This is a genomic window from Stappia albiluteola, from assembly GCF_014050225.1.
In the GTDB taxonomy this organism is placed as follows: Bacteria; Pseudomonadota; Alphaproteobacteria; order Rhizobiales; family Stappiaceae; genus Hongsoonwoonella; species Hongsoonwoonella albiluteola.
This window is the reverse complement of record NZ_JACFXV010000053.1, coordinates 111,996-167,887: the sequence shown is the minus strand read 5'-3', so window position 1 is coordinate 167,887 and position 55,892 is coordinate 111,996. Positions and strand designations below refer to the sequence as shown.

Below are 55,892 nucleotides of genomic sequence, written 5' to 3'. Positions count from 1 at the left end.
TACAGCGATCCGCCAAAAAGGAAAAGGCCGCTTTTCAGCGGCCTTGCCCGATTGTTGTGCCTTATTTCACCAGCACGGGGCCGGTACCGGCCGGCCGGTCGTTGTCGTTCAGGATGCCGAGCCTGCGGGCGACTTCCTGATAGGCTTCCAGCATCCCGCCCATGTCGCGGCGGAAGCGGTCCTTGTCCAGCTTGTCGTTGGTCTGGATGTCCCAGAGGCGGCAGCTGTCGGGCGAGATCTCGTCGGCGACGACGACCCGCATCAGGTCGCCTTCATAAAGGCGGCCGCATTCGATCTTGAAATCGACGAGGCGGATGCCGACGCCGAGGAAGAGGCCGGACAGGAAGTCGTTGACGCGAATGGCGAGCGCCATGATGTCGTCGAGTTCCTGGGGCGTCGCCCAGCCGAAGGCCGTGATGTGCTCCTCGGAGACCATCGGGTCGCCGAGCTCGTCGTTCTTGTAATAGAACTCGATGATGGAGCGCGGAAGCTGCGTGCCTTCCTCGATGCCAAGGCGCTGCGACAGCGATCCGGCGGCAACATTTCGCACCACCACTTCCAGCGGGATGATCTCGACTTCGCGGATCAACTGCTCGCGCATGTTCATGCGGCGCAGGAAATGCGTCGGAATGCCGATCGCATTGAGGTGGTTGAAGACGAATTCGGAGATCCGGTTGTTGAGAACGCCCTTGCCGTCAACAATCTCATGCTTCTTGTTGTTGAAGGCGGTGGCGTCGTCCTTGAAATGCTGGATCAGCGTTCCAGGCTCGGGACCCTCGTAAAGGATCTTGCCCTTACCTTCATAGATGCGCCGGCGGCGATTCATTGGCACGTACCGTGTTTTCGAGAGAAAATCCATGTTCCAGCAGGAACTCCGCGTTGGGATCCACCGCGGGCGGGAGGGACGCCAGGCGGTGAAGGATCGATCGGCCCCCACTTTCGTGGCGCGGAACCTACACGATCAGGGGGCAAAGCACAATCATCGCCGGAAACGACCTGCAAGCCCGCGCTGCGCCGCTTTAACGCAGCGGCAACAGGTCTTCGGCAATGCTCCACATCCTGGCGCGCCGCCGCCCTGCCATTGTCATGATATCGCGTTGATTTGGCCGCGCCTTGGGGATATGCAATGCCGCGATCAATGCCCATATGTGAATGGGGGCCTTCCCTGGCTTTTCGCAGCATGCGTGGGTCAGCAGCCATCCTTGAGCGTCATTGAGACGTGCAAGGGGGGCAGCTAATCTCGATACTGGAAGCTGTGAGTCCATGGCGGCGGTTGCAGGCGAAGAGCGCGAAGAAATCCCGACAGGTTCGGGCTTAGTGGTGATCAGGCAGGAGACGAGCTCATGAGCACATTCGACAAGCGTGAAGAGGCTTTCGAGAACAAATTCGCGCATGACGAAGAGTTGCGCTTCAAGGCGATGGCACGGCGCAACAAGCTGCTCGGGCTTTGGGCTGCCGACAAGCTCGGCCTCGACGCGGAGAAGGGCGAGGAATATGCGAAGTCGGTCGTTCGCGCCGATTTCGAGGAGCCGGGCGACGACGACGTCTTCCGCAAGATCCGCAAGGATTTCGACGATGCGGGCGTCGACCAGTCCGACCACCAGATCCGCCGTACCATGGATGAACTGCTGCAACAGGCGGCCGAGCAGATCCAGAAGGAAGGCTGAGGCCTTTCCGGCCAATTCATGAATTCCTGCCGGACGGGCCTGCCTGTCCGGCGGGGATCGCTTTCGCGACAGGAAAGCGCTCGGGAATCAAATTCTTGGACCATCTCCTTGTCGTCGAGGCGATTCCGCTTTGACGGATTATGTTCCAGGCGCTTTGATGGGCTCCCTTCGGCCCCAATATCAGTGATGATACCAGCCTGGATACAAGCTCAATGACAACTCCCCGCGTGACGCTCGCCAGCCGCCTTCGTTCCGGCGAAACCATCGTGACCGCCTGGTCGTCGCTCGCGGTGCCGATTCTCGGCGAACTGATGGCGCGCGCCGGCTACAAGGCGGTTGCGCTCGACATGCAGCACGGCATGCATGACGTGGCTTCGGTGCGCGAGGGTATCCTGTCGGTCGTGGCCGGAGGCGGGCACCCGATGGTGCGGCCGCCGGTCGATGAATTCGCGACCGCCTCGCGCGCGCTCGATCTCGGCGCGGAGGCCGTGATCATGCCGATGGTGAATTCCGTCGACGATGCGCTGGCGCTGGTCGCGGCGACCAAGTATCCGCCGATGGGCGCGCGCAGTTGGGGGCCGCATCGCGCGGCGACGCTCGCAGGCCTGCAGCCGCCGGCCTATTTTTCGTCCGCCAACGCCGATACGCTCGCCTTCGCGATGATCGAAACGCCGGCCGCTCTCGAAGCCCTCGACGATATCCTGGCGCTCGACGGTATCGACGGCGTCTTCGTCGGCCCGGCCGATCTCTCGCTTACGCTGAACAATGGCACCGCGGTCGATCCCAAGGGCGAGGCCTGCCTGGAAGCCTGTGCGGATATCGCCAGGCGTGCGCGGGCCGCGGGCCGTCTGGCCGGCCTGTTCTGTATCGACGCCGATCACGCCAGGGCAGGCATGGCGATGGGATACCCGTTGCTAGCGCTGGGCATCGATGTCGGCCTGGTGACCGCCGGTGCGATGGAGATGCTGAAAAGCATCGGGGAATGACGTGCAACGGGCATCCGCCCGATCGGCGGATGCCCGAAATGCCGCCGCTCAGCCCGAGACGTAGCGTTCGAAGATCCGCGCCATATGCTCCGAGCCATAGACCGGAGGCAGGATCGTCATGAGCTTGGAATCCGGCCCGATCAGGTAGACAAGACTGCCATGGGCGTAGATCGCCCCACCTTTTTCGTCGTGGCCGACGATCTCATGCTCGACCTGGAAATCATCCCAGACCTTCTGCAGCTCTTCCTTCGAGCCTGTGAGGCCGATCAGGCGCTCGTGCCAGCGCGGCAGGGCCTTCTTCATGGCCTGCGGCGAATCGCGGTCGGGATCGACGGTAATCATCACCGCATCGATCTTGTGCCCGCCCTCGTCGAGGATATCGAGCGCCCGGGCGATGTCGGGAAGCACTGCCGAACAGACCGATTCGCAGTTGGCGTAACCGAAGAAAAGCGCGATCGGCTTGCCCTTGAAATCGGCTTCGGTAACCGCGCGCCCGTCCTGGTCCGTCAGCTTGAAGCGGGCTTCCAGGGCGATCGGGAAGGGCAGCGCGGGCCCGAGATCGGGCAACTGCGGGCTGGCCGCAGGCGCCGAAGCATCTTGTGCAGCCGCCGGTGTCTGCCCGGCGTCAGGCGACGCCGCACCCGGGAGGGCCGCCGTCCTCACTAGAACGGCGATGTCCTCGCGGGCAAACTGATCATAGGCAAATGCAGCCGCGACCCCGAGGGCCGCCGCAGCAAGCCAGCGGATCATTGCGGGTTTTCCTCCAGGTACTTCTTGTCGACCTCATGGCCGATGCCGAAATAGCCGGTTCTCTCGATCTCGGCCTTCACGCCGGGATCGCGGCGGAACCACGGGCCCTTGCCCTGGGCTTCAGGATGCTTTTCCTCCCAGGCCTTGCTGAAGAGGTTCGCCTTGGCGAATTCGTCGGCATCGACCGGCTTGATGGTCTGGACCATGAAGACTTTCGCCGTCAGGCCCGGCGTCAGCTCCGGATCGCCGATCAGCAGGCCGTCGACTTCCACATGCTGGCCGCAATAGGCGGCAAGATCGACAGTCGCGCCCGAGAAGATCGGCTGGCCGTTCTTGTTGGCGAGCACGACGGCATTGTCGGCGTCGCGGATCAGGACCATCTGCCGCTCGCCGCCGCCGCAATCGTCGGGGCAATCGCCGGTCAGGGCGCAAAGGCCGTCGGTCACCTTGGCGGTGAAACGGGCAGTCTCCTCGCCGAACAGGTTCCAGGGCTTGGCCTGGCTGTTGGCGGAGAACTTGCCTTCCTCGGCAAGCGCCGGAACGGCCATCAGCAGCGCGGCCGCCGTCATCAGAAGCTTCTTCATAAGGATGACCTCGCCTTACTGCTTGGGCTGCGCGAAGGGCGGCACGAAGCCGTAGTCTTCGTGATTCTTGTAGACGATGCCCTCGTCATTCACGATGTTCTCGACGAGGATATAATTGATCCCGTCACGCTCGTAATGAACGCCGTCGGCGGTCAGGCGGTGGCTCTGCACCGAAAGCAGGCTGGTACCGTCGGCAACGTTGGAATTGCCCTTCCACTTCAGCACCATGTAGACCTTGCCGTCATCCGCGAGGATGCCGACCGGGATGCCGCCCGCCGCGCACCACAGCGCGCAGGTGTGGTGCGACGTGCCGGTCACCGCCTCCGGCCCGCCCATGACGCCGGAGAAGTAGCACCAGCTGTCGATGACCTCGCCTGTCACCTGCACGCGCTCGCCTTCGGTGGCTGCGGTGGCCGGGGCGGTGATGGCCGTCGCGGCCGTGAATGCGAGTGCTGCGCCCGCCAGCAACGTTTTCAGCATGTCTGTCTCCCACGTTAGCTGCCGAGAGACTGCGGGAAATACCACTGACAGACCACTCAACTTTTCGTGGGAAACCCAAGGAATCCGCGGCGTTTTTGCCGGATTGCGCGATTGTGAACGCCAAAGGCCGCCCTTTTGGCGGCCTCCAGGACAGCCGTCGTTTTCAGCCCGGGGAAGCCCCTAGGGTCAGGACCCTAGAGCTCCTTCATGAAATGGGCGAAGGCGAGGACGCCCTCCGGCCATGGGCCCTGTCCGCTTTCCGTATTGAGATGACCGGCATCGCCCGCGTCGAGCAGCTTCGTGCCCCAGTGCCTGGACCAGCGCTCGGCCCGCTCGAACTCGCAATAGGGGTCGGTGCGGCTTGCCACCTGCCAGGAATGAAAGGGCAGGGGATCGAGCGGCAGCGGCCCGAAATGACGCAGCATTGCAGGAACGCGCGTCTCGTCCTCCACGTCGGGGCAGGAAACGAGGAACGCGGCGCGGACCCTGCGCGCCAGCCGGCCCGAGGCCTGCACGACGGTCGGCACGCCGAGCGAGTGCGCGACGAGGACGACCGGGCGCGTCGCGCCCTCGACGGTTTCCACCAGCCGGTCGACCCATCGGTCGAGATCCGGATTCTCCCAGTCGTCCTGCTCGACCCGGCGCGCGGTGGACATCTTTTCCATCCAGCGCGACTGCCAGTGGTCCGGCCCGGAATTCTGCCAGCCCGGAACGATCAGGATATCGGCGTCGGCAACTTTCATGGCGAGGTTCAAACTCCGGTCAGGGGCGATGACAGTCTCGCCCACATATGTTCAGCGATAAAGGGGTGTCAGGAAAGCGGGCCGAAGAAGCCGTACTTGAGCGAACGGGCCCAGTCGGGACGCCCGCCTTGCGCCGCCCGCCGCGCCGCAAGATCCCAATCGTATTCGATCGCCCTGAAGGTGAAATCGAACTGCTGTCCGCGACGCCTGAATATGGCATAGCGGGCGTGCGGACTGCCGGCTTCCATCGCATGGCGGTTCGGATGGTCGTCATCGTAGGAAGGCAGGCCGACGCTGCCCGGATTGAGGACCGTCTGTCCGGTGGAAAGGCGGATCAGCCGCGGGATATGCGTGTGGCCGCATAGCAGCAGCGGCGCGGCTTCTCCGTCCAGACCCGCAAGGATCTCGGGCTCGGAGGCGAGATGACCCTTGGGGCCTTCCACTTTCTCGGTCAGATAGACGTCGTCCCGGCGCGGCGTGCCGTGGCAGAGAAAAACATCGTCGAAGAGGGCGGTTGCCGGCAGATCCTGCAGCCATTTCGAGGCGCGGGCGTCCAGTCTTTCGGCGGCGAAGGCGTCCGATGCGCCAAGTTTCTCGCGTGGACGGTCGAAAAGCTGTCGGTCGTGATTGCCGCGGATCGTCAGCCAGTTTTCAGCCATCAGCCGTTCAGCCGTCTCCTGCGGCCAGAGCGGACCGGAGACGCAATCGCCGAGATTGACGATCGCGTCCGGCGCTTCCGCCTTCAGATCGTCCAGGACGGCTTCGAGCGCCGGCAGGTTGCCGTGGATGTCGGCGATGACGGCAATTTTCATAGGGAATATCCGTGTGCTGCAAATTTCGACAGGATTCCGGATGCCGGCATCAGGTCTGGCGATAGACCTCACGGCGATGGCCGATCGCAACTACCAGAACCGTCAGCCGGCTGTCCTCGATCCGGGTAATGATGCGGTAGTCGCCGACACGAAAGCGCCAGATATCCGGCATGCCCGACAGGGGCTTCGCGAGCTTGCGGGGCTCGGGATGCCGGCTCACCCGATCTTCCAGAAAGTCCAGGATTCGCCTGCTGTCCGATTTCTGCAGTTTCTTGAGGGTTCGAATCGCGGGTTCCGCGATCTCAATCGTCCAACTGGAGGGCTCGCCGCGCTTCGTCAATCGTATACCGCTTTTCCTCTGAGCCGATTTCCCGGATTGCGTCCTCCGTCATCAGACGGTCTTCCTCGTCGTCGAGAAAGCGTTCCAGCGCTTGCTGTGTGAAATAGGCCGTGGAATGTCCGGTCCGTTCCGCAAGCTCACGGAGCCGCGAATCGAGGGATTCCGGAATCTCAACCGTTCTGGCGCCCGTCTTCCCGATCATCGCTTCAATTGCCTTTCAAAGCCGCTTGCCACGACTGGAGCAGCTAACGAACACGCGTCACGCTACCACCTTTTCTGCCTCCGCTCAAAACGGGGTCGCGGCGGAGGCAGGCCCGGTTCAGACTGACTGGCAACCGCTCAAGCCTCGCCGAACACCCGCCTGAAGATCGTGTCGACCTGCCGGGTGTGGTAGCCGAGATCGAAGCGGGAGCGGATCTCCTCCTCCGATAGCGCGGCGCGAACGTCCTTGTCGGCCAGAAGCTCTTCCAGGAAGTCGACTTCCGACGCGCCCGAAAGCTGGTAACTCTCCCACACCTTCATTGCGTTGCGCTGCACGAGGCGGTAGGCGTCCTCACGCGACACGCCGGCCTGGGTCAGCGCCAGCAGGATGCGCTGCGAATGCACGAGACCGCCGAGGCGGTTCATGTTGGCAAGCATGCGCTCGGGATAGACGACGAGCTTGTCGACGACGCCGGTCAGCCGGGCCAGCGCGAAATCGAGCGTCACGGTGGCGTCCGGGCCGATCATCCGCTCAACCGAGGAATGGGAGATGTCGCGCTCGTGCCAGAGCGCCACATTCTCCATGGCCGGCAGGGCATAGGCGCGCACCATGCGGGCAAGGCCGGTGAGGTTTTCCGTCAGCACCGGGTTGCGCTTGTGCGGCATGGCGGAGGAGCCCTTCTGGCCCTTGGAGAAATATTCCTCCGCTTCCAGCACTTCCGTGCGCTGCAGGTGACGGATTTCAACCGCCAGCCGCTCGATCGACGAAGCGACCACGCCAAGCGTCGCAAAGAACATGGCGTGACGGTCGCGCGGGATCACCTGCGTGGAAACGGGCTCCACCGCAAGGCCGAGCGCCCTGGCAACGTGCTCCTCGACGCGCGGATCGATATTGGCGAAGGTGCCGACCGCGCCGGAAATGGCGCAGGTGGCGATCTCCTCGCGCGCGGCCTCAAGCCGCTTGCGGCAACGGTCGAACTCCGCATAGGCCTCGGCCATCTTGAGGCCGAAGGTGACCGGCTCTGCATGGATGCCGTGCGAGCGGCCGATGCAGATGGTGTCCTTGTGCTCGAAGGCGCGGCGCCGGATCGCGGCAAGCAGGGCATCCATGTCCGACAGAAGAAGGTCGGCGGCGCGCACGAGCTGGATGTTGAAGCAGGTATCCAGCACGTCGGATGACGTCATGCCCTGGTGCACGAAGCGCGCGTCCGGGCCGACGATCTCCGCCAGATGCGTCAGGAAGGCGATGACGTCGTGCTTGGTCTCGCGTTCGATCTCGTCGATGCGCTCGATGTCGAAGGTGGCCGGCCCGCCCTTTTCCCAGATCGTCCTGGCGGCTGCCTTCGGGATGACGCCGATTTCGGCCAGGGCGTCGCAGGCATGCGCCTCGATCTCGAACCAGATCCGGAACTTCGTTTCCGGCGACCAGATGGCGACCATCTCGGGTCGTGAATAGCGCGGGATCATCGGCGTCCTCTCGAAAGCAACGAGCGTGGGGTAAGAAAGTGCCGTGGGTCTAACAGAGCAGCATTCAAGGCTCAATGCGCCTGATCGCGAAAAGACGCCGCGGATGCCCTACAGGCGGCGTTTCGCGAAGAGCAGGGCGGCGGCAAGCGCCAGCGGCAGCACGAAGGGCAGCAGCGGCCTGGCGCTCTGCACCGTGTAGATATAGGCGCTGGACGCCCCGGTGAAGAGGATCTCGACGACGTGGCCGAGGGTCAGGCCGCTGTCGTGCCACTGCGCATAATAGGCGCGAAAGTCGACGTAGAAGATCAACGCCGTGGCGCCTGCCGTCGCCAGCGTCAGGAAAAGCAGCATCGCCGCGAAGCGGGCGGAAGGCTCGGGACGGAAGCGTGCGGCGAGCCTCGCCGCCAAGAGAGCCAGCGCCCCGCCGGCGACGCTGCCGAAGCCGAAATAGGCGATGACTGTGAGAGATCGCACGGTCATTGCCTGGCCGCGCCCGAGCGTCAACAGGGCAACGAGAGCAGCTATCGCAAGCCCCCAGAGGATGGCGAAACGCAGGATGCCCACTTTCGCCCTCCTTCGATCCAATCTCATAATTAGCTTAGTTCTTACACATGCGAAGCCGGAGAACAGATAGCACTTCCTCCCGCCCCATACCGGGCGCGATCAGGTCATCGTACAAAAAAAACATTTCCGGCAGTAAAGACCAGTGAAATACGTATCCAAGGCCGGGGTGATTATAATGATATATGTCTGAGAATACTTCATCAAAGTCATTTGCCCCATAAAATAAATACATACCAGTATATAAACATCTCTGATCTTCGAACGAATTTTCTGCAACAGGCAGTATTATTAATGCCTTGGAAATTTCATACCCTTTGTCCACCCTTACAACCTCGCACCGCCCTCTCTCTCCAAATTTCCTCACTTCCCCTTCGGTTTCCCTAAAGAAATCGAGTGCACGCGATTCGCTTGCCTGGCCGCTTCGTAGTACGACCAAATCCGCTCCTTCAAATACTTCCTTCTCTGCATAGGGCGCGCCAATAAAGAATTTCTGCTCGAAATAACGCGGGCTTATCTTCGGAACATTGGTGCCTGTGTATATTGGCAACAGTCCATGCAAGAACTTATTAAAAAAATTACTTTTTATTGTGTACACCATAGTATAATTACCTGATGATTCAGGTTTTCTTACTTCTGAGTGCTTTATAATATGAGAAACATTATTTTTGGCAGAGAATAATACACTCACCTCATCGGTAAGCTTATAATTCGGCGAACAGATCTTTTCCCCATTCTGTTCGCCAAGGCTAGTCGCCATTGCCGTGGAGGTGGTAGCGCATAAAAGCGTAGCTACGAACATCCGATACATGAGGTGATTATCCTTGTGAAACAATAGATAATTTCGCTACCATTCCTTGACGGCAACATCCCCCGCAGCACCTGCTTGCAGCGACTTGAACGTCCTTCCCTTAAAGATCTTTTCTTTCAACTTCTTGACCATTTCTTCCTAGCCGCCCAGTGGCGCGATAAAATCGATCAACCAAAACTCGTCTCCGGACTTCCAGTCCGTCGGCATGAGGCGGCGGATGCCTTTTTTCACTATACGCTCCGCCGGCTCCTCACCCAGATAGGCCCAGGAGGCGAAGCCGATCGGAACGTGATCGATGCTAATAGTCTAGAGCGGGATTTTTGACGAAAGCCGCTCGCAGATTTCGCCCTCCCGCTCCAGTAACCCTCAAGCCTCGCGCGCGGCGGCGGCTGCCTTGCGGATCGCCTCGATATTGGCGCGGTAGCCGGCAACGCCTTCGCCCTTGAACACGGCCGAGCCGGCAACGAGCGCATTGGCGCCGGCCTTGGCGACGAGCGGCGCGGTTTCCGGCGTCACTCCGCCGTCGACCTCAAGATCGATCGGCCGGTCGCCGATCATCGCCTTGATGCGGGCGACCTTGTCGACCTGCGAGACGATGAACTTCTGGCCGCCGAAGCCCGGGTTGACGCTCATCACAAGGACGAGGTCGACCATGTCCATGACGTAGTCCAACACGCTTTCCGGCGTGCCGGGATTGAGCGAGACGCCGGCCTTCTTGCCGAGCGCCCTGATCGCCTGCAGCGAGCGGTGGAGATGCGGCCCGGCCTCGGCATGCACGGTGATGACATCGGCGCCGGCCTTGGCGAAGGCTTCCAGATAGGGATCGCAGGGGGCGATCATCAGATGGACGTCGAAGATGCTGGTCGTGTAGGGGCGCATCGCCTTGATGACATCCGGACCGAAGCTGATATTCGGCACGAAATGGCCATCCATCACGTCAAGATGGATCCAGTCCGCGCCGGCCTCCACGACATCCTTCACTTCCTGGCCGAGCCTTGCGAAATCGGCGGCGAGAATGGACGGGGCAATGACGAGGTCGCGGGAAGCGGCGCTGGGCATGACAGGCTCCGGCTGACGGTATGACTTGCAGCGGGCGCTATCATAGCCGGCGGTTGCGGGCAAGGGCCGCGGGCAAACTCACTCGCTTCTTGCCGCCTGAGCCAGTTTGCCGGCCATCGGCCGAAGCAGCAGCGGCAGCACGTAGATCGGGATCTGGCCAAGCCCGAAATACAGCCACGCGAGGTCGGGCAAGGTGCCGCCGAGGGCCGCCACGATGAGCCCCATGTTGCGGTTGCCCGCTGCGTGGGCCAGCACGAAGCCGTCATCTGGCGAGGCCTTGCGAAAGACGATCCGCGTAACCGCCATCTGCCCGAATGCCATGACGAAGCTCAGGGCGAGGATGGCAAGCGTGACGCCCGGCCGGGCGAGGAAGCTTGCCGCGACGCCGTCCATGACGGCAACGGCGAAGAACAGCAGCAGGATGACGCTGAGACCGTCGATCTCGCGGCTTCGCGCGGCGATCCGGTCCGCGCCGGCAATGCGCCGGATCACCCAGGCGAGGCCGGCGGTTCCGGCGAGCAGCAGGACGAGGCGGACGGCCAGCGAGACGGACGAGATCGGCAGCGCCTGGCCGAGGACGACCTCTCCGATCAGCGGCACCGTCAGCGGCGTGACCAGCATGGCGACGATGAGCAGCGCGAGGCTGAGGCCGCCATTGAGGCCAAGCAGCGAAACGAAGGCAGGTGCCGACATGATCGGCGGCGCGGCGGTGACCAGAAAGAGCGCGACGGCAAGGTCGGGCGAAACCGACGGAAGGCCGAAGGCTCGCGCGACCGCGCCCAGGATCAGGGGCACCGCCAACACGATCCAGATCGTGGCCAGCAGCACCAGCCTCGGGCGGCGGAGCCTCGTCAAGACATCGACAGGCGCGACGCGCAGGAAGGCAAGCACCAGCAGGCAGAAGATCGCCTCTTCCACGAAAGGACGGAAAAGGGCCGAAAGCGGCGGCAGGGCCATGCCTATGAAGGCGCTGAGCGCCACTGCCCGGGTGCCGTGGCGTCCGAGCCAGGCAAGGGCTTGAACCGGTGCTTTCAGCGACAATGCGGCCTTCCCCCAAGCGGTTGAGCGAAAAGAAGCTTCCCAGTACCCCTCCGGCAGGGTATCGGGAACCCGACGGCTCTTTCTATTCAAACAGCTACAGTTGATCGATTAGAATTTGCCAATCCGAATATGTTTGGGTTCCGGAAGCCGTTATTTGCAATCGCTTGCCCCTGTACGGGCGACAAGGCTTGGTAGTTCGTGCGCAAGGTCGACGTCATCATCCTCGGAGCCGGAATCGTCGGTGTGACGACCGCAATCCGACTGCGGATGGCTGGTGCCGATGTGGTGGTCGTCGACAAGGGGCGGCCCGGCGACGAAGCTTCCCGGGCCGGTGCCGGCGTGATCGAGGCGAGCAGCCTTGTGCCGCTTTCCGCGCCTGAAGGAATGGGGGCATTTCTTCGGCTCGCGCTGAACCTCGATCCGTCCTACCGCTACAAGGTCGCCGGCCTGCCGGCACTTCTGCCATGGCTTTCCCGCCTGCGCGCCAGTTCCGACCGGGCCCATGCGATGCGCTATGCCGGTGCGGTTCATGCGCTTTATCGGGTGGCGGCCGCCGACACCAGGGATTTGCTGCGCCGCGCGAGCGCGGAGCGGTTTTTCCGGCCGACCGGCGTGCTGCGGATCTACAGGAGCGAGGAGGGCATTCGCCGCGCCGAACTCGACCTGCACTACGCGCGGATCTTCGGCGTGCGCTACGAAATGCTCGACATCGACGGTGCGGGCGCCCTGGAACCCCACCTCAACCGGCGCTTCAGCCACGCGGTCTACCTGCCTGACAACGGATTCGTTTCCAGTCCGGGCGGCGTTACCAAGGCCTTCGCGCGCCACCTGCGCGAAATCGGCGGGGCGGTGGAGGAGGGGGATGCCCTCGACATCCGCCACATCGCCGGCGGCTGGGTGGTGAGGACGGAAAAGGGCGAGGTATTTGCCAAGGATGCGGTTGTCGCGCTGGGCGCCTGGTCGGGCGAGGTATTGAAGCCCTTCGGCTATCGCTACCCGTTGATCGCCCCGCGCGGCTATTATCAGCACTTCCGCCCCAATTCCGGCGCGAGCCTGTCACGACCGGTGGAGGATGTGGAGAACGGCTATACGCTGAGCCCGATGGAGCGGGGCATCAGGCTGACCACGGGGTGTGAATTCGCGCCCGCCGGCGCGCCCTTCGATCCGTCGCAACTGGCCCAGGCTCTCAGGACGGCGCGCAAGCTTTTCCCGATTGACCGGCCGACGGAAAAGGAAATCTGGGCGGCGCCCCGTCCGCTGTTGCCCGATAGTCTGCCGGTCGTGGGACGTTCGCCGCGCCACAAAGGGCTATGGGTCAATTTCGGACACGGATCGCACGGCTTCACCCTTGCGCCAGCCACCGCCCGGCTGTTGGCGGAGATGATGGCGGACGGCGAGACCTTTACCGACCCCGCCCCCCTGTCACCGCTGCGTTTCGGGCTCTAGATATACAAGCTGGGAAAGCGTCGTTTTTCAGTTCTCGCGCAAGGGAAGGGCAGCTGTGTCCTTGACCGTGTGAACCACGATGCGCGACTGGACGTCGGAAACGAGCGTATTGTCGAGGAGTTTCAGGCGGAGAAAGTCGTCGTAGGCCTTGATGTCGGCCGCAACGACCTTGAGGAGATAGTCCACCGCGCCGGTAATGCGCTCGCAGGTGACGACCTCCTGCCAGCGATGCACCAGCTTGTCGAAGGTCTCCATGTTTTCCCGGCTCGGGACGGCAAGCTTGACGAAGGAATAGGCGACGAAGCCGAGGCCGACCGATTCCCGGTCGACAATGGCGACCACATGGCGGATGACGCCGGTTTCCTTCAGCTTCTTGATCCGCCGCCAACAGGGAGTCTGGCTCATGCCCGCCTCCCTCGCGATCTCGGCGATCGACATGGAAGCGTCGCGCTGCAAGATGCGCAGCACGCGGATATCGGAGGGGTCGAGGAGGATATTTTCGTGCATTCGGCGAGATCTGGATAAATGTTCCGGGCGGGCGCTGGTTTTGAGGCACGATAGCACAGAAATCGCGCTCAAAAAGGACCATCTTGGAGGGAACGATTTTCGCGGCGGAGCGCCATGCTCGACGCCGCGCCGCCCAAGGGCGGAGGAGGAGGCTGTCGGATGAATGCGATCGTCAAGCCCGTGACCCTCGACGACAAGTATCTTGCGCGCGAGGGACGGGTCTATCTCACCGGTATCCAGGCGCTGGTGCGCCTGCCGCTCGACCGGGTGGCGCTGGACCGCGAGGCGGGGTTGAAGACGGGCGGCTTCATTTCCGGATACCGCGGTTCGCCGCTGGCCGGCTACGACACCGAGCTGCAGCGCGCCGGCCGCCACCTGAAGCCCGCCAATGTCGTCTTCAGGCCCGGCGTCAACGAGGAACTCGGCGCGACCGCCGTCTGGGGCAGCCAGAAGGTTGCCCAGCACGGCAAGGGCACCGACTATGACGGCGTCTTCGGCATCTGGTACGGCAAGGCGCCGGGCGTGGATCGGGCCGCCGACGTGCTTCGGCAGGCCAATGCCAGCGGTACGGCGGCCCATGGCGGCGTGCTGGCGCTGGCCGGCGACGATCACCTCGCCAAGTCCTCCATCCTGCCGGCGCAGAGCGAATTCTTCTTCGAGCATGTCGAAATGCCGGTGCTCAATCCTTCCGACATTCAGGAAGTGCTGGATTTCGGCCTGCACGGACTTGAGATGTCGCGTTTCGCCGGCCTGTGGAGCGGGCTGATCTGTCTTGCCGATACGATGGATGCATCGGCGACGATCTCCGTCGATCCGAGGCGGCTGCGCTTCATGCGCCCCGACGACCGCGACCCGCGCAGGCATGAGGAAATCAACCGCGTCCTGCTGCTCGGCAACCGAATGGAGACGGAGCGGCTGCTGCGCGACGTGCGCGTGCCTGCCGCCCAGGCCTATGTCCGGGCCAATCGCCTGGACACCGTCGCCTTCGGCGCCATCAAGCCGCGCATCGGCATCATCGCCACCGGCAAGGCCTATCGCGACCTGCGCCAGGCGCTTGAGCTGATGGGGATCGACGAGCGCGCCGCGCGCGCTATGGGGCTTGCCATCTACAAGGTGGCGATGCCCTGGCCGCTCGAGCCGATCGGCCTGTCCAATTTCGCCCGCGGCCTGGAACGGCTTCTGGTCGTGGAACACAAGCGCGCCTTCATGGAGCCGCAGGTGAAGGAAATCGCCTATGGCTGGGAGGAACGCGCCCGGCCGGCGATCTGGGGCAAGAAGACGCCCGAGGGCACGCCGTTCCTGTCCGATCTGCTGGAACTGACGGCGGCCGAGATCATCCAGGCGCTGATGGTGTTCCTGCCTTCGGGCTTCGTGACCGAGGACATGCGCGCGGTCGCCGAGCGCATGAACAAACAGGTGATGTGGTCGCAGGGCCATGCCGAGCGCGCCGCCCGCGTGCCCTATTTCTGCTCCGGCTGCCCGCATTCCACTTCCACCGTGGTGCCGGAAGGCGCCCGCTCGCTTCCCGGCATCGGCTGTCATGCCATGACGGAAATTCCCGGCCGCACCACCGACGGCCAGATCGCCATGGGCGGCGAGGGCGTGCTGTGGGTCGGCCAGGCGGACTTCTCCAACGACCGTCACGTCTTCGCCAATCTCGGCGACGGCACCTATTTCCATTCCGGCATCCTTGCGATCCGGCAGGCCCTGTCGGCCAATGTGCCGATCACCTACAAGATCCTCTACAACGACGCGGTCGCCATGACCGGCGGCCAGCATATCGACGGCACGCTGACCGTGCCGCAGCTTTCCCGCCAGCTCGAGGCGGAGGGCGTGGAGCGGATCGCCATCGTCGCCGAGGAGCCTGAGAAATATTCCGGCCGCCACGACCTGGCGCCGGGCACCGAAGTCTTCCACCGCGACGAACTGATGCGCGTACAGGAAGGCCTGCAGGACTATGCCGGCGTCTCGGTCATCATCTACGACCAGACATGCGCGGCCGAAAAGCGCCGCCGCCGCAAGAGGAAGGACTATCCGGATCCCGACAAGCGGCTGTTCATCAACGATCGGGTCTGCGAAGCCTGCGGCGACTGCTCGGTGCAGTCCAACTGCCTGTCGGTGGAGCCGCTCGCCACCGATTTCGGCGAGAAGCGCACCATCAACCAGTCGAGCTGCAACAAGGACTATTCCTGCGTGAAGGGGTTCTGCCCGTCCTTCGTCTGGGTGGAGGGTGCCGCCCTTCGCAAGGCGGAAGGCAAGGGGATCGATATCGATGCCCTGACCGCAGGCCTGCCCGAGGTGGCGCTGCCGGAGCTTACCGGTACCCGCAACCTGCTGATCGCCGGTATCGGCGGCATGGGCGTCACGACGACGGCGGCGGTGCTTGCCATGGCCGCCCATGTGGACGGCAAGCAGGCCTCGACGCTGGACATGACCGGCCTTGCCCAGAAAGGCGGTCCGGTGACGTCGCATATCCGCTTCGCGCCGACGACCAGATCGATCGAGGGACCGCGCGTGCCGACGGCGAGCCTCGACGTGCTGCTCGCCACCGACATGGTGGTCGCCACCAATGCGGAGCAGCTTGCGCTGATCGACCGCTCGAAGACGGCCGCCTTCGCCAACACGCGCGTGGCGCCGACGGCTGAATTCGTGATGAAGCAGACGCTCTCCTTCGACGAGATGCGCATGCAGAAGACCCTGCAGGAGGCCTGTCCGGTCTATCAGGGTATCGACGCGGCTTCGATCGCCGAGAAACTGCTGGGCGATGCGATCTATGCCAACATGCTGCTGATCGGCATGGCCTATCAGGCAGGCCAGCTTCCGCTGACGGCGGATTCGCTGGAAACGGCGATCATGCTGAACGGCGCGGCAGTGCAGAACAACCTGCGCGCCTTCCGCGCCGGCCGCGTGCTCGGCGCCGATCCGCAGAAAATCCTGTCCGCCCTGCCGGGCAATACCGTGCAGAAACCGATGGAGCTGGACGAGCGCATCGCCTTCCTGCGCCAGGAACTCGTCGCCTATCAGGACGAGGCCTATGCCGAGCGGTTCGCGACAGCCGTGGCGAAGATCCGCAAGGCCGACGAGGCGTCGGGCGCCGGCACCTCGCGGCTGACGCGGGTGGTAGCCGACAACCTCTACAAGGTGATGGCCTACAAGGACGAATACGAGGTTGCCCGGCTCTATGCCGATCCGGCGTTCGAGGCCAAGCTTCGCGCCCAGTTTGCCGATCCGAAGGCGGTCCGGGTCATGCTCGCCCCGCCGCTGATTTCCCGCGAACTCGATCCGAAGACCGGTCGTCCGGCGAAAAAGGCGTTCGGGCCGTGGATTTTCAAGGCATTCCGGATGCTGGCGAAGCTCAAGGGGCTGCGCGGCACGAAGCTCGATATCTTCGGACGGACGGCGGAACGCAAGGCAGAACGCGCGCTCATCGCCTCCTATCTCGGCGACATCGAAATGATCGCCGGCATGGTGAACAAGGAAAATTACGGGCTTCTCGTCGAGGTCGCCCGCGTGCCGGATCTGGTGCGCGGCTTCGGCCCGATAAAGGAAGCCAATCTCGCCAAGGCGGAAAAGAAACGCGAGGACCTGATCGCACGGCTTGGAGCCGGCGACGACAAGGGTCGCTTCCTGGATGCGGCCGAGTAGGTCCTGAAAGGCAGCTCTTATCCGCGAGGGAAGAGCTGCGACCAGCAGGGCTTCGTGTCGCCCGGCGCGGGTGAGGCCAGATAGATGGCGCGGGCGATCGCTCGCGCCATGGTCGAAGCTGCAAGCGCGCCAAGCTCCACCTGATCGACAAGATTGCCCGGTGCCGGTTCCCTTGCGGTGGACAGCGCGAAGATGAGATCGCCGTCGAGCGCGGTATGCGACGGCCAGAGCGCCCTGGCGTAGCCGTCATGCGCCATGACCGCGAGCCGCGTCAGCTCCGGCTTGGTCAGGGCGGCGTCGGTGGCGATGACGGCAATCGTGGTGTTGCCGCCGGCCTCCAGGCCGTCGAGCTTGGTCACGACATCCGTAGCCCCCTCGGGCAGGGAGGCGGGCAGGCCGAGGCCGCCGAATTCGCCCTCCCTCTCGAAAGCCGCCGCCCAGAAATGCGGTCCGTCTCCCATCGTCGCCCGGCCGAGCGCATTGACTGCGACGAGCGCGCCGACCGTGGCGCCCGACCGCGTGCGCGCCGAAGCCGAGCCCAGCCCGCCTTTCAGGTTGGCCGTCGTGGCGCCGAGGCCGGCTCCCGCCGAACCGAGCGCGAAATCCAGGCCGTCGCCCTCGAAGGCCGCGTCGACCGCCTGCCGGCCAAGCGCCTTGTAGGGATTGTTGCGGCCCCAGTCCTTGTCGCCGCCATTGAGAAGGTCGAAGAGGATTGCAGTGGGCACGATCGGCACCCGCGCCGGCCCGATCGCAAAGCCGCGGCCCATAGCCGCGAGTTCCGCCTGGACGCCCGAACCGGCATCGAGCCCGAAGGCGGAACCGCCGGACAGCACCAGCGCGTCGATCTGCTGCACGGTCTGTTCGGGCGCAAGGAGGGACGCGTCGCGCGTGCCGGGAGCCCCGCCCATGATTGCGATGGAGGCTGTGGCCGGTTGATCCGGCAGGACGACGGTGACGCCGGATTTCAGCCTGTCGTCGCCGGCATTGCCGATGCGCAGGCCCGGAACGTCGGTGATCAGGTTGCACATGGTCGCCGGAACCTCGTTGTTCAGAGCCGGTGATAGGACCGGTCGAGATAGATCAGCGCGCTTTCCTGATCGCCGATATAGGCGCCGACGACCGAGGCGAAGATCACCGAATGGCTGCCGGATTCAAGGATCTCTCCGACCTGGCAGTCGAGCGCCACGCGCGCCTCCACCATGATCGGCGCACCCGTCTCGCCGACCCGCCAGTCGGTGGTGGCGAAGCGCTCGTCCATCGTCATCGGATTGCGCCCGGCAAAGGCGTCGGAAATCGCCTGGGCATGGGCGGGCAGCGTATTGACGGTGAAGACGCCATTGGCGCGGATGCCGGCATTCAGCCGTGTCTTGCGATTGATGCACACGAGGATCGTCGGCGGGCTGTCGGTGACGGAAGCAAAGGCCGACACGGTCGCCGCCACCCTGCCGGCGGGGCCATCCGTCGCCGCCACATGGACGGCGGTGCCGATCCGGCTCATCGCCTCGCGAAAGGCCGCGGCGTCGAGCGGCTTGCCGATCTCGCCGTCCGTCTCGTCCGGTTGTGCCATCCGCGTAGCCATCCATTCTCCCTGCGGGCCTTTGCCCGTATAGGCCTCATCGGCAATTCCGACATGGTAGCGGCCACCGCTTTACCTTTGGGTTAAGCGGTCCGCCACGATCCCCATATCAATTATTTAGCGCATGCTCTTCCGTCGGGCGATGGGCCGAGCGGCGCATTTCGCCGGGCGTGACATTGAACTGCCGCTTGAACGCGCGATTGAACGAAGCCTCCGAGGAATAACCGACCTGCTCGGCGATCCGGATGAGCGGATGGGCCGTGTCGAGAAGATCCCGGCGGGCAAGGTGCATCCGCCAGTGGGTGACGTAGTTGAGCGGCGTCATGCCCATCAGCGCGGTAAAGCGTTCCGCGAAGACCGTGCGCGACATGCCGGCTTCCTGCGCCATCGTCTCGACCGTCCAGCTGCGCGACGGATCGCGGTGGATCTGCGACAGGCAGCGGCCGAGCCTGGGGTTGAGGATGCCGGCAAGACAGCCCGCCGCCTCGCCCGCATTGTCGACGAAGGAGCGCAGAACCTGGATGAAGACGATTTCCGTCAGCCGGTCGACGATGGCGTCGGCGCCGGGTTTTTCCTCGACGATCTCCGACGCGACGAAGCGCATCACCGCTTCCAGCCAGTAGCCGTTGACGGTCTTCGTGTCGGCCAGGTGCATGTAGCTCGGCAGCGTTGCGAGGATCGAATGCAGCGCGCCTTCGTCAAACTCGAAATGGCCGCAAAGCAGCTTGCAGGCCTCCTCGTCCGCATCGCCGCCGAAGGCAAGCTCGCCCGAACCGCTGAAGCCCGACCGGACCAGCACCTCCTCAAGCTCCGTTCCCTCGCCATCCCGCCGGTCGCTGAGCACATGCGCGGCGCCGTGCGGAATGATGGTGATGTCGCCCTGCGCCAGACGGACAGGCTCGTCCACGCCGTCGACACGCAGCCAGCAATTGCCGCGGATCGCCATATGGAAGCGCGCCACATTGCCGAGCGCGGGAACGGATATTCCCCAGGGCGGCTTGAAGAAGCTGTGGAAGTAGACCGAGCCCTTCAGGCGCAGCGCCTTGAGGATCTGGCTCAGCGCATCATCGGACATGCCTGCATCTCCTTGATCTCAGGGCCGTCACGACAAACTCACGAAACCGCGACGCTGGCCGGACGATCGATCAAAAATACCGGCCTCCTGCACATAGACCAAACGGGCGGCCGGACGCAATGTCTGTCGCATTCGGCAATGCCGCCGAAGACCGCTTCGCTGTCGAAGACAGCATCACCTACGCCGGAACAATCCGCGTCCAATCGGAAGCAGGTTGTTCGGGCTCCCGGTATCGATCGTCTTTCGGACCCTCAATCCATGCCGATTGAAGGTCCACTGATCCAGAGGACTAAAGATCATGGACCCCCGCTTCGTTACACAGAAGATCCACTCCTGGCTCGACTATCCGGTCGCGATCAGCCTGATCGTCATGCCCTTCCTGCTTGGCCTCGGCACCTCCAATCCCTTCGCCATGTGGCTCGCGGTTGGCACCGGCGTCGCCGCGCTGATCCTGACCCTGCTCACCGATCATGAGACCGGCCTGATCCGCGTGCTGCCCTATTCGTTCCATCTGCTCGTCGATGGCATCGTCGGCCTGACCTTCCTCGCCGCGCCGTTCCTGTTCGGCTTCTCCGGCCTCGACGCCTGGTACTACTGGGCTAACGGCATTGCCGTCGTCATCGTCGTCGGCCTGCACAAGCCGGCCATGGCCGCGATGGCCGCCGCACGTTGAAGCCGTCGGGGCTTGCCCGATCGTCCGCATCGGGCGGCTTGACCTAGCGGACGTGAAGCACTGCCTCTGAGGACACACCGGTTCCGGACAAAAGTCCGGAGCCGGTTTTCCGTTTTCGGCCCTGTCGGGTCAGGAGAACGACCCCACCCCGGGAACCGCTGGCCCGGCGTCTGGCAGTCGCGTGCCGATCCAGTCGATGAACTGGCGTGCGGCGGGTGTCGGCTGCGCATCCACCGTCAGCCAATAGGCGCGGGCGCGGTTGCTCAGCCGGTCGGTGAGGGGAATGAGGTCGCCGCGGGCAAGCTCCGCGTCGATCAGGGAGGCGACGCAAAGCGCGACGCCATGGCCCGCCACCACCGCGCTGACCAGCAGGTTGAAGTCCTGGAATACCGGTCCCGTGTCGGCAAGTTCGCGGGCAAGGCCGTTTTCGGCCAGCCATATCCGCCAGTCGGATCGCTTCTCGTCGTGCAGGAGCCTCGCCCGGGCAAAATCCGCAGGCTTGTCGAACGGGCCGTGCCGCTGCAGATGCGCCGGGCTGCAGACGGGCTGCGTATGACCGGAAAGAAGCGGAAGCCGGATCGCGGCGACGGCCACCTCGGACGGATCTTCATACCAGTCGATAACGATGTCGGCATCCGGCCGCGGGCCGTGCGGCGCATAGAGCAGGCGCAGGCGGATGGCGGGCGCGGCTTCCGAAAAGTCCACCAGCCGCGGAATGAGCCAGCGCGTGGCGAAGGAAGGCACGCAGGCGATCGTCAGCTCCGGCCGACGCGCCGTATCCTCGATGTCCCGGCAGGTGTCGGCGATCTGGTCAAGCGCCAGCCGGGTGACGCCCGCCAGCCTCAGTCCCTCCGCCGTCAGCTCGATATTGCGCCCGTTGCGGCGCACCAAAGGCACTCCGAACCAGTCCTCGAGATTCCTGAGATGATGGCTGACAGCCGCGTGGGTTACCCCAAGCGCCTGTGCGGCAAGGCCGACTCCGCCGGTCTGCGCCAGGCAGGCGAGGGCGCGAAGGGCGTTCAGGGGCGGGATGCGGGCGGTTGTCATATGTTAGGAAAACTAACAAGGCCGTTCATATCTTTCAATTGTAACCGCACCGATCTCGTGCCTTATCTCTCTGGCGCCTGACCTCGGGATAGTTGCGGATATAAAAAAAGGTAACCAATGCTGACCGATCGGGCGGATCAGGGGATCAGCAAGAGCGAAGCGGACCCGCAGGCTGCGAGGGCGGCGTCGCAAATCTGTTGAAAATGGCTGAAATCCGCGCTCTGGCGTTTTGTGGGGAGCGGTTTTGCGTCAAGAACAGCAATTCGCTCCGCGAGGCGGCCTTTCGCCCGGGGCGAAAATGCATTCGCGACCGGCAGTGCCTGTTTCCGATCGGCAGGCGGCACGAGGGGCTAGAGGGGGAGTGCATGACGGATTGGCAGGGCCTGCATGTTGCGGAGATGCCGTCGACATGTGTCGTGTCCCGATTCAGCTCCGGGAACCTCGGAGCTTCGACCTTCGATCGCCGGCCGGGAGGTCGGCAAATCATCCGCGGGACGGGTTTGATGCCGAAAGAAGGAATTTCCGGCACCAACCGGCTTTCGGAACAATTTTCTTTTCTTTCACGCGCCTCTCGGGTGGAATTGTCGCGGGACAGTTCGCTTGGTAAGAAACTTGCGTTCAGGTTTCTGGCGGGTGAAGAACGGCAAAAATGCCGCAGCTTCTGTGAGGGATGACAGGGCAGATGGAATATTTTCTCCAACAGCTGATCAATGGAGTGACGCTGGGGTCGATCTACGGCCTCATCGCCATTGGTTACACGATGGTCTACGGCATCATCGGCATGATCAACTTCGCCCATGGCGACATCTTCATGGTGGGTGCGTTCATCGCGCTGATCCTGATCGTCGCGCTGGGCCTGACGGCGGCAACCCCGTTGCTCCTGCTCATTCTGGCGCTGGGGCTGGTCCTGGTGATCGCGATGGCCCTGTCGGCCGCCTGGGGCTGGACCGTTGAGCGCGTCGCCTACCGCCCGCTGCGCGGGTCGTTCCGCCTTGCTCCGCTGATCACCGCGATCGGCGCGTCCATCACGCTGCAGAACTACATCCAGATCTCCCAGGGCGCGCGTAACAAGCCGTTGCAGCCGCTCTTTTCCGGCGGGTTCACCCTGGCCGAAAAGACCAGCGAGCAGGGCACCTTCGCCGTGCAGATCTCCTACATGCAGATCATGATCATCGTCACGACGACGGTGCTGATGGTCGGCTTCACGCTGCTCATCAACAAGACGTCGCTGGGGCGCGCCCAGCGTGCCTGCGAACAGGATCGCAAGATGGCCTCCCTGCTCGGCGTCAACGTCGACCGCACCATCTCGCTGACCTTCGTCATGGGCGCGGGCCTTGCCGCCGTCGCCGGCCTGATGTTCCTGCTCTACTACGGCGTGATCGATTTCTACATCGGCTTCCTCGCCGGCGTTAAGGCCTTCACCGCCGCGGTGCTCGGAGGCATCGGCTCGCTTCCCGGCGCCATGCTGGGCGGCCTGCTGATCGGCCTCATCGAGACCTTCTGGTCCGGCTACTTCTCCGTCGAATACAAGGACGTTGCCGCCTTCTCGATCCTGGCGATCGTTCTGATCTTCATGCCCGAGGGTCTTCTTGGCCGTCCGGAAGTGGAGAAGGTGTGATCATGATGGCGCAAAACGACTCCCTCTTCACGGCGTCCCTGAAGGATGCCGCCGCCGGCGGTCTCATCGCCCTTGCCCTTTTCGGAATAACGCTCGGCATGCGGGCGGACGTCGCCGCCGGCCTCGGCGGCCAGATGGTCATCGACTATCGCTGGGGGGCGGTTGCCATCATCGTGGCGATCGTCTTCTTCGGCCGGCTGGCGCTCAACCTCTTCGTCTGGAAATCCGACAAGCCCGTCACGCAATATTTCTCGACCCTCAAGCCCAAGCCGGGCGCGGGCAGCAAGGTCGGCGCCTTCGCCAAGCCGGCCTTGCTGGTGCTCGCCGTCGCGCTGCCTTTCCTCCTGATGAGCTACTACGGAGCCTCGGGCTCGCGGCGGTTCCTCGACCTCGCGATCCTCGTCACCACCTACGTGATGCTCGGCTGGGGCCTCAACATCGTGGTGGGCCTCGCCGGCCTGCTCGATCTCGGCTACGTGGCCTTCTATGCGGTCGGGGCCTATTCCTATGCGCTGCTGGCCCACTATTTCGGCTTTTCCTTCTGGATCTGCCTGCCGCTCGCCGGCATCCTGGCCGCCTTCTGGGGCATCACCCTCGGATTTCCCGTGCTGCGGCTGCGAGGCGACTATCTCGCCATCGTGACGCTGGCTTTCGGCGAGATCATCCGTGTCGTGCTGCTCAACTGGTACAATTTCACCGGCGGTCCGGACGGCATTTCAGGCATTCCGCGTCCGTCCTTCTTCGGCCTCGAATTCGAGCGCGGAGAGAACGGATTCGCCGCCTTCTTCGGTCTCGACTATTCGTCGATCCACCGCATCATCTTCCTTTACTACCTCATCCTGATCATGGCGCTGGCGACGAATTTCGTGACCATGCGGCTCAGGCGGCTGCCGGTGGGGCGTGCCTGGGAAGCGCTGCGCGAGGACGAGATCGCCTGCCGCTCGCTCGGCATCAACACCACCAATACGAAGCTGACCGCCTTTGCGCTGGGCGCCATGTTCGGCGGCTTCGCCGGTTCGTTCTTCGCCACGCGCCAGGGCTTCATCTCGCCGGAAAGCTTCACCTTCATCGAGTCGGCGGTGATCCTTGCCATCGTCGTGCTCGGCGGTCTCGGCTCGCAGATCGGCGTCGTCATTGCCGCGCTGGTGATGATCGGCGGTTTCGAGCTGATCCGCGAATTCGAGGAATATCGCATGCTGGTCTTCGGCCTTCTCATGGTCGTCATCATGGTCTGGAAGCCGCGCGGCCTGATCTCCACCCGCACGCCGTCGATCGCGCTGAGCGGCAAGGCCAGGGGCATCAGTGCCGATCTCGTTCAGGAGGGCCACGGATGACCCCCTGGAACGACAATCCCGTCCTGAAGGTCGAGCACCTGACCATGCGCTTCGGCGGCCTGGTCGCCATCAACGACCTGTCCTTCAATGTCGGGCGCGGCGATATCACCGCGCTGATCGGGCCGAACGGTGCGGGCAAGACCACGGTCTTCAACTGCATCACCGGCTTCTACAAGCCGACGGAAGGCCGTCTGGTGATGAAGCAGAAGAAGGGAGACAGCTTCCTTCTGGAGCGCATGCCGGACTTCAAGATCTCGGCCCGCGCCAAGGTGGCGCGGACCTTCCAGAACATCCGCCTCTTCGGCGGCATGACCCTCCTGGAAAACCTGATGGTCGCCCAGCACAATCCGCTGATGCTGGCCTCGGGAATGTCGGTCGCCGGCATTTTCGGCCTTGCCGGCTATCGGCAGGCGGAGACGGAAGCCATCGACCGGGCGAAATACTGGCTGAACCGGATCGGGCTGATCGCCCGCGCCGACGATCCGGCCGCCGACCTGCCCTACGGCGATCAGCGTCGCCTGGAGATCGCCCGCGCCATGTGCACCGGGCCTGAAATCCTCTGCCTCGACGAGCCGGCGGCGGGCCTGAACCCGAAGGAAAGCGCGGAGCTCAATGCGCTGCTGCGCTTCATCCGCGACGAGCACGACACCTCCGTTCTGCTGATCGAGCATGACATGAGCGTGGTGATGGAGATTTCCGATCATGTCGTGGTGCTCGACTACGGCGAGAAAATCTCGGACGGCACGCCGGAAGAGGTACGTAACGATCCCGCGGTGATCGCCGCCTATCTGGGCGTCGCCGACGAGGAAGTGGAAGTTGTAGAAGAGGAGGTGGGCCTGTGAGTGAGAAGGAACCCCTCCTCAAGATCCGGGGCATCGAAACCCACTACGGCAAGATCATCGCCCTGCGCGGCGTCGATCTGGACGTGCATGAAGGCGAGATCGTCACGATGATCGGCGCCAATGGTGCGGGCAAGTCGACGCTGATGATGACGATCTGCGGAACGCCGCAGGCGTCGACCGGCACCATCCAATATGCCGGCGAAGAGATCACCCGCATGCCGACGCATGAGATCATGCGCAAGTCGATCTCCCAGTCTCCGGAAGGCCGGCGGATCTTCCCGCGCATGACGGTGCTGGAAAACCTGCAGATGGGCGCCGAATGCGCCGGCCACAAGGATTTCAGCGGCGATCTGAAGAAGGTCTTCGATCTTTTCCCGCGCCTGAAGGAGCGCCAGCAGCAGCGCGGCGGCACGCTTTCGGGCGGCGAACAGCAGATGCTGGCGATCGCGCGGGCGCTCATGAGCCGGCCGCGCCTGCTTCTGCTGGACGAACCCTCGCTCGGCCTTGCGCCGATCATCGTCAAGCAGATCTTCGAGGCGATCGCGGAGCTCAACCGCAGCGACGGGCTGACCGTGTTCCTGGTCGAGCAGAATGCCTATCACGCCCTGAAGCTCGCCCATCGCGGCTACGTCATGGTCAATGGCGCGATCACCATGAGCGGAACGGGCAAGGAACTTCTGGCGCGGGAGGACGTCAAGGCGGCCTATCTCGAAGGCGGCAGGCACTAGGAGGAACGCTCGTGGGTATTCTTTACGCAAGTTCAGTCTGGGTGTTCCTGATCTTCGTCTGCGGGATCGCCGGCGGCGCGGCCTGGATGACCGGACAGGCCGTCGCTTCCACCTGGCGTCCGCTCGGTGTGCTGGCGTGGTTCATCTTCCTGCTGACGGTTGCGACGCGCTTCCTGTGCTTCGCGCTGTTCGAGGAGCCGCTGCTGTCGATCCAGTTCTTCATCGTCGACTATGCGGTGCTGGGCGTGATCGCCTTCCTCGGCTACCGGGTGAAGCGCACCGACCAGATGACGGGCCAGTATCGCTGGCTCTACCAGAAGACGTCGCCGTTCTCCTGGGCACTCAAGCCCGGGCAGAGCGATCCGTATGCTCATTGACGTCGCCCGTTGACATGTTCGGGCCGCGGCACCGGCACAGGGCGCGCTGCGGCCCGTCACAAGAGAAAGAAGACCGGGTGAACCGGCGTTAAGGAATCCAGACACGCCTTTGTCGCGCAAGCGGATTCCGCTTTGCGGCGGCGGGTCTGGAGGGCATGATGCCCGCCGGAGGTATTCTTCGCCTGAAAGGGCCGAGGAAAATGACTCCGGCAAATAGAACCGGCTTGCTATCCGTGCGTAAGGATGCCTTCATCCCGGTGCGGGGCGGTCGAGCGGGCCTGCAAAGGCCCCCAAACCAGAGTGGTCCAGCTCAAACGTACTGGAACCAGGGGAGTAGATTGATGAAGAAGTACCTTTTGGCGAGTGTTGCAGGTGTTGCCGCCATGGCGATCTCGGGCGCGGCGCTGGCCGACATCGTGATCGCGACGGCGGGCCCGATGACGGGTCAATACGCTTCGTTCGGCGAGCAGATGAAGGCTGGCGCCGAGCAGGCCGTTGCCGACATCAACGCCGCGGGCGGCATCAACGGCGAAAAGCTGGTTCTGGAAGTCGGCGACGACGCCTGCGATCCGAAGCAGGCCGTTGCAGTCGCCAACCAGCTGGTCGGCAAGGGCGTGGCCTTCGTGGCCGGCCACTTCTGCTCGGGCTCCTCAATCCCGGCAAGCCAGGTCTATGCCGAGGAGGGGATCGTCCAGATCTCGCCGGCTTCGACCAACCCGAAGTTCACCGACGAGCGTCCCGGCCCGGGCGTCTTCCGCGTTTGCGGTCGTGACGACCAGCAGGGCGAAGTTGCCGGTACCTACCTTGCGACCGAGTTCAAGGACAAGAACATCGCGATCATCCATGACAAGACCGCCTATGGCAAAGGTCTTGCGGACGCGACCAAGGAAGTCATGAACAAGGCCGGCAAGCAGGAATCGCTCTACGAGGCCTATACCGCCGGTGAAAAGGACTATACCGCGCTCGTATCCAAGCTGAAGCAGGACAACATCAACGTGCTGTATGTCGGCGGCTATCACACCGAAGCCGGCCTCATCAAGCGTCAGATGGTCGAGCAGGGCATGGACACCATCCTCGTCTCCGGCGACGCGCTCGTGACCGACGAGTACTGGTCGATCACCGGTCCGTCGGGCGAAGGCACGCTGATGACCTTCTCGCCGGATCCGCGCAAGAACGCGGAAGCCGCTCCGGTCGTGAAGGCTCTGGAAGATGCCGGCAAGACCGCGGAAGGCTACGCGCTCTACACCTACGCTGCGATCCAGGCCTGGGCGGAAGCCGTCAAGGCGGCGGGCTCGGCCGATCACGACGCTGTCGTGAAGGCTCTCGACGATGGTGATTTCAACACCGTTCTCGGCAAGCTTTCCTTCGACGACAAGGGTGACGTCACCCTGCCGGGCTATGTCTGGTACGAGTGGAAGGACGGAAAGTACGACTACAAATAAGTCGTAGTCCATTCGGATCGGAAATAGTCCGATCCTGAGAACCCCGCCCGGGCAACCGGGCGGGGTTTTTCATTTTGTAGCGAATCTTCTTCAAATCGTGGCCAATAACCCTAATCCCAGGTGACCGCGGTCTCCGACTTCCAATGTTTCTGCGATTGCGTAAACTCATCATCAACCAAGAGATGAGGTCGGGGGCCATGCAGAAACTCATCTGGGCCACGGTGGCCATCTATGTCGCGATTTGCATAACGCTCTGGGGCGGCAAGGTTTTCGCCGCGCCGGTCGAAGTGCCCTTTGCCGCCGGCCAGGCGAAGCCCGGTACGATCGTCGTGAAGAATTCCGAGCGCCGTCTCTATCTCGTTCAACGAGGCGGGAAGGCCTTGCGCTACAAGGTCGCCGTCGGCAAGCGCGGCAAGAGCTGGACCGGCAAGACCTACATCACCGCGAAGTATCAGAAGCCGGCGTGGTCGCCGCCGGCGGAGGTGAAGCGCGACCTGCCGCATCTGCCGGCCGTCATCGCGGGCGGCGCGCCCAACAACCCCATGGGGATTGCCGCGATGACGCTTGCCGGTGGCGAATACGCCATTCACGGCACCAACCGGCCCGAACTGATCGGCCAGTCGGTAAGCTATGGCTGCATCCGCATGCGCAACGAGGATATAGCCGACCTCTACCGGCGGGTCGGCGTGCGCACACCCGTCATCGCCATGAACTAGCGATTAAAGCGATCCGCTCAGTCGTTGACATCCGGCGGGATGAAATAGACGTCGCTGCGGCTGTAGCTGGTCGATGTGTTTATCGAGCGCTCGGTCTTTTCGCTGAAATTCAGGTTGATCGGGGTCCGCCCGCCGGGATTGATCACCAGCAGGCGCTGGCTCGGCAAGGCGCGGAACACGCGAACTCCGGCTTCCACCGTCACCACCGCGCCGTAGTGGGGCTGTGGCTCGATGCGGATCGTGCCGCCCTCGGCTTTCGCCGTGGCCGCGCCGACAAGCGGCGCAACGAGAAGGGCAAACAATGCGCCCGCCTGAATGCAGATACGTCCAGACATTGGACTTCTCCTGTTATCGATCGCCGCATTAACCATTTATCCATAAACGGAAAATTTGCGCAATCGATTCGCAAGTGGGGCCTGGCTTTTCACCCAGGAAGGCTGTGCACTGGTTCCCCGATCTTCCTCCGGTCTGGCCGTTGCGAGACATCGGCAGGGCAGGCAGCCTGCCCAACTGCTATCCCGGAGAGCGCCCATGGATCTTCGCAATTTCAGGGTGGGGACGGAGAGGCTTGTCCTGCGCGTCGTGCGGCCCGATGACATCGAGGCCCTGTGCAGTCTGATGACGGAAGGCATAAGCCGTTGGGTCGCAGCCTGGCCTTTTCCGCTGACCGCGGAACGCGCGAGCGGGATTGTCGCCCCGGCGCTCGAAAAAGCCGGTACAGGCCATGCCTTGCCGATGGTGATGGTGGAAAGATCGAGCACCGCCATCGCGGGCTGGATCAAGCTCGATATCGACGGCGGCATTGGCGATCTCGGCTATTGGGTCGGCGAGGCCGCGCAGGGCAGGGGCTATGCGCTGGAGGCAGCCCGGGCAATCATAAACGCTGCTTTCGGCGAATTGGGTCTTCATGCCATCGAGGCGGGCGCGCAGCCGGCCAATGCGGCATCGCATCATCTGCTGGCGAAGCTAGGCATGCATGAAATCGGCGAGCGTCTGGTCTATGCGCCGGCCCGCCAGCGCCATGGCGTCTGCCGGTTCTGGCGGCTCGAGCGGCCCGTGATCTCATGCCACGCTTTTTAGCCACTGCCTGGGATCGGCTTCGGGCGTCAGCGTCGCCGCGCCCGCCAGCGCGCGAACCAGATCCTCCACCGCCTCCAGCGAATGCACGGCACGGAACTCGTCCACATGCGGCAGCATTGCGCGGATCCCGCGCGCCCTTGCCTCAAAGCCCTCGAAGCGCAGCAGCGGGTTGAGCCAGATCAGCCTGCGGCAGGAGCGATGCAGCCGGTCCATCGCGCGGGCAAGGTCCTCGTCCGTGTCGCGCTCCAGCCCGTCGGTGATCAGGAGAACGATCGGCCCGCCGGCCATGACGCGGCGCGACCAGTGCTTGTTGAAATCGCGAAGCGCGGTGGCGATCCGCGTGCCGCCGGACCAGTCCTCCACGCCGGCCGAACAGGCGGCAAGCGCTTCGTCCGGGTCCTTCATGCGCAACTGGCGGGTAACGTTCGTCAGCCGCGTGCCGAACAGGAAGGTGGAAACGCCGCGCCGCTCTTCCGTCAGCGCATGCAGGAAATGCAGCAGGATGCGCGAATACTGGCTCATCGAGCCCGAGATATCGCAAAGCGCCACGATCTGCGGGTGCTTTTCGGCACGCTTGCGAAATCGCAGCGCGATGATATCGCCGCCGGCGCGCAGGGACGCCTGCAGCGAGCGGCGCGGGTCGATCCGTCCCCTTGGTGCGGCGATCAGCCGGCGCAGTTTCACCCGCTCCATCGGCATCACCATGCGGGCGAGTGCGCGTTTCGCGGCCTGCACCTCCTCTCCCGTCATTTGCGCGAAGTCCTTGTGCTGCAGGACTTCGCGGCCCGAGGCGGTGAAGCGGGCGTCGACCTCGACTTCCTCGCGGGTTTCCTTCTGGTCGCGCTGGCGCACCTGCTGGAAAGCCTGGGCAACACGGGTCTGGCCCGCCTTCGGCTTTTCCGGTTCGCCGCGTGGCGGTGCCACGGGCGAGAGGATCGCCAGCATCTTTTCCACCAGCCCGCGGCTTTGCCAGTAGATGCGGAAGGCCTCGTCGAACAGCACCTTCTGTTCGCGCTTGCGGACGAAGACCGCATGCAGCGTCCAGTAGAGATCCTCGCGGCTGGCTATGCCTGAAACTTCGACGGCGCGCACGGCGTCGACGACGCTTGCCGGGCCGACCGGCATGCCGGCCTTGCGCAGCGTGCGGGCGAAATGGACGATATTGTCGACGATGCGCCCGCCGCCCGCGCTGTCGTGGCCTTGCGCCATGTCAGAGCGCCGGCATTTCGCTGCGACGGAGATCCTTGCGGATGTCCTCCACCATCTGGCGCGCCTTCGAGCCGCGGACGCGCTCGATGTCGTCCTGGTATTTCAGCAGCACGCCGAGCGTGTCCGAGACCATGTCGGGGTCGAGCGCCATCTCGTTGAGTTCGGTCAGCGCGGTTGCCCAGTCGAGCGTTTCGGCGACGCCCGGCTGCTTGAACAGGTCTTCCTCGGCGCGCAGCCTTTGCACGAAGGCGACGACTTCCTCCGCCAGCCGCTCCGGCGCGCCCGGCACCTTGCGGCGGACGATCTGCAACTCGCGCGCGGCGTCGGGGTAATCGACCCAGTGATAGAGGCAGCGGCGCTTCAGCGCGTCGTGGATCTCGCGGGTCCGATTGGTGGTGATGATGACGATCGGCGGCTCCGCGGCGCGTATCGTGCCGAGTTCGGGGATTGTCACCTGATTGTCGGCCAGGACCTCCAGCAGGAAGGCCTCGAAGGCCTCGTCGGCGCGGTCGAGTTCGTCGATCAGGAACACCGGCGGGCCGTCGAGCGACGGTTGAAGGGCCTGCAGTACCGGCCGCTTGATCAGGAAGCGTTCGGAAAACACGTTCTTCGACAATTCGTCATGGTCGGTGTCGCCTGCGGCTTCCGAGACGCGGATCTCGACCATCTGCGCGGCGTAATTCCACTCGTAAACCGCGGTGGAGAGATCCAGCCCCTCGTAACATTGCAGGCGGATGAGATTGCGGTTGAGCGAGGTCGCCAGAACCTTGGCGATTTCGGTCTTGCCCACGCCCGCTTCGCCTTCCAGGAAGAGCGGACGCTTCATGGCGAGCGACAGATGCAGGACGGTTGCAAGCGAACGGTCCGCTACATAGCCGGCGCCATCCAGCAGCGCCAAAGTTTCGTCGATGGAGCGGGGCATGGCGGCATTAGGCATGATCTTATCCCGAACGTCTTTGACGCCGACGCCGGCCGGCATCCTTGAAATCTCTCAATTGAGGCAGATCATATAAGGCGGCTCCGCGCAATGGCAGGGGAAAGAGCGGGCGCGATGTCACGGACCTGCGAGGTCGGCCCGGCCCGCTTCAATCGGGCCCTGACGCATGAAACCCACGGAGTGTGACCTATGCCTCTGATTTTCCGCCTTGTCGCCGTGCCGCTTTTCATTTGCGCTTCGACCGCGCTTGCCGCCAACGATGCGGAGATTGCCTTGGGAAAGAGGCTGGCGGAGGAGAATTGCGCCGTCTGTCATGCGGTGACGGAAGAGGGGGCGAGCCCGCACCCGGCAGCGGTACCGTTCAGGGAGCTATCCGGTCGCTATCCGATTGATTCGCTTGAGGAAGCCCTCGCGGAAGGAATCGTCACCGGCCATCCCTTCATGCCGGAATTCGAGCTTGAGCCCGAGGAAGTAACTGCCTTTCTCGCCTACCTGTCCTCGATCCAGCAGGGCGATGCGGCGAAACAGTGAGGCGGCTTTCTTCTGCCGTTCTGTTAGCACTGTGCCGGAGATGCTGCTAACATATTGACGTAGAAGGACTATTTGGACGGCGTTAAGCCTGTGTTAACCTTGTTCGTCAGACACTTTTTTCTTCTTGGAGGGTAGGGTCCAAACTCAATCAGGAGAGCGTTTTGGCGGCCATGAAACCTTTCGAATTTTAGGAACGCGGACAGCTTCATGGCCGTCCGGCGGATAAGAGACGAAATGGGTCGTATTGGCGTCGCGGGCTTTTGAAAACCTCAATGGTTTCCTGCAAGCCCGCTTCTAAATCCGCCTCCATTTCGTTCTTACCAAGACGCCCTCCTGATTGGGTTTGGACCCCGAGAAAAGAGGTGCCCATGACGATCAGCGCTGACTTTCGCCGCCAGCTCGAAGGCTACGGGCTTCTGACTGCCGAAATCCTCTATCGTCTGCCCGATCACCCCAAGCTGCTGCAAAGCTTCATCTGGCAGACTTTCGATCTGGCTCCCGAATTCCCCGAACTGAAGAAGTTTCTCGACTTCTGGCAACGTGATCTGGAAGGCCCGCTTTATTCGGTGCGGCTGGCCCACCGCCACCTGATCAAGCCGACGGAGTGGCGTCTGGTGGATGGGGAACTGACGCTGCATTGAGGCTGGAAATCAGCGTGGCGGAATGTCGAGGCCGTGGCCATCGCGCATGATTGCGCGCGCTTCAGCGGTGAAATCCGAGCCATTTCCTTCATGCAGGACGTAACCCGGCAGCAGTCGCAAGGGCGCGCGCGAGGCGCGGATCGCACGGATGAGGATGCGGGTTGCCGCCGATTGCGGGCGCGGGCGAAGCGGAATCACGTCGATTGCCCCGAAGCGTCCGCTCATGGCCTGCAGCAGTTCGCCAAGCCCGTCAGCGCGAAAGATGACCGTCAGGCTGCCGCCTTCCTTCAGGATATCCGTCGCCGTGCGGAACCAGGGCTCCAGCCCCTGCGTGCCCAGCACGTGCGCGGCGGCCCGCGCCTCCGCCGGAGACGCGCGGATCCGGCCGCCGGAATAGTAGGGCGGATTCATGATCACATGATCCGCCAGTCCGGGCGTCAGGCCCGCGGCATGTCGCGCCGAACCTCTGGCCTCGATGTCGGCCTCCAGCAGCCTTACGCGTGACGCGAAGCCCGAATTGTCCGGGAGGTCCAGCGCGCGGTTTGCCAGGCCCAGCACATAGGCGTCGCTGTCGACCAGCGTGACGGTTACCCGGGCGAGCCTTGCCGCAAGGCAGAAACCGGCCGTGCCGACGCCGGATCCCAGATCGACCACATGGCCGCTCGTTCCGGACGGTACTGCGGCGGCCAGATAGACGGCGTCGAGCCCCGCCCGGTGACGCCCCTTTGCCGGCTGCTCCACCGTGACGAGGCCGCCGAGGAAGGCGTCGTGCGTCGTTTCGCTCATGATCGGGTAGGGGAGATATCGAGCTCGGTGCCGAGCCCGGCTTCGCGCAGAAGGCGGCGGGCCTGGGAAATGCGGTCGCTGTCCACCAGCACGCGACGGGGCAGGACGCCGAGCGAGCCTTCGAGGATGCTCATGTAGGTATCGAGCACCACATGCTCGATGCCTGCTTCGCCGAGAACGGCTTCGATAAAGGAGATCAGCACCATGTCGTTGGTGCGAATTAGCTCTTCCATCCCCGCTTCCGTCTCTCCGTCCATCCCTGTGACCGGCCGGGTATCGTAGCCGGCGCCTCGATTTCCAGCATAGAGGAAGACAATCCGCCTCGCGATCCACGCTTTCCTGCAAGTTGACAGTCCGTGAAGCCAGTCGCGTCTTGCCGGATGGCGCGGCTCCACCTATTGTCCCGCGCAAAATCAATACGGAGCTTGCAACGGAAAGGAAAGGCTGCTTTCCGCAGCAGGCTCCCGGCCCTGTCATTCGACCTGCTCGTCCGGGCGTCGCGCAAGGGGCATCGAGAGGACAGGTTTCGTGAGTGTGGTTGCTTCCGTGTCGGACAAGAAGGGCAAGGATCCGAGCATTCAGCCGCTCGTCGATCTGATGAGCGAAGGCATGGAAGCCGTCAACCGGCTGATCCTGTCCAAGGCCGGCTCCAATGTGGAGATGATTCCGGAAATCGCCCGCCACCTGATCTCGTCCGGCGGCAAGCGGTTGCGCCCGATGCTGACGCTCGCGCTCGCCGAGATGTTCGGCTACAGGGGCGAGGGACATGTCACGCTCGCCGCCAGCGTCGAGTTCATGCACACCGCGACGCTGTTGCATGACGATGTCGTCGACGAAAGCGACATGCGGCGCGGCAAGCTCGCCGCCCGCAAGCTTTGGGGCAATCAGGCGAGCGTCCTGGTTGGCGACTACCTGCTCGGCCAGGCCTTCAAGATGATGGTCGACGTGGGCTCGCTCGAAGCGCTGCGCATCCTGTCGGAAGCCTCGGCCGTGATCGCCGAGGGCGAGGTGCTGCAGCTTGGCGCCGCGCAGAATGTGGAAACCACCGAAGCGCAATACATGCAGGTGATCGAGGCGAAGACGGCGGCGCTGTTCGCCGCCGCCGCCGAAGTCGGTCCCGTGATATCGAACGCGGATGCCGCCATGCAGCAGGCGGCTCGCCGCTATGGCATGGACCTTGGCCTCGCTTTCCAGCTTGTCGACGACGCGCTCGACTATGGCGGATCGAGTGCCGATCTCGGCAAGGACATCGGCGACGATTTCCGCGAAGGCAAGATCACCTTGCCCGTCATTCTCGCGATCGCGCGCGGCAGCGATGCCGACAGGGCGTTCTGGAAGCGGTGCCTGGAAGCGCATGAGATCGGCGACGGCGATCTCGACGGCGCGATCGAGCGGTTGCGGCAGACCGATGCGCTCGCCGATACGATCCTGCGCGCCCGCACCTTCGGTCAAAGCGCGCTTCGCGCGTTGGAGCCGCTGCCGGCCGGCCCGATCCGCGATGCGCTGGCCGAAGCGGTCGAATTCTGCATCGCCCGCGTCCACTGATTTTCGAGCAAACCTTCGCCCTCAGGCGACCGCGCCCGCGGCTATCCACCAATCCGGATGGGTCTGGCGAAGGCGTGCGGCGATCGCGTCGGCATCGCGCCGGCTCCCGGTTATCGCGAAGCAGGTCGCGCCGGAACCCGACATCCGCGCCAGCGCCACGTCCGGATCGCTTCTGAGTGCATTCAGCACGTCGGCGATTTCGCCGGCGGCTTCAATCGCCGAAGCTTCAAGGTCGTTCCGCGTGCTTCCCAGCCAGTCGATGAACCGTGACAGGCTTTCAAACCCGCCGCCGGGTATCGCGGGCAGGGGAGGGTTGTCGCGCGACGCAAGTTTCGCGAAAACCAGCGGCGTGGGAACCGGAACCCCTGGATTTGCAAGCACGATGCCGAACGGCGGAATGCCGGCAAGGGGAACGATATCCTCGCCTATGCCGGTGATGCGCGCGGTCTTCGAGGCAAGGCACATCGGCACGTCGGCGCCAAGTTGGAGCGCGAGACCATGGAGTTCCGCCTCGTCCGGCTCAAGGTTCCAGAAACTGCACAAAAGCCGCAAGGCCGCGGCTGCGTCCGCCGAGCCTCCGCCGATGCCGCTTGCGACCGGCAGGGCCTTTTCGAGCGTCAGCCGGGCGCCGGGCAATGGGCGAGGCGAAAGCGTCGCGAGCAGCCGGGCCGCCTTCAGCACCAGATCGCCGTCGGCCGATTCAGCGGAAAGGGCTGCCGCGAAGGGACCTTCCAGCACGAGTGTGACGCTGTCGCCTGGCTCTGCGCTCAGCCGATCGCCGATATCGGGAAACACGACGAGCGTGTCGAGAAGGTGATAGCCGTCGTTCCGGCGCCCGGTCACATGCAGGGCAAGATTGACCTTCGCCGCGGCGAAGGCCGTCAGGACGCCCGATCGACCGTGCGATCCTGCCGGGTTGAGCGAACCGGTTCCAGGCATGGATTTTCGACGGCCGCCTCAGCCGCCGTTCTTTTTCGCGGCGGGTTCGACGGCGCCGTTCTTCGTCTTGTCGTCGCTCAGGCCGTTGGCGATTTTCTCGAGGATCTTCGGCAGTTCCTCTTCGTCCGGCTTCAGGTCGCGCGCGTGGTTCCACTGGAAGCGCGCCTCCAGCCGCCGCCCGACCTGCCAATAGGCGTCGCCCAGGTGATCGTTGATCACCGGATCCTCGGGGCGCAGCTGCACAGCCTTCTCCAGCTGCGTGACCGCTTCGGCATAGCGGCCGAGCCGGTAATAGGCCCAGCCGAGGCTGTCGACGATATAGCCGTCCTGCGGACGCAACTGCACGGCGCGGCGGATCATGTCCAGCGCTTCGTTGAGCTGCAGGCCCTGATCCACCAGCGAATAGCCAAGATAGTTCATCACGAGCGGTTGCTCGGGTGAGATCTTCAGCGCCTGGCGGAAATCGGCCTCTGCCTCCGGCCAGCGCTTGGTGCGTTCGCGAGCGATGCCGCGATAGTAATAGAGCGTCCAGTCCTGATCGCGCGGGTTTGCCTCCACCGTGGCGATGCCGCGCGAATAGACGGCGTCGGCATCCTCGAAGAGCTTGTGCGCCCTGAGGATATTGCCGAGCGCGGTGACGGCTTCAAGGTCGCTCGGATCGCTCTCGATGAGGGCCGACAGATGGCTGCGCGAGCGTTCCAGATCGTCGAGGCTGTTGTAGTTGAGCCCGATCTGGATTTCCGCGTCACGCTTGAGCGGCGAGCTATCCGATACTTGCTTCAACGTCTCGATGGCGCGATTGGCATCGCCCATGCGCTGGAAAAGGCTGGCAAGAGCCACGTAGCCCGTATCCGCCTTGGGATCGAGATAGAGCGCCAGCTGCAGGAAGGTAGCCGCGAGCTCCTCGCCGCCGTCGCGGCCGATCGCGGCGCCGAGCCCGTAGAGCACCTCGGCGGCGCCCTGGTCGGGATCGGTTGCGGACAGGGCCAGCGCCTTGCCGGATTCGATATCCCTGCGGGTGGCGACGATCACCGGGTGATCCGGGATGACCTTCTGGTAATCGTCGAGTACCGCGAGTGCGCCCGCCTTGTCGCCGGAACGGGCCTTGGCGCGGGCAAAGGCCTCGATCACCCTGAGGGCACCCTGGTCGATGCCATAGGCGGAGGCGAAATTGTCGAGCGCAGCCTCATGCCTGCCGGCAATATCCTGGATCAGGGCGGTATGGTAGGTCTTGAAGACGTCGAACCAGTCCGGTCCCTCAAGCGTCGCGATCCGCTCCAGTGCCAGGTCGGTCTCGCCTTGCGCCTGAAGCGCCCAGGCGCTGATGAGCCGCGACGTCAGTTCGGCGAGCGGGCCGCGCGCGCCATTGTCGACCAGCGTCACCGCGCGAGCGTAATCGTCCATCCGCATCGCATCGGCGGCGAGAACCAGACGCGCGAGGAAATGATCGGTCTGGTTGGCGGTGAGACGTTCCGCGAGATCGAGCCCGGCGGTGATGTTGCCGTTGGCCAATTGCAGGACAAAAGTGCGGTCGAGCAGGAATGCATTGCCCGGATCGGCGTCCAGCGCCTCGCCGAAGAAGGCGGCCGCATTGGCAAGATCCCGACTCTGGCCGGCAAGCCGGCCGGCGAGATAGCTGCCGGAAAGCGTGATCGGCAGCCCCTCGGCGGTTCCGATGGTCGTGGCCGGCGCTTCCGCGCTGGCCGGCGACGCAAATGTCAGCGCGACACCGAGGGCGGCGAGCGCGGCCCTGCGGCGCAATGCGCGGCGAGCTGTCCGTCTGGCCGGCGGGAGGCGAAGGAAGGCGAAGAGGTCGGCGCGCGTCATCAGGGCACTTTTATCCGTTCGGCTGGTGATCCGTTCGTTGAAGGCCGCCGCGGCGACTCATACGAATGCTCATCTTTCATGACGATGCAGCGTGGCGTCAATGTGACCGGTGAAGTCGGTCGATCAAAATCGGTAACATTCGGGAATTGCTTAGCCTGTTCATAAATCTACTTTTTCTATCCCCGGTCCTCCCGGCATTGCGATTTGCCGCAGTGCAAGAAAATTCCTTTGTTTGCCGCACTGCATCATTTATGGGAAAACACGACACCGGCGCCCGCAAGCCGAACGGGCGGGAGGGCGCGTCCGGTTTACGGGAGAGGAACGGGGACGGACCACATGGCCAAGTGGGTCTACAGTTTTGGCGCGGGCGCTGCCGAGGGATCGGCGACGATGAAGAACCTGCTCGGAGGCAAGGGCGCGAACCTTGCCGAGATGAGCAATCTGGGCCTTCCGGTGCCGCCAGGCTTTACCATCACCACCGAGGCCTGCACCTGGTATTACGACAACGGCTCCACCTATCCGCAGGAGTTGAAGGAGCAGGTGGCGCTGGCGCTCGAGGCTGTCGGCCGCGAGACGGGCAGGGGCTTCGGCGACCCGGACAAGCCGCTTCTCGTTTCGGTGCGCTCCGGCGCCCGCGTATCCATGCCGGGCATGATGGATACGGTGCTCAACCTCGGCCTGAACGACGAGACGGTAAAGGCCCTTGCGCGTGCCTCCGGCGACGAGCGTTTCGCCTATGACAGCTACCGCCGCTTCATCCAGATGTATGCCGATGTGGTCATGGGGCTGGAGCACCATGTCTTCGAGGACGTGCTGGAGGATTACAAGGACGGCAACGGCCATTCGCTCGATACCGACATCACCGCCGAGGAATGGAAATCGATCATCACCCGCTACAAGGCGATCGTGGAGGAGGAGCTGGAACGCCCCTTCCCGCAGGCCCCGCACGAGCAGCTCTGGGGCGCGATCGGTGCGGTCTTCGGCTCGTGGAACAGCGCGCGAGCCATCACCTACCGCCGTCTGCATGAAATTCCCGGCGACTGGGGCACTGCGGTCAACGTCCAGGCCATGGTGTTTGGCAACATGGGCGAGAACTCGGCAACGGGCGTCGCCTTCACGCGCAATCCTTCGACCGGCGAGCGGGCGCTCTACGGTGAATTCCTGGTCAACGCCCAGGGCGAGGATGTCGTGGCCGGCATCCGCACGCCGCAGGATCTGACGGAAGCCGCGCGCCTTGCCGCGGGCTCCGAAGCGCCGTCGCTGGAAAAGCTGATGCCGCAGGCCTTTGGCGAGTTCCTCGGCATTTGCGAGAGGCTGGAAGGCCACTATCGCGATATGCAGGATCTGGAATTCACCATCGAACGCGGCAAGCTCTGGATGCTGCAGACCCGTTCGGGCAAGCGGACGGCCAAGGCGGCGCTGAAGATTGCCGTCGATATGGCTGCCGAGGGCCTGATCACCGCCGAGGAAGCGGTGATGCGCGTCGATCCAGCCGCCCTCGACCAGCTCCTTCATCCGACCATCGATCCAGCCGCCCATCGCGATGTGGTGGGCCAGGGCCTGCCGGCGTCGCCGGGTGCCGCTTCCGGCGCGCTGGTCTTTTCCTCCGAGGAAGCGGAAGAGGCAAAGGCGGCGGGTCGCAAGGTGATCCTGGCGCGTATCGAGACGAGCCCGGAAGACATCCACGGCATGCATGCCGCCGAAGGCATCCTGACGACGCGCGGCGGCATGACGAGCCACGCCGCCGTCGTTGCGCGCGGCATGGGCAAGCCCTGCGTATCGGGCGCCGGCATGCTGCGCATCGACTATCGCTCCGGTACGATGACCGTGATGGGCCGCACCCTGCAAAAGGGCGATATCGTCACCATCGACGGATCCACGGGCCAGATCCTGCTCGGCGAGGTGGCCATGCTGCAGCCGGAGCTTTCCGGCGACTTCGCGGCGCTGATGGAATGGGCCGACAAGGTCCGGCGCATGAAGGTGCGCACCAACGCCGAGACCCCGAACGACGCGCGCGCCGCGCGCGGCTTCGGAGCGGAAGGCATCGGCCTCTGCCGGACCGAGCATATGTTCTTCGAGGGCGAGCGTATCGTCGCGGTGCGCGAGATGATCCTTTCGGAGACCGAGCAGGGAAGGCGGGCGGCGCTTGCCAAGCTGCTGCCGATGCAGCGCGGCGATTTCGTCTCGCTCTTCGAGATCATGCAGGGCCTGCCGGTGACGATCCGCCTGCTGGATCCGCCGCTGCACGAATTCCTGCCGCATACGGACGAGGAAATCGCCGAGGTCGCCGAGGCGATGGGGGTCGATCCGAAGCGGCTGCGCGACCGCGCACTGATGCTGCAGGAATTCAACCCGATGCTTGGTCATCGCGGCTGCCGCCTTCTCGTCTCCTATCCCGAGATTGCCGAAATGCAGGCCCGCGCCATCTTCGAGGCGGCGGTAGAGGCCGGCCGCACCACCGGCGCCCCGGTGACGCCGGAAATCATGGTGCCTCTGGTCGGCATGAAGGCGGAGCTCGATCTCGTTCGCGCGCGCATCGACGCCATGGCCGGGGAGGTTGCGAAGGAGAGCGGCACGAAGATCGACTATCAGGTCGGCACCATGATCGAGCTGCCGCGCGCGGCCCTTCGTGCGGCGGAAATCGCCGAAAGCGCCGAGTTCTTCTCCTTCGGCACCAACGACCTGACGCAGACGACCTTCGGTATCTCCCGCGACGATGCGGCGTCCTTCCTTGGCGCCTATCAGCAGAAGGGCCTGATCGAGCAGGATCCTTTCGTCTCGCTCGACCGGGAGGGCGTCGGCGAACTGGTGCAGATCGCCGCCGAGCGCGGCCGTTCCAGCCGGCCGGCGATTAAGCTCGGCATCTGCGGCGAGCATGGCGGCGATCCGGCGTCGATCACTTTCTGCGAGGAAGTCGGCCTCGACTACGTGTCCTGCTCGCCATTCCGCGTGCCGATCGCCCGTCTTGCCGCCGCCCAGGCCGCCCTCAAGGCGGCCAGGGGCTGAGCGTGGCAGGGGGCGAATGAAGGCGAGGCCGAAGACCCTTGAAGAGCTGCGCGCCGGTGGCAAGCCGGCCCTGGCGCGCATGCTATCCGCCCTCGAGACGGAAGAGGGCGGGGAGGAACTTGCGGCCTTCCTCGATGCCTCGGCGAAAGCCGCAAATGCTCATGTCATCGGTCTCACCGGGCCGCCGGGCGTCGGAAAGTCGACCCTGACCAACGCGCTGATTTCCTCGTTTCGCCGGCAGGATCTGACGGTCGGCGTGATCGCGGTCGACCCGTCGTCGCAGTTTACCGGCGGCGCATTGCTCGGCGACCGCACGCGGCTGCGCACCGACCCGGAGGACGACGGCGTCTTCGTGCGGTCCATGGCTGCGCGCGACCGGTTGGGCGGCCTGTCCGATCATGCGGTCGCCGCAGTCGTCGTCATGAGCGCGGTAATGGATCGGGTGATCGTGGAGTCGGTCGGTATCGGCCAGTCGGAGGCGGACGTCGCCTTCGTAGCCGACACGGTGGTTCTCTGCATCCAGCCCGGTTCCGGCGACAGCCTGCAATTCATGAAGGCCGGCGTTATGGAACTGCCGGACGTTGTCGCCGTGACCAAATCCGACATGGGAGCGCTGGCAAACCGCGCCCGTGCCGATGTGGAAGGGGCCTTGTCGCTGGCCCGGCTTGACGACAGGCTGGCGGTGCCGGAAATCGTGATGGTGTCGGCGACGGCCGGGACGGGGATCGACGAGGTCGTGGACGCCTGCAATTCTCATTTCAGGGGATTGCGGGAGGCCGGCATACTGGCATCCCGGCGCGAGACGCAGCACAGGCGCTGGGTGAGGGATGCGATCCGCCAACGATTCGGCTCTCATGGGCTGGCGAAGTCGGATATCGACGCGGCGTTGGATGAGGCGGGCGGGCCATTTCGCGCAATCCGCGGTCTTGATGGCAGGCTGCGCTCCTGAACTCTCCGTGCCTGCTGGATTGGAGATCGGCCATGAATATCGGCGACGCCGGCAAGGTGACGGGATTGCCGGCAAAGACCATCCGCTACTACGAGGATATCGGTCTCATAAGGCCCTTGCGCCAGGAAAACGGCTATCGCGATTACGGCGAGAGCGAGCTGCACCGGCTTGCCTTCCTTCGCCGCGCCAGGTCCCTGGGCTTTTCCATAGAGGACTGCAGGAAGCTCTTGTCGCTCTATGACGATCGCGGCAGGGCGAGCGCCGACGTGAAGGATCTGGCCGAATCCCACATCCGCGAGATCGAAGCGAAGATCGAGGAGCTGAAAGGCCTGCGAAAGGTTCTGAAGTCGCTGGCCGAGGCGTGCCACGGCGACCACCGCCCGGATTGCCCGATCCTCGACGATCTCGCCTGCGGCGGTGGAGCGGATTAGGAAAGCACGAACCTAGCCGAAACGCCGCGAGACGCTTTGCAGCTGGTCCAGCTGTGCAAGCCGGTGTTCCACATCGCGTATTTCGTCGGCGGGCACCGGGCGGGAGAGGTAGAAGCCTTGCAGGCGGTCGCATTTGGTGAGCCGCAGGAAGGCCGCCTGCTGCTCCGTTTCGATGCCTTCTGCGACTACGGACATCCCAAGCGCCTCGCCAAGATTTATGATCGTGCCGAGAATGGCTGTCGCATGCGGCGAGCTTTCAAGGCCGGCGATAAACCCGCGGTCGATCTTGAGCGTGTCGAAGGGGAATTGCCTTAGATAGCTCAGGCTCGAATAGCCGGCACCAAAGTCGTCGAGTGCGACCCGCACCCCCATCTCATGAACCTTTTGCAGCGTTTCCAGCACAGTGCGGTCCTTGTTGGAGAACACGCTCTCTGTCACTTCCACCTCGAGACGATGAGGGTTCAGCCGCGTCATGCCGAGGATCGAGGAAAGGCGTTCGATGAATTGCGGATGGCGGAACTGGATCGGCGACACGTTCACCGAAAGCTTCAGGTGAGGCCATTTCGCGGCGTCCTCGCAGGCGCGCTTGAGCACCCACATGCCCAGATCGTTGATTAGGCCGGTTTCCTCGGCGATCGGAATGAAGGCGCCCGGGCTGAGCGGCCCGCGTACGGGATGGTTCCAGCGCACGAGTGCTTCCACCGCCAGCACCTTGCGGCCGTTGATGGAGGTCTGCGGCTGGTAGACAAGAGAAAGCTGGTCGCGGTCGATCGCCTGGCGCAGTTCGCGGGCCAGGCTTTCGCGCGCGCGCACCTGCTCTTCCATGCTGGCGTCGAAGAAGGCCCAGCGGCCCCTGCCGTTTGATTTTGCGGCGTAAAGCGCAATGTCCGCCTTGCGCAGCAATTCGCCCATCGACAGGCCGTCGTCGGGTGCCATCGCGGCGCCGACGCTGAGGCTGACATAGAGATGGTTCTCGGAGGCGTAGATTGGAGCCGAGAACTGGTTCTGCACCCGCTTCAACAGGCTTTCCAGGTCCTCGCGACTGCCGCAGTCGGGGACAAGCAGGGCGAACTCGTCGCCGCTGATGCGCGCGAGATGGGCGTCGCGCGGCACCAGCAGCTTGAGCCGCCGCGCCGCCTCGCGAATGACGTCGTCGCCGGCCGCATGGCCCAGCGTGTCGTTGATGTCCTTGAAGTGGTCGAGATCGATATAGAGCACGCCCAGCATGCCTTCGGTTTCGTCGAAGGAATTCAGGAGGTCGTCGAAGAGATTGGCGAAGAAATCGCGGTTGGCGAGGCCAGTCAGGCCGTCGTGCCGGGCGGCATGCTTGGCGCGCGCCTCGCTCTCGGCAAGGCGCTGGGTGTTATGCCGGGTGTAGAGAAGTACCGCAGTCGTCAGGACGGCGACGGCCAGCAGCAGAAACATCAGGAGCGGGGTCAGGCGGCCCAGGATCACCATACCCGGATAGCGCGGATTCCAGGTCAGCTCGCCGACCATGGCGCTCGTCGGCGCCTTGAGCCCCAATTGCGCATCTTTCGACGGTCCCGCTTTCTGCGCAGCAAGCCTGAGGCCCTGCACGCCTGCCATCTTCGAAACCATTTCCAGGCGGTCGTTGGTCAGCATCTTCACGCTGACCAGCACGGCCGGAGCGTGCTTGCGGCGAACGACCTCATGCAGTTCCGGCGAGACAGCCGTGACGCTGACGAGGGCGGGGACGCCGTTGACGGAGGCGTAGCCGACTTCGTGGATGGAATGGGCGAGCCCGTTGTTGGGTATCTTGAAGCCGAAATAGCCTGACTGCAGCTTTTCGAATCGATTGATGAACCGCGCCCGCGTGCGGGCGATCAGCGGGAAAATCTCGTCCAGGAAAGCCTGATCCTGGAAATTCACGGTGAGCCGGCCCTGGTTGGAAAAATAGATCGGCGCCCGTGTTTCGCCGATGATCAGCGTCTGGTCGTGGCCGTAATTCTGGTGGAGCCTTTGGCCGATATTGACGTGCAGCCAGGTGGGATCCGGCGATATCGTCCGAGTATTGAAATAGGCGGCGTCGGAGACAGCCGCGCTTTCCTGCTCCTTCGCCAGCAGGTCGAGTTGAAGCGCCAGGCTGCCGAGAATGAGGTTGCTTTCATTGCGAAGGGCGGAGTCGTCGGCGGAGCGGAATGTCAGAAATATCAGGACGCCCGTCACCAGGATGGCAAGCAGCACGATTCCCACGACGGGAAACAGAATGGCATTCGCCAGTTTGTTGCTACTTTGCGATCCGCTGGAATTCATTCAGAACCTCGCCCCACCGCCCGCATAGTGTCATCGACCGCTTAACAAAGTGCCGCCAAGAGTAGTTAAAGCTCCGTATAACAAGCGATCATCAGCTGAGTCGGTTGGCGCGAAAAGCTGAGCGCCGGCAGATAGTCAGGCGATTGCGGCGAGCGGCATCGGTTTTGCGCGGCTGTGGAAAGTTTCCATGACCTGCGCCGCGGTCATCGGTTCGCCGAAATAGAAGCCTTGCAGGTAGTCGCAGCCCGCGGCCTGCAGAAAGCGGTGCTGCTGCGGGGTTTCGATGCCTTCCGCCGTGATTTTCATCCCAAGCGCTTCGCCAAGGCCCACAAGCGAACAAATGATCGCCGCCGATTCCGCCTCCGTTTCCACATGCGTGACGAAGGAGCGATCGATCTTGAACTTGTCGAAATGGAATTGCCGGAGATAGCTGAGGCTTGAATAACCTGTCCCGAAGTCGTCGAGCGCGAGACCGATGCCGAGTTCCTTCAGCTCGTTGACGATTCGCTTTGCGGAGGCGGTGTGGTCCATCAGCACCGCTTCGGTCACTTCCAGCTCCAGCCTGTCGCGCGGGAAGCCGGTTTCCGCAAGCGAGCGGCTCAGATACGGCACGAAGCCGGGATGGCGGAGCTGGCTCGGCGAAACGTTGACCGACAGGGTGAGTGTCGGCCAGGCAAGGGCATCCCGCATGGCGGTCTTGAGCACCCAGGCGCCGATCGACCAGATCAGATCGCTTTCCTCCGCGATCGGCAGGAAGAAAGCCGGCAGTTGATCGCCATGCTCCGGATGGTGCCAGCGCACCAGCGCCTCGACGCCGACCATCCGTCGTCCGTCGCTGGTGAATATCGGCTGATAGAGGAGGAAGAATTCATCCCGCTCCAGTCCGGCGCGCATCTCCTCCTCGATCTTGCGGCGCACTTTCAGCGCCTCGTCCATCGCCGGTTCGAAGAAGACGTAGCGATCCCGGCCCTGCTCCTTTGCCTGATACAGGGCGATGTCGGCACGGCGCAGCAGCTGGGTGAGGTCGGTGCCATGCTCCGGGAAGAGGGCAATCCCCATGCTGGCCGTCGTAGGCAGGCGTCGGCCGTCGACAGTCAGGTCACGGTTCAGGGAAGCGATCAGGCGCTCGCAGGTTTGTTCTATGTCGTTCCGGTCGGTGCGCTCGCCCACCAGGATGACGAATTCGTCGCCGCTGATGCGGGCGACGACGTCGCCGCCACGTACGGTCCGCCTCAGCCTGCGCGCCACTTCCTGAATCAGCTGGTCGCCCACCGGGTGGCCGAGCGTATCGTTGACTTCCTTGAAATGATCGACGTCAAGATAGATGAGCGCCGAAACGCCGCGGCCGTTCGAGGATGCGGAAGCAAGCCTCTTGCGGGCCAGCCGATCGAGATAGGCGCGATTGGGCAGGCCGCTCAGCGGGTCGTGCAGCGCCGCCTGTCGGGCGCGCGCCTCGCTGTAGGTCAGTTCCCGGCTGGCGCGGACGGCCCGCGCGAGGACAGCCGCCGTGATCCCGAGGATCATGATACCGGCGAGGACGAAGATCGGCGCCAGCGTCGCGAGGATTTCGGACGCGCTTTCGCCCCGCCGCCAGACAAGACTGCCGATGGCACGGCCGTCGGCGGTCCGGAGGCCGACGCCGTCGATCCCCTCATGTCCGCCGCTTCGCAGATCCAGGCCGGCAAGCTGTGTTCGACGCCCGATGGAGCGCAGCATATCGCCATCCATGTGGCGCAGGGCAATCACAATGCTGGGGAGACCCATTGCCAGCGGCTCCCGATTGCGCTTCGGGACGACCGCCATAACGGCGGCGATTGCCGGTCGGCCATCGAGAAGCAGAAGCGTTGAGCGGGAAACGCCGGACAGGCCGTCCGAAAACGTATCGCCTTCCGGCCGCCTCTTGCCGACGACACGCTGATACGCCTCCTGTATCTGGAAGACCTGTCCCTTGAGCTCCTGCTCCAGCTTAGAAGTGTAGAATGAAGGAGATCTCGTTCCGCCGGCATAGAAGGTCAAGACAGCGCGTCCGCCGCGATCGAGGACGATCAGGCCATCGTGACCATGCGACTGGTTGAGCGGCTCCGCCATGTTGGCGAATACCCAGCCGGCGGAAAATTGCTGGTCTATGTTCTCGTAAGCCTGGGTTGAAAACGCATAGCCTTCCAGTTCATTGCGCAGATGATACTGCTCTTCGGCAATGGCCTCCTCGATGAGCGAAGCTTCCCGGTCCTGCGACCGTGCGTCGGAATACTGGACGGCCCAGACGACAAGCGCGGCCGCGCCGCAAACGGTGCCCAGGACGGTTGCAAACAGGACGAGCGAATAGCGTAGCGCTCGCCTCTGACGGAACCGGAGCGTCGCCTGCAGGTCTGCCTGCATTCCTTCACATTCGAAGCTCTGCTTCCTGGCCAAGGAAACGCACCCTCATGCCGTATCGAAACGGCAAGCCGCCAGCCTCGGCTTAAGAAATGCAACTTGCCTGCTGCAAAATCCTACTCGTGCAATTACTCATGTTACGTTAACGTAGGAGAGGCTTGTTTTATAATATAATTGAACGTCCTGTTTTTGATCCGGCCAAATTATTTCAATGCTTAAAGTAGTTGTAGGCTGCGAAAGCTGGCATGAGCGTCGCGGCCGACAATGATGTGGTCGTGGAGGATGATCCCCATCGCACCGGCAATGTCCGAAATCTGTTTGGTCATCTGAATGTCCGCGCGCGACGGGGTGGTGTCGCCGGAAGGATGATTGTGCACGATGATAAGCGCGCTTGCCGAAAGTTCCAGCGCGCGTTTCACTACTTCGCGCGGATAGACAGGCGTGTGGTCCACCGTGCCGCGCTGTTGCACTTCGTCCGCGATCAGCCCGTTCTTCTTGTCGAGAAACAGGATGCGGAATTCCTCCCGCTCCGCATAGGCCATCGCGGCCTTGACGTAGTTGATCACCGCACCCCAGGAGGAAAGCGACTTGCGCGCCGAAACCTGGCCCTTGAGGAAACGCTGGGCGGCCGCCTGGGCGATCTTGATCTCATCGACGGCCCGCTCGCCGACGCCCTTCACTTCCAGCAGCCGCTGGCGCGGCGCGGCCAGCACTTCGGCGAACGAGCCGAAACGGGCAATCAGCGCCTTGGCGATCGGCTTGGTGTCCGCCCGCTTGATCGCGGCGAACAGGATCAGTTCCAGGAGTTCGTAGTCGAGCAGCGCGTCGGCGCCATGATCTCGAAAGCGGTCGCGCAGGCGTTCGCGATGGCCGGCATAATGCGGCCTGGCGCCGCCGGCCCCATCCTCGACTGTTTCCAGGTCCATGGTGCTCCCCCAGCTTGCTTGCAGGCTCGTTGCCTGCCGGCCGGAGGCAATGTTTCGATCTAAAGGCCCGGCTTGTCCAGACCTGCAGGTGAAAGGGTGAAGATCTCGCAACCTTCGGATGTGATGCCGATGGAGTGTTCGTACTGGGCGGAAAGCGAGCGATCGCGCGTGACCGCCGTCCAGCCGTCGGACAGCACCTTCACGTGCGGGCGGCCGAGATTCACCATCGGTTCGATGGTGAAGATCATGCCGGGCTTCAGCTCCACGCCCTCGCCAGGGCGGCCGTAGTGAAGGATGTTCGGCGTGTCGTGGAAAAGCCGCCCGACGCCGTGGCCGCAGAAATCGCGCACCACCGAGCAGCGTTCGGCTTCCACATAGGCCTGGATCGCCGCGCCGATATCGCCGGTCGTATTGCCTGGACGCGCTGCTTCGATCCCGCGCAGGAGCGATTCGTAGGTCACTTCCATCAGCCGCTCGGCAGCGCGCTTGACCCGGCCCACCGGATACATGCGGCTCGAATCGCCGTGCCAGCCGTCGACGATCAGCGTCACGTCGATATTGACGATGTCGCCTTCCTTCAGCGGCTTGTTGTTGGGGATGCCATGACAGACCACGTGGTTGATCGATGTGCAGCAGGACTTCATATAGCCGCGATAGTTCAACGTGGCGGGCAGGGCGCCGTTCGACATTGCGAAATCATAGACGAAATCGTCGATCTCCTCGGTCGTCGTGCCCGGCTTGACCAGTTCCGCCAGTCGGTCGAGGCAAAGGGCCGTCAGTTGGCCCGCGCGCTGCATGCCCGCGAAGTCGTCCGGGCCATAGAGCCGCACCTGGCCTGTGTTTTTCAGGGGTGCGGTCGCTGCGTCGATATAGGTTACCATTGGATGTCCGTCATGAGGCCGGCGCGCATATCGCCCGGCCAAGTCGAGCCTGTTTCGTTTGTCCGTCATATAACGCCAATCGGCGCGAAATTCAGTCGCAAATCGATTTGTTTGCGATAATGCCGCAAGCCAAGGCTCTTGTGCGCGCAATGCGGGACGGTTAGAGCAATGAAGCCTTCAGACCGGGAGCAGGCCGTCATGCGGTGCTTGTCCCGGCATCGGTCGCGGACGTGGTGGAACTGGTATACACAGCAGACTTAAAATCTGCCGCCGCAAGGCATACGGGTTCAAGTCCCGTCGTCCGCACCAATCCCCCCGTCAAATCATAAAACGTGTAATGCCACCAGAACGCGATGACGATTCTCCGTTCTCGACAGCTTTTCGCCTGATCCGATGCGACTTGAGCCGCGTTGCATGCAGCGCCGGGCCTTCGAGGTCGACAACGAGCGTGTTGTTACACAGTCGCGAGAAATTGCGAATGCGTAGCCTCGATACTCGCCTGTCGGGCTACTTAATATGTATAAAAATCAATTAGATAAGCGGAGCATAGCTCGGGTTTCGCGCGCCGGCAATGGCAACCCAATTGCGTGTAAAGGCAACCATTTTTGTGACTTTAGTGCAACAGCACTTAAAAGCTTCGCATTTCGGAGAAACCGACGATTGCAAGTCCGGCAAGCGTAGCCCTACAAATCTGCATGAGCTTCGCGGCGAGCGGGCTCGTGACATTCGCTAGCTGACAAAAATCAGAAAAGGTCAGGACATGAACATCAAGAGCATTCTTCTGGGTGCCGCCGCGGCTGCCGCCGCTGTTTCCGGCGCTCAGGCTGCCGACCTTCCGGCCGCTCCGGAGCCCGTCGACTACGTTCGCGTTTGCGACGCTTTCGGCACCGGCTTCTTCTACATCCCGGGCACCGAGACCTGCCTGCGCGTTGCCGGCCGCGTCCGTACCGAGTTCCGCGTCCGCAACTTCGCTGACGATCCGGTCCCGGGCACGGTCGGTTTCGAGACCCGCGATCAGGACGGCACCACGCTCCGCGCTCGCGGCTATGTCCGCCTTGACGCCCGCACGAACACCGAGTTCGGCCTGCTGCGCAACTACACCGAAATCTTCGTCACGCAGGATACCGGCGGCTCCGCTGGCCTGACCCTCGATCGCGCCTTCATCCAGTTCGGCGGCCTGACCGCCGGTCGCATCACGTCGTTCTTCGACTTCTACACCGGCGACACCTTCGGTGCGATCCAGTCGGAGGCCTTCTCGGACGCGACGACCAACCTGTTCGGCTACACCTACTCCTTCGGCCATGGTCTTTCGGCTTCGGCTTCGATCGAAGATGGCGTGACCCGTCGTGGCGACATCTACGGCCGTCTTGGCGGCGGTGGCGTCAACACCGCTGCTGACATCTACGGCGGTCATCGCCTGCCTGATTTCGTCGCCAACCTGCGCGTCGATCAGGGCTGGGGTTCGGCCCAGGTCATGGGTGCCCTGCACCAGGTGTGGAACGACCGTGCCGCATCCGGTCTGACGGTTGCCAATACCGCTGACTCCGAGCTGGGTTGGGCGATCGGTGCTGGCGTGACCATCAACCTGCCGTTCCTGGCTGCTGGCGACACCCTGTCCCTGCAGGCTGCCTATGCCGACGGCGCTGTGAAGTACGTTTCGCCGAACTTCAACGTCGATGGCGTTCTGAATGCGACGAGCACCGATCTCGAGACCTCCACGGCTTGGGGTATCGGCGGCGGTATCCTTCACAACTGGACCTCGCACTGGTCGTCGGCTCTCGTGTCGAGCTACGGCGAGATCGAGAACGACGAGACCAACCTCGTTGACCTTTCGCAGGCCCAGGTTGCCGGCAACCTGGTCTGGAGCCCAGTCAGCGGCCTGATCATCGGCGCCGAACTGGAATACACCCACACCGATCCCGACGTTGGTTCCAGCACCAACCAGCTCGACGCAGTGTTCCGCGTCCAACGCACGTTCTAATCCGGCTACCCGGATCGGAAACGAGGCTGGGCCAAGCGCCCAGCCTCCTACTGAGAAGGGCAGGCGGCTTTCTAGTCGATCTCTTTTCAGTCAATCAGGCCCGCTGGCGTCCAACCCAGCGGGCCTCCCCTTTTTCCGGGGGTGAAAACGAGCTTGCCTTTTTCTGTTTCCTGCCAACCTGCCTTCTGCGCGGCGGCGCGATGCAATTCAAACCGACCGCGGTTGGAGCGCCCGGAAAGGGCGTGCGGCTGTGAGGGCGCATTGATCACTGCGGCTCCCCTCGATGCGAACACTCTTCGGCAAATTTCAGCATCTTTCGAAATGCGTATTGTGCATAAGCACGTTTTCGGCGTGACTTAAAAACAACACATATAAAACAAAGACATAGATCAAACTGACGTGAGTGTTGCTTGCCGAGCGCCTCGCATATTAGGGACCCGTGTCTGGCGCCTCCCGACTCCAGGCAAGCTGAAAATCAACGATAATCAAGTTGAAAAGGTCAGGACATGAACATCAAGAGCATTCTTCTGGGTGCCGCCGCGGCTGCCGCCGCCGTTTCCGGCGCTCAGGCTGCCGATCTTCCGGCGGCTCCGGAACCTGTCGACTACGTTCGCGTTTGCGATGCCTTCGGTTCCAGCTTCTTCTATCTTCCTGGCACCGAGACCTGCCTGCGCGTCGCCGGCCGCGTCCGCACCGAGTTTCGCGTTCGCAACTTCGGCGATGATCCGTTCCCGTTCGGTAGCACTGGCTTCCAAAACCGCGATCAGGACGGCACCACCCTGCGCGCTCGCGGCTATGTCCGCCTCGACGCCCGTACTCAGACCGAATACGGTCTGCTGCGTAATTACACCGAAATCTTCGTGACGCAGGATACCGGCAGTGGTGCCAGCGTGACGCTTGATCGTGCCTTCATCCAGTTCGGCGGCCTGACGGCTGGCCGTACCACGTCCTTCTTCGACTTTTACGTCGGCGACACCTTCGCTTCCGTTCTGGATGCCGGTTTCTCGGACGCGACGATCAACCTGTTCGGTTACACCTACTCCTTCGGCGACGGTTTCTCGGCTTCGGTTTCCGTCGAGGACGGCGTGGAGCGCCGCAGCGGAATCGCGCAGCTCAGCAGCCTGGGTCTTCCGATCACGACCGCCAGCAGCGCGCTTGCGGATCGCTACGGCGGGCATCGTCTGCCTGATTTCGTCGCCAACCTGCGCGTCGACCAAGGTTGGGGTTCCGCCCAGATCATGGGCGCGATCCATCAGGTCTGGAATAACGATGCCACGGCCAACACCGGTGCAGAGTCGGAAATCGGCTTCGCGATCGGCGGCGGTATCACCTACAACCTGCCGTTCCTCGCGGAAGGCGATACGGTATCGTTGCAGGCGGTCTATGCGAATGGCGCTTCGCAGTATCTGTCGCCGACCGCGGTTGTCGATGCTGTCGTGAACAACGCCGGCAATGATCTGGAGACGGTTGAAGGCTTCCAGGTTGGCGGTGGTATCTTCCACAACTGGTCGGCTCACTGGAATTCGTCGTTCAACGTGTCCTACGTCGACTTCGACGTTCCGTTCGGCGATGTCTACGACCACGACCAGCTGTTCCTGCAGGGCAACCTCGTGTGGGAACCGGTCAGCGGCTTGCTGATCGGCGCGGAAGTGGAATACATCCGCACCGAGTTTGATGACGTCGATGCGGAGTTTGACGAACTGGAAGCTCTGCTGCGCATCCAGCGCACCTTCTGATCCTGATTTCTGTCAGGTCTGAAACGGAGGAGCCCGGCGCGTCGCGCCGGGCTCTTCTGCTTTGAGGGCAGCGGTCTTCCGGCCGCGCCAGCTTTGCCATGGTCGCGCCGCAAGATCGGGTGTATATGGCGTTTCGGGCCGGGCCTTCGCGTGCGAGTCGGATCGGGCCAGTTGCGACCCTTCATCCCGCGCCGTTGCGGCGCCGACATCACGACCGCCTTGTGATAACGCTTCGCCCCGTCCTCAACATCCTCGGCCTTCTGATCTTTGGTCTCGGTGCCGGCATGCTCCTGCCGGCGGTCGTGGATGTGGCGGCCCGCAATCCGGACTGGCAGGCCTTCGTCATCTCGGCGCTCTTCACGGGCATGTCCGGCCTACTGCTGGCGATTTCCTGCGCGGGCGAGCTTGGCTCGTCGCTTTCCATCCGCCAGGCGTTCCTGCTGACGGCTCTTGCCTGGCTGACCCTGCCGGCCTTCGGCGCGCTGCCGTTCCTGTGGCTTGGCATTTCCTATGCGGATGCCGTCTTCGAGGCGGTCTCAGGCTTTACCACGACCGGGTCGACGATCCTCATCGGGCTCGATGGACTGGCGCCGGGCTTGCTCTTGTGGCGCTCGGTGCTGCAATGGATGGGCGGGGTGGGCATCATCGTCATGGCCCTCGTGCTGCTGCCCTACCTGCAGGTCGGCGGCATGCAGCTTTTCAAGACGGAAAGCTCGGACAAGGGCGAGAAGGTGGTGTCGCGCTCGGCCGATCTGGTGCGGCTGATCGCGCTGATCTATTTCGGGCTGACCATGCTTTGCGCGGCGCTCTACTGGGTGACCGGCATGAACGCGTTCGATGCCGTCAACCATGCGATGACGACGCTGTCCACCGGCGGTTATTCGACCCATGACGCGTCCTTTGCCTATTTCACCAATCCGCTAACCGGCTGGATCTGCATCGTTTTCATGATCGCGGGGGCGTCGCCTTTCAGCCTGATGATCCAGGCGATGCGCGGGCGACCGCTGCTGCTCTGGCGCGACCCGCAGATCAAGGCGCTTCTCTGTCTTCTCGCGGCCACGTCCTTCGTCGCCGCCATCTATCTCGGCATCACGCAGGAAATCGGGCTTCACGAGGCTCTGCTGCGGACGAGCTTCAATTTCACCTCGATCGTCACCACGACCGGCTTCGCGCTCGGCGACTACACGCTGTGGGGACCGCCCATTGTCGGCATCGTCCTGATGCTGACCTTCGCCGGTGGCTGCACGGGGTCGACCTCCGGCGGTATCAAGATGTTCCGCTTCATCGTTTTCTTCGGCACGCTGCGCAATCACCTGAGGATGATGGTGCGCACCCACAGGGTCGTCTCCACCCGCTATGCCGACACGCAGCTCACGCCCGACATTGCCTTTTCGGTGCTGGCCTTTCTGGTCGCCTATCTCGGCTCGGTCGGCGCAATCACCCTCATCCTCACCTTCTTCGGCCTGGATGCCATGACGGCGATAACAGGTGCGGCCACCGCGATCGGCAATGTCGGCCCGGGTCTTGGGGACGTCATTGGCCCGGCCGGCAATTTCTCGTCCCTGCCGGATGGAGCCAAATGGGTGCTTTCGCTTGCCATGCTGCTCGGGCGGCTAGAGCTCTTCACCGTGCTCGTGCTTCTCGATCCCGAATTCTGGTCTCGCTGACAAACCTGCCCTCGATGGCGGAAAATCGCGGATAACACGCCTGGTGATGGGGGTTCACGACTTGCTTCCCTTGGCGAGCCAAGCCTAATGTGCGAGCGCTAAAGACGGCCGAACCCGACCGCTAACAGGATATCGACCGCCACGTGATCTCGCTTCGTCCCGTATTCAATATCCTGGGCCTTCTCTATGTGGGTCTCGCAACGGCGATGCTGATCCCGGCTGTCGTGGATATCGCAGCCCGCAATGCCGACTGGCAGGCCTTCGCGCTTTCCTCGCTTGCCACGGGACTGATCGGGTTGTTGATGTCGGTTGCCTTCGGCGGCGCGCTGGAGGAGGGGCTTAATACCCGTCAGACTTTCATTCTGACCACCTTGTCATGGGTGTCGCTGCCGGTTTTCGGCGCCTTACCGTTTCTCTGGCTCGGCATCGGCTACACCGATGCCGTCTTCGAGGCCGTTTCCGGCTTCACCACCACGGGCTCGACGGTCCTCAGCGGTCTGGACGGCCTGCCGCCAGGATTGCTCTTGTGGCGTTCGCTGATGCAGTGGATGGGCGGTGTCGGCATCATCGTCATGGCGATCGTGTTGCTGCCCTTCCTGCGCATCGGCGGCATGCAGCTCTTCCAGACGGAGAGCTCGGACCGCAGCGAGAAGATCGTCGCCCGGTCGGTTGAACTGATCCGCCTGATCGGCATTTCCTACCTGTTCCTGTCCTCCTGTTGCGTCGTCGCCTACTGGGCCACCGGCATGAGCCCGTTCGATGCGCTCAATCATGCGCTCACGACCATCGCCACCGGCGGATATTCCACGCACGACGTTTCCTTCGCATACTTCACCAATCCGGCCACGGGCTGGTTCGCCGTGCTGTTCATGATCATCGGCGCGCTGCCTTTCGTGCTGATCATCCAGGGCCTGCGCGGCAAGCCGATGATGCTCTGGAGAGATCCGCAGGTGCGCGCCTTTATGGGCCTCGTCGTGGTGGTGTCGCTGGGCGTTGCCTTCTATCTCGGCATTACCCATCGCGTACCGCTCGACGACGCTCTTCTCATGTCGACCTTCAATATCGTCTCCGTCGTCACCGGCACCGGATATGCCTATGGCGACTACACATCCTGGGGCGCCCCTATGGTGGCGCTGGCCCTGCTGCTGAAGTTCGTCGGCGGCTGCACGGGGTCGACCACGGGCGGTATCAAAATCTTCCGTTTCCTTGTCTTTTTCGGCACAGTGCGCGCGCATTTGCGACGCATGGTGCGGCCGAACCGGATCATGTCGGAGGAATACGGCAGCAGCCGCCTGACGTCCGAACTTTCCTTTTCCGTTCTTGCCTTTCTCGTCTGCTATCTCGGCACGGTCGGCATCCTGACGCTGGCGCTGGCGGCGTTCGATCTCGATCTCGTCACCGCCTTGTCGGCGGCGGCCACGGCCGTGGGCAATGTCGGTCCGGGCCTTGGGCCGACCATCGGCCCGGCCGGCAGTTTCGCGCCGCTGCCGGACGGAGCGAAATGGATCCTGTGTTTTGCGATGCTGATCGGCAGGCTTGAGATTTTCACCGTCATCGTACTTTTCGATCCGGAATTCTGGTCGCGCTGAAAATCCGGTTTCGCTCGATCTCTTTGCAGGAGAGAAGTCATGCGCTTTGCCGC

The 55,892-nt window shown here is 63.3% G+C and carries 55 protein-coding genes and 1 tRNA gene (1 of these 56 only partly in view); 26 read left to right on the top strand and 30 right to left on the bottom strand.

All coding sequences use genetic code 11. From position 1 onward, the window contains the following. Positions 1-61 precede the first annotated feature (61 nt). Entirely contained in the window at positions 62-859 is a 798-nt protein-coding gene (gene purC, locus H2509_RS11200) for a phosphoribosylaminoimidazolesuccinocarboxamide synthase (RefSeq protein ID WP_182165245.1), read from the bottom strand. A 484-nt stretch (positions 860-1,343) separates the two neighbouring features. Between purC and H2509_RS11195 the strand changes: the two genes are divergently transcribed. Beyond that, positions 1,344-1,667, top strand: coding sequence for a DUF1476 domain-containing protein (locus tag H2509_RS11195; protein ID WP_182165243.1), 324 nt, complete (start codon positions 1,344-1,346; stop codon positions 1,665-1,667). Positions 1,668-1,879: 212 nt separating this feature from the next. Continuing rightward, on the top strand, positions 1,880-2,653 hold the full coding sequence (locus H2509_RS11190) for an HpcH/HpaI aldolase family protein (protein ID WP_182165240.1): 774 nt from the start codon (positions 1,880-1,882) through the stop codon (positions 2,651-2,653). A 48-nt stretch (positions 2,654-2,701) separates the two neighbouring features. On the opposite strand, the gene H2509_RS11185 is transcribed toward H2509_RS11190, so the two are convergent. From H2509_RS11185 to H2509_RS11125, 13 genes are all read right to left on the bottom strand, one after another. After that, positions 2,702-3,403 carry an SCO family protein gene (locus tag H2509_RS11185; protein ID WP_182165238.1) on the bottom strand — a complete coding sequence of 234 codons (702 nt, stop codon included), beginning with the start codon at positions 3,401-3,403 and terminating at the stop codon, positions 2,702-2,704. Continuing rightward, positions 3,400-3,987 carry a hypothetical protein gene (locus tag H2509_RS11180; RefSeq protein WP_182165235.1) on the bottom strand — a complete coding sequence of 196 codons (588 nt, stop codon included), beginning with the start codon at positions 3,985-3,987 and terminating at the stop codon, positions 3,400-3,402. Before H2509_RS11180 ends, H2509_RS11185 begins: the two co-directional genes overlap by 4 nt. A 15-nt stretch (positions 3,988-4,002) precedes the next feature. After that, entirely contained in the window at positions 4,003-4,467 is a 465-nt protein-coding gene (locus H2509_RS11175; RefSeq protein WP_182165232.1) for a hypothetical protein, read from the bottom strand. A 194-nt stretch (positions 4,468-4,661) separates the two neighbouring features. Next, the gene (locus H2509_RS11170; protein ID WP_182165230.1) at positions 4,662-5,210 is read right to left on the bottom strand and encodes an RBBP9/YdeN family alpha/beta hydrolase; all 549 of its coding nucleotides are present in this window, start codon (positions 5,208-5,210) and stop codon (positions 4,662-4,664) included. Positions 5,211-5,278: 68 nt separating this feature from the next. Continuing rightward, entirely contained in the window at positions 5,279-6,022 is a 744-nt protein-coding gene (locus H2509_RS11165) for a metallophosphoesterase family protein (protein ID WP_182165228.1), read from the bottom strand. A gap of 49 nt (positions 6,023-6,071) precedes the next feature. Continuing rightward, complete coding sequence (locus tag H2509_RS11160) at positions 6,072-6,362, bottom strand: type II toxin-antitoxin system RelE family toxin (protein ID WP_209001913.1); 291 nt, start codon at positions 6,360-6,362, stop codon at positions 6,072-6,074. Next, complete coding sequence (locus H2509_RS11155; protein ID WP_182165226.1) at positions 6,325-6,564, bottom strand: ribbon-helix-helix protein, CopG family; 240 nt, start codon at positions 6,562-6,564, stop codon at positions 6,325-6,327. Before H2509_RS11155 ends, H2509_RS11160 begins: the two co-directional genes overlap by 38 nt. 137 nt (positions 6,565-6,701) lie before the next feature. Continuing rightward, positions 6,702-8,030, bottom strand: coding sequence for an adenylosuccinate lyase (gene purB / locus H2509_RS11150; protein ID WP_182165224.1), 1,329 nt, complete (start codon positions 8,028-8,030; stop codon positions 6,702-6,704). Positions 8,031-8,138: 108 nt separating this feature from the next. Beyond that, on the bottom strand, positions 8,139-8,594 hold the full coding sequence (locus H2509_RS11145; RefSeq protein ID WP_182165222.1) for a hypothetical protein: 456 nt from the start codon (positions 8,592-8,594) through the stop codon (positions 8,139-8,141). Between the two features lie 34 nt (positions 8,595-8,628). Then, entirely contained in the window at positions 8,629-9,402 is a 774-nt protein-coding gene (locus H2509_RS11140; RefSeq protein ID WP_182165220.1) for a hypothetical protein, read from the bottom strand. Positions 9,403-9,540: 138 nt separating this feature from the next. Continuing rightward, the gene (locus H2509_RS21250) at positions 9,541-9,684 is read right to left on the bottom strand and encodes a toxin-activating lysine-acyltransferase (RefSeq protein WP_408022675.1); all 144 of its coding nucleotides are present in this window, start codon (positions 9,682-9,684) and stop codon (positions 9,541-9,543) included. Positions 9,685-9,768: 84 nt separating this feature from the next. Then, positions 9,769-10,461 carry a ribulose-phosphate 3-epimerase gene (gene rpe, locus H2509_RS11130; RefSeq protein ID WP_182165218.1) on the bottom strand — a complete coding sequence of 231 codons (693 nt, stop codon included), beginning with the start codon at positions 10,459-10,461 and terminating at the stop codon, positions 9,769-9,771. Between the two features lie 78 nt (positions 10,462-10,539). Beyond that, positions 10,540-11,502: a Na+-dependent transporter gene (locus H2509_RS11125; protein ID WP_209001912.1), complete on the bottom strand. Its 963-nt coding sequence runs from the start codon at positions 11,500-11,502 to the stop codon at positions 10,540-10,542. A 198-nt stretch (positions 11,503-11,700) separates the two neighbouring features. On the opposite strand from H2509_RS11125, the gene H2509_RS11120 reads away from it, so the two are divergent. After that, positions 11,701-12,948: an NAD(P)/FAD-dependent oxidoreductase gene (locus H2509_RS11120; protein ID WP_182165216.1), complete on the top strand. Its 1,248-nt coding sequence runs from the start codon at positions 11,701-11,703 to the stop codon at positions 12,946-12,948. Between the two features lie 27 nt (positions 12,949-12,975). Here H2509_RS11120 and H2509_RS11115 read toward each other — a convergent pair whose 3' ends face one another. Beyond that, complete coding sequence (locus H2509_RS11115) at positions 12,976-13,455, bottom strand: Lrp/AsnC family transcriptional regulator (RefSeq protein ID WP_182165214.1); 480 nt, start codon at positions 13,453-13,455, stop codon at positions 12,976-12,978. A gap of 159 nt (positions 13,456-13,614) precedes the next feature. On the opposite strand from H2509_RS11115, the gene H2509_RS11110 reads away from it, so the two are divergent. Continuing rightward, entirely contained in the window at positions 13,615-17,100 is a 3,486-nt protein-coding gene (locus H2509_RS11110; RefSeq protein WP_182165211.1) for an indolepyruvate ferredoxin oxidoreductase family protein, read from the top strand. Between the two features lie 17 nt (positions 17,101-17,117). On the opposite strand, the gene H2509_RS11105 is transcribed toward H2509_RS11110, so the two are convergent. The 3 genes from H2509_RS11105 to H2509_RS11095 form a co-directional block, all read right to left on the bottom strand. Then, positions 17,118-18,128 (bottom strand): P1 family peptidase, encoded by a 1,011-nt coding sequence (locus H2509_RS11105; protein WP_182165209.1) that lies wholly within the window; start codon positions 18,126-18,128, stop codon positions 17,118-17,120. A 20-nt stretch (positions 18,129-18,148) separates the two neighbouring features. Continuing rightward, positions 18,149-18,679 (bottom strand): flavin reductase family protein, encoded by a 531-nt coding sequence (locus tag H2509_RS11100; RefSeq protein WP_209001911.1) that lies wholly within the window; start codon positions 18,677-18,679, stop codon positions 18,149-18,151. Positions 18,680-18,785: 106 nt separating this feature from the next. Further along, a complete protein-coding gene (locus tag H2509_RS11095) occupies positions 18,786-19,751 on the bottom strand; it encodes an AraC family transcriptional regulator (RefSeq protein WP_182165206.1) in 966 nt (321 codons plus the stop codon). Between the two features lie 298 nt (positions 19,752-20,049). On the opposite strand from H2509_RS11095, the gene H2509_RS11090 reads away from it, so the two are divergent. Beyond that, a complete protein-coding gene (locus tag H2509_RS11090) occupies positions 20,050-20,424 on the top strand; it encodes an SPW repeat domain-containing protein (RefSeq protein ID WP_182165204.1) in 375 nt (124 codons plus the stop codon). Between the two features lie 129 nt (positions 20,425-20,553). Here the strand turns inward: H2509_RS11090 and H2509_RS11085 are convergent, their stop codons facing one another. After that, entirely contained in the window at positions 20,554-21,471 is a 918-nt protein-coding gene (locus H2509_RS11085) for a LysR substrate-binding domain-containing protein (protein WP_182165202.1), read from the bottom strand. Positions 21,472-21,674: 203 nt separating this feature from the next. Between H2509_RS11085 and H2509_RS11080 the strand changes: the two genes are divergently transcribed. The 8 genes from H2509_RS11080 (at position 21,675) to H2509_RS11045 (ending at position 28,528) form a co-directional block, all read left to right on the top strand. Further along, a complete protein-coding gene (locus tag H2509_RS11080) occupies positions 21,675-22,145 on the top strand; it encodes a hypothetical protein (RefSeq protein WP_182165199.1) in 471 nt (156 codons plus the stop codon). A gap of 8 nt (positions 22,146-22,153) precedes the next feature. Continuing rightward, a complete protein-coding gene (locus H2509_RS11075; protein ID WP_182165197.1) occupies positions 22,154-23,089 on the top strand; it encodes an ABC transporter permease subunit in 936 nt (311 codons plus the stop codon). Positions 23,090-23,091: 2 nt separating this feature from the next. Then, the gene (gene livM / locus H2509_RS11070; protein WP_182165195.1) at positions 23,092-24,423 is read left to right on the top strand and encodes a high-affinity branched-chain amino acid ABC transporter permease LivM; all 1,332 of its coding nucleotides are present in this window, start codon (positions 23,092-23,094) and stop codon (positions 24,421-24,423) included. Further along, entirely contained in the window at positions 24,420-25,265 is an 846-nt protein-coding gene (locus tag H2509_RS11065) for an ABC transporter ATP-binding protein (protein ID WP_182165193.1), read from the top strand. The genes livM and H2509_RS11065 overlap by 4 nt, the downstream gene beginning before the upstream one ends. Beyond that, complete coding sequence (locus tag H2509_RS11060) at positions 25,262-25,993, top strand: ABC transporter ATP-binding protein (RefSeq protein ID WP_182165190.1); 732 nt, start codon at positions 25,262-25,264, stop codon at positions 25,991-25,993. Before H2509_RS11065 ends, H2509_RS11060 begins: the two co-directional genes overlap by 4 nt. Positions 25,994-26,004: 11 nt before the next feature. Then, complete coding sequence (locus H2509_RS11055; protein WP_182165188.1) at positions 26,005-26,370, top strand: DUF6867 family protein; 366 nt, start codon at positions 26,005-26,007, stop codon at positions 26,368-26,370. Between the two features lie 341 nt (positions 26,371-26,711). Continuing rightward, positions 26,712-27,812, top strand: coding sequence for a branched-chain amino acid ABC transporter substrate-binding protein (locus H2509_RS11050; RefSeq protein ID WP_182165185.1), 1,101 nt, complete (start codon positions 26,712-26,714; stop codon positions 27,810-27,812). 197 nt (positions 27,813-28,009) lie between these two features. Next, entirely contained in the window at positions 28,010-28,528 is a 519-nt protein-coding gene (locus H2509_RS11045; protein WP_182165183.1) for a L,D-transpeptidase, read from the top strand. Between the two features lie 17 nt (positions 28,529-28,545). On the opposite strand, the gene H2509_RS11040 is transcribed toward H2509_RS11045, so the two are convergent. Beyond that, positions 28,546-28,863 (bottom strand): hypothetical protein, encoded by a 318-nt coding sequence (locus H2509_RS11040; protein WP_182165180.1) that lies wholly within the window; start codon positions 28,861-28,863, stop codon positions 28,546-28,548. A 196-nt stretch (positions 28,864-29,059) separates the two neighbouring features. On the opposite strand from H2509_RS11040, the gene H2509_RS11035 reads away from it, so the two are divergent. Beyond that, complete coding sequence (locus H2509_RS11035) at positions 29,060-29,608, top strand: GNAT family N-acetyltransferase (RefSeq protein WP_182165178.1); 549 nt, start codon at positions 29,060-29,062, stop codon at positions 29,606-29,608. On the opposite strand, the gene H2509_RS11030 is transcribed toward H2509_RS11035, so the two are convergent. Together H2509_RS11030 and H2509_RS11025 are read right to left on the bottom strand one after the other, a co-directional pair. After that, a complete protein-coding gene (locus H2509_RS11030; protein WP_182165176.1) occupies positions 29,591-30,817 on the bottom strand; it encodes a vWA domain-containing protein in 1,227 nt (408 codons plus the stop codon). The genes H2509_RS11035 and H2509_RS11030 overlap by 18 nt on opposite strands. A gap of 1 nt (position 30,818) precedes the next feature. Continuing rightward, positions 30,819-31,754 carry an AAA family ATPase gene (locus tag H2509_RS11025; protein WP_182165174.1) on the bottom strand — a complete coding sequence of 312 codons (936 nt, stop codon included), beginning with the start codon at positions 31,752-31,754 and terminating at the stop codon, positions 30,819-30,821. A 189-nt stretch (positions 31,755-31,943) separates the two neighbouring features. Between H2509_RS11025 and H2509_RS11020 the strand changes: the two genes are divergently transcribed. After that, positions 31,944-32,285: a c-type cytochrome gene (locus tag H2509_RS11020; protein ID WP_182165171.1), complete on the top strand. Its 342-nt coding sequence runs from the start codon at positions 31,944-31,946 to the stop codon at positions 32,283-32,285. 368 nt (positions 32,286-32,653) lie between these two features. Further along, a complete protein-coding gene (locus H2509_RS11015; RefSeq protein WP_182165169.1) occupies positions 32,654-32,926 on the top strand; it encodes an usg protein in 273 nt (90 codons plus the stop codon). Between the two features lie 9 nt (positions 32,927-32,935). Here H2509_RS11015 and H2509_RS11010 read toward each other — a convergent pair whose 3' ends face one another. Together H2509_RS11010 and H2509_RS11005 are read right to left on the bottom strand one after the other, a co-directional pair. Then, a complete protein-coding gene (locus H2509_RS11010) occupies positions 32,936-33,712 on the bottom strand; it encodes a tRNA1(Val) (adenine(37)-N6)-methyltransferase (protein ID WP_182165167.1) in 777 nt (258 codons plus the stop codon). Beyond that, positions 33,709-33,945, bottom strand: coding sequence for a putative signal transducing protein (locus H2509_RS11005; protein WP_182165165.1), 237 nt, complete (start codon positions 33,943-33,945; stop codon positions 33,709-33,711). The genes H2509_RS11010 and H2509_RS11005 overlap by 4 nt, the downstream gene beginning before the upstream one ends. A gap of 295 nt (positions 33,946-34,240) precedes the next feature. On the opposite strand from H2509_RS11005, the gene H2509_RS11000 reads away from it, so the two are divergent. After that, on the top strand, positions 34,241-35,257 hold the full coding sequence (locus H2509_RS11000) for a polyprenyl synthetase family protein (RefSeq protein ID WP_182165163.1): 1,017 nt from the start codon (positions 34,241-34,243) through the stop codon (positions 35,255-35,257). A gap of 21 nt (positions 35,258-35,278) precedes the next feature. On the opposite strand, the gene H2509_RS10995 is transcribed toward H2509_RS11000, so the two are convergent. Together H2509_RS10995 and H2509_RS10990 are read right to left on the bottom strand one after the other, a co-directional pair. Next, a complete protein-coding gene (locus H2509_RS10995) occupies positions 35,279-36,196 on the bottom strand; it encodes a 4-(cytidine 5'-diphospho)-2-C-methyl-D-erythritol kinase (RefSeq protein WP_182165161.1) in 918 nt (305 codons plus the stop codon). An 18-nt stretch (positions 36,197-36,214) separates the two neighbouring features. Continuing rightward, complete coding sequence (locus H2509_RS10990) at positions 36,215-38,023, bottom strand: tetratricopeptide repeat protein (RefSeq protein WP_182165159.1); 1,809 nt, start codon at positions 38,021-38,023, stop codon at positions 36,215-36,217. Between the two features lie 336 nt (positions 38,024-38,359). Here H2509_RS10990 and ppdK point away from each other — a divergent pair, with 336 nt between their 5' ends. Genes ppdK through cueR form a run of 3 tightly spaced genes read left to right on the top strand, consistent with a single transcriptional unit; the run spans position 38,360 to position 42,409 of the window. Beyond that, the gene (gene ppdK / locus H2509_RS10985) at positions 38,360-41,029 is read left to right on the top strand and encodes a pyruvate, phosphate dikinase (protein ID WP_182165157.1); all 2,670 of its coding nucleotides are present in this window, start codon (positions 38,360-38,362) and stop codon (positions 41,027-41,029) included. A 16-nt stretch (positions 41,030-41,045) separates the two neighbouring features. After that, positions 41,046-41,978 (top strand): methylmalonyl Co-A mutase-associated GTPase MeaB, encoded by a 933-nt coding sequence (meaB, locus tag H2509_RS10980; RefSeq protein WP_182165156.1) that lies wholly within the window; start codon positions 41,046-41,048, stop codon positions 41,976-41,978. 32 nt (positions 41,979-42,010) lie between these two features. After that, entirely contained in the window at positions 42,011-42,409 is a 399-nt protein-coding gene (gene cueR / locus H2509_RS10975; protein WP_182165154.1) for a Cu(I)-responsive transcriptional regulator, read from the top strand. A gap of 12 nt (positions 42,410-42,421) precedes the next feature. Here the strand turns inward: cueR and H2509_RS10970 are convergent, their stop codons facing one another. The 4 genes from H2509_RS10970 to map all read right to left on the bottom strand — a co-directional run bounded on the left by H2509_RS10970 (position 42,422) and on the right by map (position 48,866). Continuing rightward, positions 42,422-44,683 (bottom strand): bifunctional diguanylate cyclase/phosphodiesterase, encoded by a 2,262-nt coding sequence (locus H2509_RS10970; RefSeq protein WP_182165152.1) that lies wholly within the window; start codon positions 44,681-44,683, stop codon positions 42,422-42,424. Between the two features lie 135 nt (positions 44,684-44,818). Further along, positions 44,819-47,062: a putative bifunctional diguanylate cyclase/phosphodiesterase gene (locus H2509_RS10965; protein WP_182165150.1), complete on the bottom strand. Its 2,244-nt coding sequence runs from the start codon at positions 47,060-47,062 to the stop codon at positions 44,819-44,821. 212 nt (positions 47,063-47,274) lie between these two features. After that, positions 47,275-47,985: a RadC family protein gene (gene radC, locus H2509_RS10960; RefSeq protein ID WP_182165148.1), complete on the bottom strand. Its 711-nt coding sequence runs from the start codon at positions 47,983-47,985 to the stop codon at positions 47,275-47,277. A 59-nt stretch (positions 47,986-48,044) separates the two neighbouring features. Next, positions 48,045-48,866 (bottom strand): type I methionyl aminopeptidase, encoded by an 822-nt coding sequence (map, locus tag H2509_RS10955; protein ID WP_182165146.1) that lies wholly within the window; start codon positions 48,864-48,866, stop codon positions 48,045-48,047. Between the two features lie 224 nt (positions 48,867-49,090). Between map and H2509_RS10950 the strand changes: the two genes are divergently transcribed. The 6 genes from H2509_RS10950 to sfsA form a co-directional block, all read left to right on the top strand. Then, positions 49,091-49,175 (top strand) — tRNA-Leu (locus H2509_RS10950). A gap of 451 nt (positions 49,176-49,626) precedes the next feature. Next, positions 49,627-50,847 (top strand): porin, encoded by a 1,221-nt coding sequence (locus tag H2509_RS10945; protein WP_182165144.1) that lies wholly within the window; start codon positions 49,627-49,629, stop codon positions 50,845-50,847. A 506-nt stretch (positions 50,848-51,353) separates the two neighbouring features. Continuing rightward, positions 51,354-52,583 (top strand): porin, encoded by a 1,230-nt coding sequence (locus tag H2509_RS10940; RefSeq protein WP_182165142.1) that lies wholly within the window; start codon positions 51,354-51,356, stop codon positions 52,581-52,583. Positions 52,584-52,804: 221 nt separating this feature from the next. Further along, the gene (locus H2509_RS10935; RefSeq protein WP_328805056.1) at positions 52,805-54,250 is read left to right on the top strand and encodes a TrkH family potassium uptake protein; all 1,446 of its coding nucleotides are present in this window, start codon (positions 52,805-52,807) and stop codon (positions 54,248-54,250) included. A 143-nt stretch (positions 54,251-54,393) separates the two neighbouring features. Then, positions 54,394-55,839 (top strand): TrkH family potassium uptake protein, encoded by a 1,446-nt coding sequence (locus H2509_RS10930; protein ID WP_328805054.1) that lies wholly within the window; start codon positions 54,394-54,396, stop codon positions 55,837-55,839. Positions 55,840-55,878: 39 nt separating this feature from the next. After that, a protein-coding gene (gene sfsA / locus H2509_RS10925) for a DNA/RNA nuclease SfsA (protein ID WP_182165138.1) crosses the window boundary here: on the top strand, positions 55,879-55,892 show its 5' end (the start). The gene runs 691 nt beyond the window's last position; 14 of the gene's 705 nt are visible here — the first part of the coding sequence; it begins with the start codon at positions 55,879-55,881; its stop codon lies beyond the right edge, outside the window.

Coding starts and splice junctions, on each gene's coding strand:
- H2509_RS11025 (WP_182165174.1), bottom strand. CDS start 31,754: ATGCCTAATGCCGCCATGCCCCGCTCCATCGACGAAACTTTGGCGCTG.
- H2509_RS11050 (WP_182165185.1), top strand. CDS start 26,712: ATGAAGAAGTACCTTTTGGCGAGTGTTGCAGGTGTTGCCGCCATGGCG.
- map (WP_182165146.1), bottom strand. CDS start 48,866: ATGGTAACCTATATCGACGCAGCGACCGCACCCCTGAAAAACACAGGC.
- H2509_RS11185 (WP_182165238.1), bottom strand. CDS start 3,403: ATGATCCGCTGGCTTGCTGCGGCGGCCCTCGGGGTCGCGGCTGCATTT.
- H2509_RS11170 (WP_182165230.1), bottom strand. CDS start 5,210: ATGAAAGTTGCCGACGCCGATATCCTGATCGTTCCGGGCTGGCAGAAT.
- H2509_RS11100 (WP_209001911.1), bottom strand. CDS start 18,679: ATGGCTACGCGGATGGCACAACCGGACGAGACGGACGGCGAGATCGGC.
- H2509_RS11110 (WP_182165211.1), top strand. CDS start 13,615: ATGAATGCGATCGTCAAGCCCGTGACCCTCGACGACAAGTATCTTGCG.
- H2509_RS11140 (WP_182165220.1), bottom strand. CDS start 9,402: ATGTATCGGATGTTCGTAGCTACGCTTTTATGCGCTACCACCTCCACG.
- H2509_RS10970 (WP_182165152.1), bottom strand. CDS start 44,683: ATGAATTCCAGCGGATCGCAAAGTAGCAACAAACTGGCGAATGCCATT.
- H2509_RS11155 (WP_182165226.1), bottom strand. CDS start 6,564: ATGATCGGGAAGACGGGCGCCAGAACGGTTGAGATTCCGGAATCCCTC.
- H2509_RS11065 (WP_182165193.1), top strand. CDS start 24,420: ATGACCCCCTGGAACGACAATCCCGTCCTGAAGGTCGAGCACCTGACC.
- H2509_RS11010 (WP_182165167.1), bottom strand. CDS start 33,712: ATGAGCGAAACGACGCACGACGCCTTCCTCGGCGGCCTCGTCACGGTG.
- H2509_RS10995 (WP_182165161.1), bottom strand. CDS start 36,196: ATGCCTGGAACCGGTTCGCTCAACCCGGCAGGATCGCACGGTCGATCG.
- H2509_RS11175 (WP_182165232.1), bottom strand. CDS start 4,467: ATGCTGAAAACGTTGCTGGCGGGCGCAGCACTCGCATTCACGGCCGCG.
- H2509_RS11165 (WP_182165228.1), bottom strand. CDS start 6,022: ATGAAAATTGCCGTCATCGCCGACATCCACGGCAACCTGCCGGCGCTC.
- H2509_RS10965 (WP_182165150.1), bottom strand. CDS start 47,062: ATGCAGGCAGACCTGCAGGCGACGCTCCGGTTCCGTCAGAGGCGAGCG.
- radC (WP_182165148.1), bottom strand. CDS start 47,985: ATGGACCTGGAAACAGTCGAGGATGGGGCCGGCGGCGCCAGGCCGCAT.
- H2509_RS11190 (WP_182165240.1), top strand. CDS start 1,880: ATGACAACTCCCCGCGTGACGCTCGCCAGCCGCCTTCGTTCCGGCGAA.
- H2509_RS11020 (WP_182165171.1), top strand. CDS start 31,944: ATGCCTCTGATTTTCCGCCTTGTCGCCGTGCCGCTTTTCATTTGCGCT.
- ppdK (WP_182165157.1), top strand. CDS start 38,360: ATGGCCAAGTGGGTCTACAGTTTTGGCGCGGGCGCTGCCGAGGGATCG.
- cueR (WP_182165154.1), top strand. CDS start 42,011: ATGAATATCGGCGACGCCGGCAAGGTGACGGGATTGCCGGCAAAGACC.
- H2509_RS11080 (WP_182165199.1), top strand. CDS start 21,675: ATGGCTGAAATCCGCGCTCTGGCGTTTTGTGGGGAGCGGTTTTGCGTC.
- H2509_RS10940 (WP_182165142.1), top strand. CDS start 51,354: ATGAACATCAAGAGCATTCTTCTGGGTGCCGCCGCGGCTGCCGCCGCC.
- H2509_RS11105 (WP_182165209.1), bottom strand. CDS start 18,128: ATGTGCAACCTGATCACCGACGTTCCGGGCCTGCGCATCGGCAATGCC.
- H2509_RS11015 (WP_182165169.1), top strand. CDS start 32,654: ATGACGATCAGCGCTGACTTTCGCCGCCAGCTCGAAGGCTACGGGCTT.
- meaB (WP_182165156.1), top strand. CDS start 41,046: ATGAAGGCGAGGCCGAAGACCCTTGAAGAGCTGCGCGCCGGTGGCAAG.
- H2509_RS11180 (WP_182165235.1), bottom strand. CDS start 3,987: ATGAAGAAGCTTCTGATGACGGCGGCCGCGCTGCTGATGGCCGTTCCG.
- H2509_RS11035 (WP_182165178.1), top strand. CDS start 29,060: ATGGATCTTCGCAATTTCAGGGTGGGGACGGAGAGGCTTGTCCTGCGC.
- H2509_RS11075 (WP_182165197.1), top strand. CDS start 22,154: ATGGAATATTTTCTCCAACAGCTGATCAATGGAGTGACGCTGGGGTCG.
- purC (WP_182165245.1), bottom strand. CDS start 859: ATGGATTTTCTCTCGAAAACACGGTACGTGCCAATGAATCGCCGCCGG.
- H2509_RS11195 (WP_182165243.1), top strand. CDS start 1,344: ATGAGCACATTCGACAAGCGTGAAGAGGCTTTCGAGAACAAATTCGCG.
- H2509_RS11115 (WP_182165214.1), bottom strand. CDS start 13,455: ATGCACGAAAATATCCTCCTCGACCCCTCCGATATCCGCGTGCTGCGC.
- H2509_RS11095 (WP_182165206.1), bottom strand. CDS start 19,751: ATGTCCGATGATGCGCTGAGCCAGATCCTCAAGGCGCTGCGCCTGAAG.
- H2509_RS11040 (WP_182165180.1), bottom strand. CDS start 28,863: ATGTCTGGACGTATCTGCATTCAGGCGGGCGCATTGTTTGCCCTTCTC.
- purB (WP_182165224.1), bottom strand. CDS start 8,030: ATGATCCCGCGCTATTCACGACCCGAGATGGTCGCCATCTGGTCGCCG.
- H2509_RS10990 (WP_182165159.1), bottom strand. CDS start 38,023: ATGACGCGCGCCGACCTCTTCGCCTTCCTTCGCCTCCCGCCGGCCAGA.
- rpe (WP_182165218.1), bottom strand. CDS start 10,461: ATGCCCAGCGCCGCTTCCCGCGACCTCGTCATTGCCCCGTCCATTCTC.
- H2509_RS11030 (WP_182165176.1), bottom strand. CDS start 30,817: ATGGCGCAAGGCCACGACAGCGCGGGCGGCGGGCGCATCGTCGACAAT.
- H2509_RS11045 (WP_182165183.1), top strand. CDS start 28,010: ATGCAGAAACTCATCTGGGCCACGGTGGCCATCTATGTCGCGATTTGC.
- H2509_RS11090 (WP_182165204.1), top strand. CDS start 20,050: ATGGACCCCCGCTTCGTTACACAGAAGATCCACTCCTGGCTCGACTAT.
- livM (WP_182165195.1), top strand. CDS start 23,092: ATGATGGCGCAAAACGACTCCCTCTTCACGGCGTCCCTGAAGGATGCC.
- H2509_RS11005 (WP_182165165.1), bottom strand. CDS start 33,945: ATGGAAGAGCTAATTCGCACCAACGACATGGTGCTGATCTCCTTTATC.
- H2509_RS11085 (WP_182165202.1), bottom strand. CDS start 21,471: ATGACAACCGCCCGCATCCCGCCCCTGAACGCCCTTCGCGCCCTCGCC.
- H2509_RS10945 (WP_182165144.1), top strand. CDS start 49,627: ATGAACATCAAGAGCATTCTTCTGGGTGCCGCCGCGGCTGCCGCCGCT.